The following is a 54,303-nucleotide window of genomic DNA, read 5'->3' on the forward strand; positions in this document are numbered from 1 at the left end:
CGAGGCGTTCCTGCGGAGCATGCAGCGGGCCGAGGTCGGCGTCCGGCTCAGCCCCGCCGGCCTGCGCGCGCTCCGCCGGGCCCCGGAGGCCCCCTTCGGGTACGCCGAGGCGACCCGCGCCGCCGGCGAGCCCGACGGGCAGGGCTGGGTGGTCACCCGGCTGCCCGTCGAGTCCGTCGAGGTGGCGTACGAGTTGCTGATGCGGCTCGGGCCGGAGGTGGAGGTGCTCGACCCGCCCGAGCTGCGGGAGCGGGTGGCCGACGCCGCCGCCCGGCTCGCCGCGCTGTACGGCGGGCCGGGGTCCGGCTCGCCGCTGAAGACAGACCCCTGACAGCAATACCTGACAGCCGAAGTCCGGTTTCGCGGACGGGCGTCCTGCGGCATGCTCGGCGGCATGCACCTGCTGCTCTCCGGCATCGTCGGCTCGGTCGCGTACGGGCTGGCCCGGCCCGGGTCCGACGTCGACCGGATCGGGGTGTACGCCGCGCCGACGGTCGCCTTCCACGGGCTGCGCCCGCCCCGCGAGTCGGTGGTCACCACCGACCCGGACGTCACCCTGCACGAGGCCGGCAAGTACGCCCGGCTCGCGCTCAGCGGCAACCCGACCGCCACCGAGCTGATGTGGCTGCCCGACGACTGCTACGAGACCCGCACGGAGCTCGGCGACCGGCTGGTCGCCATCCGCTCGGCGTTCCTGAGCGCGCCCCGGATCCGAGACGCCTACCTGGGGTACGCCACCCAGCAGTTCCGCAAGCTGGCCTCGCGAGGCGACGGGACGTTCTCGGCCGACACCCGGCGTCGGACGGCCAAGCACGCCCGGCACCTGGCCCGGCTGGTGCACCAGGGCCGGCTGCTGTACGCCACCGGGATCCTGGAGATCCGGCTGGCCGACCCGGAGCGGTTCCGGGCGTTCGGCGACCGGGTGGCCGGCGGCGAGTTGGGCGAGGCGCGGGCCCTGCTCGCGGAGGCGGAACGGGACTTCGACACGATGCGCACTCCGCTGCCGGACCGGCCCGACGAGGCCACGGTCGAGCGCTGGCTGCTCGACGTGCGGGCAACTCACCTGCCGCCGGAGCTGTCCGGCCGCTGACCGCCGCTGACTGCCGCCGGCCGGTCGCCCCGACGCGAACCCGCCGAGGCTCTCACTTCGCAGGCGTCCGGGGCGACTCTGACGAGCTGGAGCTGGAGCGGCGAGGTCTGGTGTTCAGGGGCGGGCTGCGGCGTACAGGATGTCGCGCATGCCGGGCAGCGATTCCTGGCCCTCCCGCCAGACCAGCCGCAGGCTGAGATCCGGGAGCGGAAGGCCGAGTTGGACCAGGGTGCCGGAACGGAAGCTGTCGGCGACTGCGAACCGGGGTAGCAGCGAGATTCCGAGTCCGTGCTCGGCCCATGCGCGCATCACCGGGACGCCTCCGACTTTGATCCGTTTGGGGCCGGGGCCGAGGATCTTGTTCCCGGCCATCCAGAACGAGCACTCGGGCACGTTGACCAGGAGCCGCTCGTGCTTCAGGTCATCGGGAGTCAGAGCGGTTCGGGCGGCGAGCGGGTGGGCGGGTGCGGATACCAGTGCGAGGGGGACCGGGTCGAGGTCGATGAAGGTGAGCGGTTCGGCGGGGGCGGGGAAGCCGAGTCCGCCGACGTCGTCGCCGGAGTCCAGCAACAGGGCGGCTTCGAGTCGTCCCTCGATCACGTCGGCAAGGAGTCCGTCGCGGGCGCGTTCGGAGTGGATCTCGACGTCGATGTCGGGCCGGCGTTCGGCAAATCGGGCGAGCACCTGGGGCACGTAGGAGCCGGCGAGCGTTTCCAGTGCGCCGAGCCGCAGCAGTTGCCGTTCGCCCCTGACGTCGCGGGTGGCCTGCTCGGCCTGGTCGAGCAGGGACCGCGCCCAGCCCCGCAACCGCCGTCCGGCGGGGGTGAGTTCCATTCCCCTGGGGCCACGCGTGAACAGGACCACCCCGAGTGTCCCCTCAAGGGTCCGGATCTGCTGGGAGACGGACGAGGGGGCGAGATCGAGCGCGATGGCGGCGTCGGTGACGGTCCGATGCCGGACGACGGCCTCGAAGGTCTTGAGCTGGCGTAGCTGCACGGCGACCGCAACGACGCCGAGCGTTCGGAAATTCCGAACGGGACGTGCGGCTGTGGCGGTGGAGCCGCTGGCCTGCCGAAACGCACAGTGGGCGCGTCATCTTCCACCCTTGTCCTCGGGAGCTGTCTCCGACATGACCCTTGTGAATTCACCCCCGCCGGTGTCGGCGAACCCCTGGCTGGGGCGGGGGCGTGCCCGCGTGTTGGTGGGCGTCTCGCTGGGCTACTTCATGGTGCTGCTGGACATGACGGTGCTGTCGGTTGCCGAGCCCGATCTGGCGTCGTCCCTGCACACCTCGATGGCTGGACTGCAGTGGGCGACCACTGGCTACACCGTGGCGTTCGCCGCGCTGCTGCTGTCGGCGGGGGCGGCGGCGGACCGCTTCGGCGCCGAGCGGCTCTTCCGGGCCGGGATCGCGGTCTTCACGCTGGCCTCCTTGCTCAGCGCGTTCGCCCCGGCGCTGTGGACCCTGGTCCTCCTGCGCGCGACCCTGGGGGTTGCCGGGGCGGCGTGTGTGCCCGCCTCGATGGCGATGATCGCCCAGCTCTACCCAGAACCGCCGGCGCGGGCGCGCGCGGTCTCGACGTGGGCCGCGATCAGCGGTGCGGCCGTTGCGGCGGGCCCGATTGCGGGCGGCGCCCTGGTCGGGGCGGCCGGATGGCGGTCGATCTTCCTGGTCAACGTGCCCATCGGCCTGGTGGTGCTGACGCTGACGCTGGGCCGGGCGGTGGCCTGCCCGCGTAGTGAGCGCCGGATCGACTGGCCCGCCCAGTTGGCCGCCGCCGCGGTGCTGGCCTTGTTCACCGACGCGCTGATCGCTGCCGGTTCGCAGGCCTGGGCCCACGCCGCGTGGTCGTCGGCGGGGCTCGGGGTATCGGTGCTGGCGCTCTGCGGCCTGGAGCATCGCAGCCAGGCGCCGGTCTTGAACCGGACGCTGTTGCGGTCAGGTCAGGTGCGGGCCGGGCTGCTGGCCGCTGCGGCGGTGAACTTCGCGTTGACCGGGGGGCTGTTCGTGTTGCCGCTGCTGTTGCAGCAGGAGTGGCACCTGGGCCCGCTGCAGACCGGGCTGGCGTTCCTGCCGCTGACCATCCCCTTCGCCGCCAATCCGCCGTTCACGGGCAAGATCGTGGCGCGGGTGGGTCCTCGCCGTCCGATCCTGGCCGGTCTGGTGCTGCTGGCCGCCGGCGGCGCTGTGCTGGCCGGCACGGTCTTCGCCAACGAGAGCTATCCGTGGCTCGCGGTGGGGCTCCTGATGACCGGCTTCGGCGTCTCCTACGCCCTGCCGGCTCTGGTCACGGCCCTTGTCAGCGTCGCCCCGGCGGGTACGGCCGGCGCGGTGGGCGGCCTGCTCAACGCCGTACGCCAGGTCGGTGCCACCCTCGGCGTCGTCGTCATGGGTGCCGCCGTCGCCGCAGGCACTGGCTGGGCCCTGCTGGTGTCGGCCACGGTCTGCGTCATCGCCTGGGTCGTGTTCGCTCTCGCGCCGAATCAGTCCTGGCACCTCAAGTGAGCCGGCCGGCCCGCCGGGGATTCGCCGCCACCGGCAGGTAGGACCGACCGCAGGCCGTGCCGGGTGGCGCCCTGACAGTCGGTCACCCGTTGAGGAACCCCGAGACGCGCTCCCGCAGGTCGGCGCGTTCCGACCAGAGCACGCCCGGGCGGTCGTACACGTGCAGGGTGGCCCGGGGCAGGGCGGCGGCGAGCTGCTCGGCGACCTCGACCGGATGCAGTTCGTCGCCCATGCAGGCGAGCACCAGGGCGGGGGCGTCCACCGCCGCCAGCGCCGCCCGGTCGTCGAGCGGGGCCTGGGCGGGCAGCCCGGCCAGGCCCGCCGCGAGGCCGTCGCGCAGGAGCTGATCCAACCGCTGCCGCAGGTACGCCCACCCGGCCGGGGTGTTGCGCACGGCGGGCGGCAGCTCCACCGCGACGACGTCGGCGACGGCCGAGGCGTCGCCGCTCTCGACCGCGTCGATCAGGTCGGCGATCCGGTCCCGGGCGACCTGGCTCCTCGGCCGGTCGAGCGCGGCCGGGAGGAAGAAGACCAGCCGCTCGAAGCGCTCCGGGCTCTCGGCCAGCAGCCGGCAGAGCGCGCCCGCGCCGAGGCTCGCCCCGAACGCCCGGGTGGCCCCGCCGAGGTCGGCGACGGCCCGCAGGTCACGGGCGAGATCCAGGTAGCTCCACGGGCCGGGCGGCGCGTCGGAGCGGCCGTGCCCCCGGAACTGGAAGAAGACCTTGCGGCCGGTGACCCCGCTGCCGAACGGGCGGGTGGTGGCGATGCCGTTGCCCAGCCCGTGCGCGAACACGGTGGCCGGGACGCCGACGCCGGTGACGAGTTGTTCGAGCCGGACCCCGTGCGGGGTGGTGACCAGCTCGGTCTCCGGCTCGGGCAGGGCGGGCCGGCCGGTACGCGGGGCGCCGGGGCCCGGCCCCCAGGTCCGTGGCCCGCCGTCCGGCGGCGGTGGCCAGCGGAACCCTCTCACCAGGACGACCCCCGGCCGTCGTGCAGGTCGCGCAGCCCGGCCCGGACGTCGAGCAGGTAGATCAGGGCCGCGGCGATGCCGATCAGGCCGAAGATGTTGAGCACGTCCTTGGTCAGCAGGGTGAGCACCAGGCAGACCGCGAGGATGGCGATCCACCCGCCCTTGGGCAGGGTGCCGATCGCGGCGAAGCCCTCGCCGCGCTGGGTGATCGCGTGCACCAGTGCCACCCCCTCGATGACGAGGGCGGATACCAGCAGCAGCATGGTGATCCAGTACTTGACCTCGAAGGCGAAGATCGGTGCGGCGTTGGCCATGCCGGCAAGCTTATGCCGACGGCCCCGGATCCGTCCGTCAGGACGCATCCGGGGTCGTGCCGCACGGGTCGGCGGGTTGGACTACTCGGCGGCCGGGCGGGTGCGCCGGGTGGGCTTCGGCAGCTTGGCCGACGGGGTGTCGGTGGTGGCCTTCGGAGCCGTCTTGCCGGTCGCCTTGGCCGCGGTCGCCTTGGTGGCCCGGGTACGCGGGGTCTTCGCGGCGGCCGGCTTGGCCTCCACGACCTCGGCCACGTCGGCCGGGGTCGGGACGTCGGTCTTCGCCGCCGCCGGGGCCTCGGTGGCCGTCGGGGTGACCGCCGGGGTCGCGGTCAGCTCCGCCTCGGTCGCCTCGATGTCGGCGTTGACCGTGTCGGCTGCCTCCAGCACCCCGGCGCCGACCACCCGCTCGCCGCGGGCGACCAGCTCGCCGTACGCGGCCAGGGCCCGCACCTGGGCGGCCTGTGCGCCGGCGACGACGACGGCGGCGTTGCGGGTGGCCAGCTCGCGGATCCGGTCGACGTCGGCGGCCTCGCGGATCCGGTCGACGTCGGCCGCCTCGCGCAGCCGGTTCAGCTCGGCCTGGACGCCCTTCCCGCGCAGCTCGGTGGCGGTCTGGTTCGCGGCACGCAGCGTCTCGGTGGCCCGCTGGCGCAGCTCGAATCCGGTCACGACGGCCTTGCCGCCGAGGCCGGCGACGACCTTGACGCCCAGGTCGGTGACGACCGTCGGCAGCTTGCGCAGCTGCTCGATCGCCAGGTCACCGGCGCCTGCGGCGGCGTAGAGCGGGGCCGGGATGCGGTTGGTCTTCGGCTGGGTCATGACTTCTCCTCCTCGACCGCAGCGGCGGTCTTGTCCACGTCGACCGCGGCGGCGGTCTTGTCCACGTCGACCGCGGCGGCGGTCTTGTCCTCGTCGACCGCGGCAGCGGTCTTGTCCTCGTCGACCGCGGCAGCGGTCTTGTCGGCCGCCTGCGGGGCGGCCTTCCTCGCTGGGCTGTTGCTGCGCGGGGCCGGCGCCGGGCCGGCCTCGGTGACGGCGACCGACTCCAGGACCGCCTCGGTCGGGGTGCCCTCCGGCGTGGTGGGCCCGGTCGCGGCCGGGGCCACCGTGGCGGGGGCCTGCGGCGCGGCGGCCGGGGCCGGGGCCTGGGCACCGGCGGCGGCGGCCGTCGCCTCGGCGAGCCGGGCGTTCTCCCGGCGGAACGTCTCGTAGATCTGGGTGAGGGACTGCTTCTGCGCCATGGTCAGGTCGGGATCGACCGCGATGGCGGCAAGCACACCCTGCCCCTCCTTGTCGTCGAGCAGGCCGGCGCGCAGGTACATCGCGGGGGTGGAGACCCGCAGCGCGCTGGCGAGCTGCTGGAGCACCTCCGCGCTGGGCCTACGCAGGCCGCGCTCGATCTGGCTGAGGTACGGGTTGCTGACGCCCGCCTGCTCGGCGAGCTGCCGCAACGAGATCTTCGCGTTGCGGCGCAGGTCACGGATGAACCCGCCGACATCGGGTAGGTCCTTGGAGCTGGCCATGACCCCAACGCTAACCGGCACTGCTAGCTCCTGCAAGCAAAATGCTAGCCAGAGTTAGCGACGTCTCAGAACCGGTTTGCGCGCCACCTGTCCGGTCCGTACCTTTTCCCGTCGTGACGAAGATCGAGATCAACGGCGCAAAGCTCGCGTACGACGACACCGGCAGCGGAACCCCCGTCGTGCTGCTGCACGCCGGCATCGCCGACCGGCGGATGTGGCGGGAGCAGGTGCCCGCCCTCGCCGCCCGGCACCGGGTGATCGCCGTGGACCTGCGCGGCTACGGCGACTCCGAACTGCCTCCCGACCCGTTCGCCCACCACGACGACGTCGTCGGGCTGCTGGACGCGCTGGGCCTGCCCCAGGCCGCCCTGGTGGGCTGCTCGTTCGGCGGAGCGGTGGCGGTCGACACCGCCCTGGCGCACCCGGGGCGGGTCCGCGCGCTCGCCCTCCTCGGCACGGCGATCGGCGGCCACGAGTGGTCCGAGGAGGCCAACGACCTCTGGGACGATCTCGTCGGCGAGACCGACCCCGAGGACTTCGCGGCCAACGCGGCCGGTGAGGTGCGGTTCTGGGTGGTCGGCCCGGGCCGCCGCCCGGAGGACGTCAACCCGACGCTGATCCGGTTCGCCGAGGAGATGGACCGGCAGGCGCTCACCGCCGAGCTGGCGTTGAGCGCCGTGGACGTGGCCGAGCTCGACCCACCCGCGATCGAGCGGCTCGGCGAGCTGCGCGTACCGGTGCTGGTGGCCGCCGGGGCGGCCGACGTGCCGGACATCCGCCGCCTCGCCGACCGGATCGCCGCCGAGGTGCCCGGCGCGGTCCGGCTGCCGGACGTCCCGGACGCCGGCCACCTGCTCCCCCTGGAGCGCCCGGACGCCGTCAACCCCGCCCTGCTCGACTTCCTCAGGTGAGGATCCACCTCCTGGCGTGAGGTCGCCGTCCGGCGCGGGCACCCGCCCGGTCACCAGATCGGGCGGACCGCCCCGACCGGGAGACCGCCGCCGAGCAGCGGCAGCTCGGCGTACTCGTCGAGGACCGGCGCCCTGGCGCCCAGCCGGCGCAGCGCGGAGACCAGGACCGGCATCCGGGCCCGCGCCGCCCCGTCGTCGATCTTCACGGCGACCGCGCCGACGCCGGGCAACGCGGCGGCGATCACCCCCTCCGCGCCGATCTTGACGAGCGCGCCGGGCAGGCCGCGCATCAGGCGGCTGTCCTCCGCCCAGGTGCCGCCCACGACCTCCGGGTACGCCCGCATGGCGTCCGCGACCGTCCGCGCCGCCGAGCCCGGCTCGGCGGTGACCAGCCGCAGGAACGCCCGGGCCAGCCCGGTCAGTGAGACGGCGAGCACCGGGGCCCCGCAGCCGTCCACCCCGACGGCCGCCACCCGTTCCCCGGTGAACTCCTCGACGGCCTCCCGCAGCCGCTGCTGCAACGGGTGCTCCGGACGCCAGTAGCCCTCCCGGGGCCAGCCGGCGGCCAGGCAGGTGAGCACCATGCCGGTGTGCTTGCCGGAGCAGTTCATCCGGGCCTGGGTGGCCCCGCCGCCGGCCCGCAGCACGGCCTCCCGGGCCAGCTCGCCCATCGGCAGGTCGGGCGGGCAGCCGAGGGCGGACTCGTCCAGCCCGGCGGCGGCCAGCAGCGCGCCCACCCGGGCCACGTGGAACTCCTCCCCCGCGTGGCTGGCCGACACCAGCGCCACGTCGGCCGGATCGCTCAGCGGCAGCCCGGCGCGGAGCATGCCGATCGCCTGCATCGGCTTGCTCGCCGAGCGGGGGAAGATCGGGGAGGTGACGTCCCCGGCGCCGGCCACCGGCGCGCCGGCCGCGTCGAGCACCGCCACCGAGCCACGGTGCAGCCCTTCCACGAAGCCCGAGCGGACCACCTCGGCGAGCGGCACGCCGCCCTCGTACGTCGTTCTCACAACGTGAGCCGTGGTCAGGAGAGGCCGAGCAGGTCGCGGGCCGCCGCCGTGGTCAGCGGCGGGCGCTGGGCGAGCTGGGCGAAGCCGACCGCCCGCGCGACGAGCTGCATGTTCGACTCGACCGGCTGTCCCTTGGCGTACGTGACGGTGTCCTCCATCCCCACCCGCAGGTGCCCGCCGGTCGACAGCGAGGCCAGCATCACCGGGATGCTGCTGCGGCCGATGCCGGTGGCCGAGAACGTGGCCCCCTCCGGCAGGTCGCGCAGCGCCTGGTGGGCGGCGACCAGCGCCTGCGTGGTGCCGGGCATGCCGCCCGGCACCCCCATCACGAAGTCGACGTGCACGTGCCCGCCGTGCGGCAGGCCGTACTTGCCGAGCAGGCGTTGCAGGGCGGTCAGGTGGCCGAGGTCGAAGATCTCGTACTCCGGGACGATGCCGCGCTCCTGCATCCGGGTGTGCAGGTCGACGATGAACTCCCAGCGGTTGAGGAAGACGTCGTCGCCGAAGTTGAGCGTGCCCATGGTGCAGGAGGCCATGTCCGGCCCGGCGTCCAGCACGGCCAGCCGGTCGGCCTCGGGGTCGGTCACCGCGCCGCCGGAGGAGAGCTGCACGACCAGGTCGGTGCTCTCCCGCAGCGCGGCCACCGTCTCCCGCAGCCGCCCCTGGTCGAGGGTGGCCCGCGCGTCGTCGTCGCGGATGTGGATGTGGATCACGGCGGCACCGAGCGCCTCGCACTCCTTCGCGGTCAGCAGCAGCTCGTCGAGGGTCACCGGCAGCGCCGGGACCTCGGCCTTCGCCGATTCCGCGCCGGTGGGGGCAACCGTGATCAACGTCCCTGTGGTCATGCCGGCGATCCTAGACGGCCCACCCGGGCAGGTCGACCGTCGGCCTGAACGTCAGTTCAGGAAGGGTCGATCGCGGCGGCCGTCTCGCCGACCAGGAGCCGGGCGTCGTCGCCGACGTTGCGCTTGACCACCGCCAGCGCGACCTGGCCCAGCTCGTGGTGGTGCACGGCGGTGCCGACGAAACCGACCGCCCGGCCGTCCAGGGTCACCGGGGTGCCGGCGGCCGGCAGCAGGTCGGTGGTCACCCCGTCCAGGTGCAGCAGTACGAGCCGACGCGGCGGCCGCCCCATGTTGTGCACCCGGGCGACGGTCTCCTGGCCCCGGTAGCAGCCCTTGTCCAGGTGCACGGCCGGGGCGATCAGGTCCACGTCGGCCGGGATCGTCCGGTGGTCGGTGTCCACCCCGACCCGGGCCCGCCGGGCGGCCACCCGGATCGCCTCGTACGCCCACAGCCCGACCACCGGCACCCCGGCCCCGCGCAGCTCGGCGACCACCTGGTCCATGGCCACCCGGGGCACCAACAGGTCCACGCCGAGCGGGCCCCGACGGGCCCACCCGCCGATCGGCAGCGGCGCGACGGCGTACCGGACGGTGGGCCGGGCCGGCATCTCACCGGAGCGGAACTTCGGGCCCGGCACCCCGACGGCGTCGGGCTCGGCCAGCCCGGTCACGCCCAGCGTGCCGAGCGCGCCGGTCGCCTCCGGGCCGACGAGGGAGAGCAGGGCGTGCTCGGCGGTGGCGTCACGCGGCTCGACCTTGGTGAAGAACCGCATCCGCTCCAGGTACGTCAGCAGCCCTCCGGTGGCGCCCGGCTCGGTGTCCAGCCAGGTGGTCTCGCCGTCCTCGGCGACCATGGCGTGCTGCTCGACGTGGCCGTGCGGGGAGAGCACCAGCAGCTCGGTGCCCTCGCCGGCCTTCAGCGTCGCCAGGTGCTGGGTGGTGAGGGTGTGCAGCCAGCCGATCCGTTCCTCGCCGGGCACGGCGATGATCCCCCGGTGTGACCGGTCGACCAGGCCGACGGTGGTGTCGAGGGTGCGCTGCTCCCGCATCGGGTCGCCGTAGTGGGCGGCGACCCCCCGCACCCCGGCCGCCCGGTGCGCCGGCTCCGGCTGGTCCCGCGTCTGTTCGTCGATGGCCTCGGCCGCGACCACGCCCGCGATGTCGATCATTTCCGCTCCCCGTCCTCGCAGCGACCGCAGACGCCGAAGAGCGCCACGTGCCCGATGTCCACCTGGAACCCCCGCTCGCCGGCCAGCCGGTCGGCGAGCGGCCGGAGCAGCTCCCGGTCGATCTCGTCGATCGCGCCGCACTCCCGGCAGACCAGGTGGACGTGCTGGTGTTCGCCGGCCGCATGGTAGGTGGGCGAGCCGTGCGACAGGTGGGTGTGGGTCACCAGGCCGAGGCGTTCCAGCAGCTCCAGCGTCCGGTAGATGGTGGTGATGTTGACGCCGGCGGCCACCTTGCGGACCGCGCCGTGCACCTGCTCCGGGGTGGCGTGCCCGAGGTCCAGCACCGCCTGGAGGATCAACTGCCGCTGCGCCGTCAGCCGCAGCCCACGAGCGCGGAGCACTTCCGCAAGGGAGGATTCGGGCACCACCCGACTATAGTTCGCCGCCCACCCCCCGCTCCCGTCCCCGCCCCGCTCCCGGGGTTTAGCCGGCTGTGCGGAGGAGGCGGGCGGAGAGGTGGGGGGTCAGGGGGTGGCCGACGGCGGCCATGTCCTGGGCGTACAGCAGGGCGCCCTCGACGATGCCGAAGAGCCGGTGCCCGGCCGTGACCTCCTTGGCGGTGGAGGTGCGGACCACGGCGTCGGTGACGAACTCCAACTGGGTGCCCTTGCGCTTGCCGATGTGCAGCTCCATCACGCCCGTCGGCACGGACATCAGGGCCTCCAGCTCGTCGGTGGCCCGGCCGTCGCCGTCGAGCACCGGACGCCACCAGCCCACCTCACGGCCGCCGGGGCGCACCGGCCGGCTGTCCTCGTCGAGGATCCAGGCCCGCGACTCGTAGGACAGGAACGGCCGGCCGTCGTGGCTGATCCGGATCTCCTGGGCGTAGTCGAAGTCCTCGATCGTCGGGTATCCGCCCCGACCCCGACCCCGCCACACCCCGATGTACGGCAGCAGCCCGTCCAGCGTCGGGTGCAGCTTCGGGCCCACCCGCAGGTCGTGGCTCTCCTCGTACGGGTACGGGTCGACCAGGGGCGCGTTCAACCACGGCGGCTGTAGAGGGTTCTCGCTGCTCACCGGCTCATCTCCGTTCGCGACTGCGGGGCTCGCAGACCCGGCTCACTCCTCGCGCTCACCAACGTCCTCTCGACATGCGTACGGCAAGGTAGACCAGGCCACCGGCGAGTGCGCCCAGGCCGGCGACCAGCAGGCTGACGAACCCGATCTCGGTAACCATCCGGGCCATCCTATGCTGGCGCCATGGCCCGCACTCTCGTCGTCAAGGTCACCGCCGGCGCCGACGCGCCGGAGCGGTGCGCACAGGCCTTCACCGTCGCCGCCACCGCCGCCGCCGCAGGTGTGGACGTCTCGCTCTGGCTCACCGGGGAGTCGACCTGGTTCGCCCTGCCCGGCCGGGCGCAGGAGTTCGAGCTGCCGCACTCCGCGCCGCTGGCCGAGCTGCTGCACGTGATCATCAGCACCGGCAAGGTGACGGCCTGTACGCAGTGCGCGGCCCGCCGGGACATCGGCCCCGACGACGTGCTGCCGGGGGTGCGGATCGCCGGGGCGGCGGTCTTCGTCGAGGAGGCGATGGCCGAGGGCGCGCAGGCCCTGGTCTACTGACCCCCGCCCCCTCGCCCCCGCCCTGACCGCCCCCGGTGATCGAGCTCAGCTCACGATCGGGCGGGCGTCCTTCCCGACGTGCACGCCTTCGGCGAACCGCACGATCTCCTTTTCGCCCCAGTTGAGGGTCTGCCACACCTGGATCGCCAGGTACGCGCCGGTGGGCTGCTTGATGAAGACGGTGCCGGGCCGGGCGTTGCCGGCCATCGTGGCCAGCAGAGCCGGCTGGCCGTTGACGGTGACCTTCTTCGTCGTCACGTCCGGCAGCGTTCTCTGCAGCACGATGCCGATCTTGCCAACGAACGATTGGGGGTCCTGGTCGGCGATGCCCTTCGGGGCGAGCATGAAGGCGGACTCGTCGGAACCCTGGACCTCCCAGCCCTCCGGCACCTCGTCGACGGTGAACCCGGTGGGCTGCTCGCCGGTGTAGGCCACCAGCCTGACCGGGGACGGGTTGGTCGCCCCGCCGGTCTTCGTTGCGGTGGCGGCCGGCGGCCCGGCGATGTCCGGTGCGCCGTCGCCGGTCCGCACTCCGGGCACGACGAGCGTGGCGGCCAGGGCGGCTGCCAGGAGCCCGGCACCGCCGACCTGGGCGAGTCGGTGCCGGCGCAGGGCGCGTCGCCCGCGCTCCAGGTCCGCGGTGAGCGTCGCGGCGGACGGCGTGGCGGCCGGGCCGGCCATTTCGACGAAACGGTCGTGCAGGTCGGTGTTCATGACTTCTCCTCGGATGGTTGTGCCGACGCGGAACAGGGCCGTGGGTCAGGGTCGGGCGTTGCCGGGCAGGTAGCTCATCCGGCCGGGGGTCACCTCCAGGGCTTCGCGCAGCCGTTGCAGCCCACGGGCCGTCTGGGTCTTCACCGAGCCCTCACTGCAACCCAACGCGCCGGCGGTCTCGGCCACGTCCAGGCCGTGGAAGTACCGGAACACCAGCGTGGCCCGCATCCTCGGCGGCAGCCGCTTGAGCGCGGTCATCAGCTCGTCGACGCCCTCACGGTCCAGCCCTGGCTCGACGTGCGCGATGTCGGGCAGGGCCGCCGTGGAGCGTTCCCGCCGCCACCACGGGCGACGCCGCTCATCGGTCAGCGCGTTGACCATGATTCGGTACACATAGCCGCTCGGATTACCGGCCCGGCAGTACGCCGGCCACTTGACGTAGAGCTTCGTCATCGTCGTCTGGACCAGGTCCTCGGCCAGATGGTGGTCACCGCCGGTGATCAACCTGGCCGTCCGCACCAACTCGGCACGCCGGTCCAGCACGAACTGCCCGAACTGCTCATCTCGTTCGCTTGTCACGTTGCCTCCTTCGCCCCTACAGCCCTATGACGGGCCTTGGGGACGAAGCGTTGACGACGGGCGGCGAGCACATTGCGACTGAATGAGAAGGCGATCGCCCTCGCGCGGCGGCCACGCGTACCCCCGGATTCTTACCGACACCGAGTCGGTATCCTTTCCGACGTCATGTCGGCAAAAGGGGACGCTCCCCGAGGAGGACGAATGTTCCTGGCCCTGCGCGAGCTTCGCTTCGCGCGCTGGCGGTTCACGCTGATGGGCAGCGTGGTCGCCCTCATCGCGGTGCTGATGGTGCTGCTCTCCGGGCTGTCGTCGGGCCTGGTCAACGACGGCGTATCCGGCCTGCAACGGCTGCCGGTGACCGCCTTCGCCTTCGACGGCGGCACCAAGCTCGACTCGGCCTTCTCGCGTAGCGTCGTGGACAACCAGCAGGTCGCCCGGTGGCGCCAGCAACCCGGCGTGCGGGAGGCCGCGCCCTTCGGCAACATGCTGGTCAACGCACGCAGCGACCGGGGCGTACCGGTCGACCTCGCCCTCTTCGGCGTCGAGCCGAACTCCTTCCTGGCCCCGTCGGCCGGCGAGGGGACCGGGCTGGGCGCACCCGACGGGATCGTCGTCTCGCGGACCGCCCTCGACGCCGGCCTGCGGGTCGGTGACACGGTGACCGTCGACCGGATCGGCACCCCGCTCAAGATCGTCGGTGCCACCGCCGACCAGCACACCTTCGGTCACGTCGACGTGGCCTACCTGCCACTGGCGGCCTGGCAGCGCCTGCACGCCGGGGTCGGCCCCGGCCAGGAGCTTCCCGCCAAGGCCGCCGAGCAGGCCACCGCGGTCGCCATCAGGGCCGACGACACCGCCGACCTCGCCGCCGGGGACGCCGCCGCCGGCACGACGACCCTCGCGAAGCGGGAGTCGTACGGTGCGTCGCCGGGCTACAGCGCCGAGACCTCCACGCTGATGCTCATCCAGGTCTTCCTGTACGCCATCTCGGCGCTGGTCGTCGGCGCGTTCTTCACGGTCTGGACGATCAGCCGCAAACACGAACTGGCTGTGCTGCGCGCGATGGGGGCCGCCAAGCCGTACCTGCTGCGGGATGGCCTGGCGCAGGCGCTGGTCGTCCTCGTGGCCTCGATCGCCGCGGGGGTGGCGGTCGGGGTCGCCCTCGGCGGCCTGATGGGCGGCAGCGGCGTGCCGTTCGCCCTCGAAGCGCCCGCCGTGACCCTCGCGAGCCTGCTCCTGGTCCTGCTCGGTCTCCTCGGCGCCTGCGCGGCGATCGTCCGCGTTGCCTCCATCGACCCGCTCGCCGCCCTGGGAGGACAACGATGAGCAGCACCGAACGCACCGGCCTCGTCCTGTCCGGCGTGACCCTGCGCCTCGGGGACGGCGACGACACGGTCACCGCCCTGGACGGCGTCGACCTGATGGTCCGGCCGGGTGAACTGGTCGCCGTCGTCGGCCCCTCCGGCTCCGGCAAGTCCAGCCTGCTGGCGATCGCCGGGGCGCTGACCACCCCCGACGAGGGGACGGTCACCATCGACGGGCGCGACGTCACCGCGATGAGCGACCGGGCGAGGGCGGCGTACCGCCGCGACCACATCGGTTTCGTGTTCCAGAGCGGCAACCTGCTGCCGGCGCTCACCGCCCTGGACCAACTCCGGCTGGTCACCAACCTCAGCAAGAAGCGGATCGACTCCCGCGACCCGGCGCAACTCCTCGCCGATGTGGGAATGGCGCACCGGGCGGACCGGCGCCCCCACCAGCTCTCCGGCGGCGAGCGCCAGCGGGTGGGCATCGCCCGCGCCCTCGTGGGGCACCCGTCGCTGCTGCTGGTGGACGAGCCGACGGCCGCGCTGGACCGGGCGCGCAGCCACGAGGTGGTGCAACTGCTGGCCCAGGAGACGAAGCAGTCGGCGGTCGCCAGCGTCATGGTCACCCATGACCAGGACGTGCTGGAGCACTGCGACCGGGTGGTTGAGATGATTGACGGGCGGCTGTCCACCGGCTGACGGACGTGCAGGAGGAGGGCCCATGCCACGCATCAACGCGCCGACCGTAGCCCAGCACCGGGCCGAGCGACGCCGGGCCCTCCTCGACGCCGCCCGGTCGCTGCTGGCCGAGGACCCCCGCCACCCGCCCACCCTCGCCGCGGTGGCGGCCCGCGCGAAGCTGGCCCGCTCGTCGGTGTACGAGTACTTCCGCTCCGGCGACGCCCTGCTGCTGGAGCTGGTGAGGGAGGTGCTGCCGAACTGGTCCCGCCAGGTGACCGACGCGATGGCCGCGGCCGGCGGCCCGGGGGAGCAGGTGTTGGCGTACGTCGCCGCGAACCTCCGCCTGGTCGCCGAGGGTGAGCACGCCCTCGCCACCGCCCTGATCGAGTCGGTGCCGGGCGAGGAGACCAACGCCAGCACCCGGCAGATGCATGAGCAGATGAGCGGCCCTCTGGTGGCCGCCCTGAGCGAGCTGGGGCTGCCCGACCCGACCAGCACGGCGGGGCTGATCAGCTCGGTGGTCTACACCGCCAGCCGCATGATCGAGGCGGGGTCGGACACGACCGCCACCGGGGAACGGGTCCGTGAACTGCTCGGCCCGTTCCTGCTGGGCCGGGGAACCCCATAGCCGGCTACCCGTTCCGCCGGACGGGACGGGTTCAGGCGCGGCAGCCGGTGGTGGCGGTCAGGTCGGAGCCGGCCAGGGCCACGGTGACCACGCCCTGACGGTAGGCGTACACCTCGGGGGTTTCCAGGACGGCGGCGTCGGCCGCGACCGGGGCGAGCGCGCGGGCCGGCTCCGCCGGGGCGGGGTCGAGGGTGAGGCGGGCGGTGCGGGCCTGGCGGTCGGTGCCGGGGCAGGGCGCGGCGAGTTGCTGCGTGGGTGGGACGGGCGCCGGGTGGCCGAGCGCGCGCAGGGCGGCGGCCAGGGCGGCCGATTCCGGGCCGGCCTGGGCGGCGGGTGGCCGGTAGCCGTCGCCGATCGGGCGGCACCCGGTGCGGACGGTCAACCGGATCCGGCCGTCGCCGGCCGATCGCCCCGCCACCAGCACGAACTCCCCCGCGTCGGCGCGCAGCCGGGGGCCATCGTCGGTGGCCCGAACCCCGGCCTGCCAACCCGCCGGAAGCCGGTCGGCGACCCGGGTGAGCACCGCGCGCGGGTCGGCGCCGGGGTCGAGAATCTCCACCCCGCGCTCCAGCGTCGCGCCGTCGAGCAGCGGGGTCACCCGGCAGCCACGCTCGATCCGGTCCGGCTCTAGCGCGACGACCCCGTCGCCAGCCGCCGCGACCAGCTCACCGACCGCCCGGTCGACCACCGGCCCGGCCTGGGCCAGGCTGCGCTGCTCGCGGACGGTCGGCCCGTCGTCGCGGACCGAAACCCAGGTCAGTACGCCGAGCAGCACCGCCCAGGCCACGGTCGCGGCCAGCAGCCAGTGGGACCGACGGCGGGCGGGCGTCGGCTCTCGGGGACCGGTCGGCGGGGCGTATCCCGCCTGTGCAGCACCACTCACCGGGCCATCGTGTCACGCGATGTCGCCACCCCCGCCGGCACGCCGGTTCCGCCAGCCGGTGCAGGACGACCGCCGAAGCGCTCGTTTAAGAAAATTAAGATCAACTTATTGAAAGTTGAAGTAGCACCGGTTATAACTTTAGATATGACAGAGCAGGCGATGGACTGGCAGGAACTCACGAACCTGACCCGGGGCCAGCCGTTCGTCGTCGAGCGGGTGCGCCTGGCAGGCAACGGCGTCGCGATCGAGGGTGAGTTCGAGCTACCGCAACTGGCTCAGCTCAACGTCGAGGATCAGGTCTTCGTCACGGCGTTCGTGCGGTGCCACGGTTCCATCAAGGAGATGGAGCGGATCTTCGGGGTGAGCTACCCGACGATCAAGTCACGACTGAACCGGATCATGCAGATGCTCGACTTCGTCGAGACCGATCCGGCGCCGTCGCGGGCCGACGTCATCGATCGGTTGCGCCGCGGCGAGATCACCACACAGCAGGCGTTGTCCGAACTGGAGGGCCGCACGTGATGCCGCAGTTGCTGACCGTACGGGTCAAACGCCCGGACGGTCGTCCCATCCGGATCTGGGTCCCGGTGCTCCCCGTAGTGCTCGTGTTCTCACCGGTCGTGGCCCTGGTCGTGCTGGTGGCGGCCGTGGCCTGCCTCGTGTACCGCATCAGTGTGGTGCGCGCACTCGGCACCGGTTGGCGCGTCATCTCCGCGTTGCCCGGCACCCGGGTCGACATCGAGCAGGGCCGTTCGGCTGTGCTCGTAACCATCCGATAGGAGAGGTTCCGATGAACGAACAGCGCAAGGACATCCTCGACATGCTGGCCGAGGGCAAGATCACCGCAGCGGAGGCGGAGCAGCTCATCGCCGCGCTCGAACGGGCCCAGCCGGAGGCGGCGCCGAGCCTCGACGCCCGGCCGAAGGGCAGGGCGAAGTACCTGCGGGTGTTGGTGGACACCGTCGAGAACGGCGAGCCGGGACGGGTCAACGTGCGGGTGCCGCTGCAACTGCTGCGGGCCGGCGTACGGCTGGCGGCCCTGATCCCGCCGCAGGCGCTGGGGCAGGCCAACGCCGAACTGAACAAGTCGGGCGTGCCGTTCGACCTGACGCAGCTCAAGCCCGAACAGCTCGAGGCGCTCGTGGAGCACCTCGACGAGATGACCGTGGAGGTGGACCAGCCCGATGCCAAAGTGCGTGTCTTCTGCGAGTAGGCGCCGTCGGAGTTTGACGGACCCCCGAGAGGGTGCTGGAACACCCTCCCGAGGCCGCGCCCGCCACAGCAGTGCACGGTTGAACTGCCAACCTGAAGAATAGCCGCGCAGCCGGCCGGGTCGACTTCACACCGGGAGCGGCGAGGTCCACGCGGGGCCGGCTCTCTTCACCCTCGTACGGCGAGGGCCGGACCCCGGCGAGGTGGGCGCACGTCCTGGCCGGGTACCCGTGAAGGCGGGCGGGCGCGGCAACGGTCACGGCTCGGGCCGGTCACCCCTGAGGACGACCGGCCCGAGCCAATGCGCAGCGGTTGGCGTCAGGACCGGATTCCTCCTGAGGGAGTCGCCCGGACTGGCCCGCATAGCCGCCGAGATCACTTCTTTTTTGGTCCCGATCGGAATCTATGGTGTGGCGGTGTGCCGGCGAATTCCCTTGTCTGCATTGATCTGAGTAGCCAAGGCCTTCATCTGTGGATGCCTGTATAGCAAATCTAGTGCGTGGTCAAGTAGCTTGGCGCCATCAAGCACGTCGGTCGCACTCAGCGTCTCCTCATGGACACCTTGGTTCCCTATCCACTTTACCGCCAGGAGTGTGTCGGCTACATCAGGCTCCGTCTTCTTGAGATCGGAAAGCCGGCGATCTAGGGGTCGCTTCGATGCGTCACCCAATTCAGTCAAGAGCTGTTCAATTGCGAGGCGCAACCTGCCAGCGGCCGCGCCCGGGCTGGCCCACAGCAGGGTCGCCGCCTGGTCAACATGATGCCGAACTGACTCCGGGCAGTCTTCGGCGAACTCAATCAGTGGCAATGAGGGCTGAGCGAATCGCAGTAGATATGAGGAGTCGTAGGTTTGCTCATGGAAACCATCGGTAGTTTCGATGATTCGCATCTCGCCCGTCACTAAGACATCTTCACCGCATCGCTTTGCATTGCAACGCAACACTCCGCGGAATTTGCCAGTGATCCAATCGGGTTCCCACGCCGGGTGCGTCTGCTGAAGCGCCGTCGATTGAGCTGTTGGTAGGTCTTCTATTGCTTGAACGGAAAGAGTGGTGCTCCGACAAAAGGGGCAGGTCGTGTCAGGCCAGTCGTTTTCAACGATCCAATCAGCCAGTTTAGCGAGATGCTGGTTCATCACTGGATGATAGCTTATCGCCCGGCCAAGCCATGTCCCATATATGGCCCTGGAATTCCCACAAGTACCGTCGAAGCTCTTGGTGTACGCCGGTCAACCTTGACCAGCAGGGCCGCGCGGACAACGATGGAGGATTTGCGAGGCCTGTATCGGATCGCCTGCCTAACCACATTCCTTACCTGCCGGAACAAGGCCGCCCGGGAGCGGTTTGGCCCGCGGGTTCATCCTCAAGGACACGTACTACCCTGCAAACCTGCACGATCTTGGGGCACAAGCCCGCGCGATCGCCGGCAGGTGCTCATCGATACAAGTACCTGCTCGCCAAAGGAAGAAGACGGAACGAACTGGCGCAGCTTCGCTTTAACAGCCCACCCGCCGCCTGACCGACTCATCGAGCTTCTCAAGCTGCTTCAGAGCACGCCGCGTGAACTCTACGGACCACTTCACAGCCCGAGGTCCCGGACTGCCTGCGCCCAGGGTATCCCGGGCCCCTCGGACGATCGACGCGCCACGGCAGCACTGGCAATCGCCGCGTCCGCTGCGTCCTCGATCTCTTCGAGGATGCGCTCGATCGACTCGCGCATCGCCTGTCGAGTGCCCTCGTCCTCGTTTGCGACAGCCTTCCACATCCGCCGGCACGCCTCGCGGACCTGGTTCTCCTGCGCCTCCCAGAACGCCTCAAGGTCATCAAGGTCATTCTGCTCCGCCACCGAAGTGGGTACCACCGCAGCAATCCGGCGACCTTTACGCGTGAGATAGACGACCTTGCCTCCCTCGGCCTGCTCGACGGCCTCGACGGGGGCGGGCGCATGCTCAGGAATCTCGTACTCGTACGCGTGAGCTGCGGTCATAGGCGGGATCGTAGCCCAGAACGGTGCTCTACGAGCCGGATTGATCTATCGGCGGCTCGCAGGTTCCTGAGATCCCGGGCGGACACAGATGAGCCCTGGCCGGCTCCTTACTCGACCGGTCACCGACTCGACAGTACGGCCGCCTGGGCAGGCCCATGCGGACCCGAAGAAGTGTCAGCTACCGGTCAGGGCTTACGCAGCCACGTCTCCGGATCGGTGACGAAGATGCCCTTGCCCTGGTGACGGCTGATGACCCCGAGCGCTTCCAGCCGCACGTTGACAAGGTTGATCGTCGACGCACTGACCTTGAACCGGCCGCACTGCTCACTGATCGAGGGCAGCTTGTCCCCCGGCTTGTACTTACCCGACCTGACGTCGGCAACTATCTCGTCAGAGATCCGGATGTAGTCCGGGGTCGCAGGCATGGCACTCCTCGCGTGGCACCTCCGATTCGATCACGCACTCATCACCACGTGCAACCACGCACTGCAACCAGGCGTTGACTCTTTCCAGTTATTCAAATAAGTTGGCGGTGAGCGCTCCTCGCGTGGCAACGAGTAGGGCTCTCCCCCGGTCGGGGCGGGTGTCGGAGATGGAAGGGATACGCCCGTCCCGGCCGCCTCCAGCGGCAGCGCCATCCCACGGCTGCCCTTGCGGAAAGGCGGTCCTCATCGTGCGCAGGTTCCTCCGGCTGTTCCGCCGGAACCGGTCGACGGCAACCGGCCGATCCGTGGCAGCCGAGCGGCCACCCGACCGGCCGCCACCGGCCCGGCACCGCGCCACCAACCGGCCCGCGACCAACCGCGCCGACAACCGACCCGCCACCCGGCCCGCCGGACAGTCCGGGCCATCGGGGCGACACAACGCTGGCCACCACTACCGGTCGACGGCGCACCGGCCGCTCTGCGCCAGTCAGGTGCGGCAGCAGTGGTTCAGCTGGTCCCGGCACGGGCTGGACCCGGCCGAGGTGGACGGCTTCCTGCACCGGATCGCCGACGAGTTGACCGCCCTGCACGCCGAGCTGAACCGTACCCGGGAGGAGAACGTGCGGATCAAGGGCGTGCTCCGCGACTGGCAGTCCCGGTTCGGCCCCCGGGTGGTACGCCGGTGACCGCCGCGACCGAGCGCGAGCGGTACGTCGTACACCTGACCGTTGCCGCCGACGACCTGCCGGCGGCGCGGCTGCTGGCCCGCTCGATCGGCCGGTCGCTGGCGTTCCTACCGGAGCTGGTGCTCGGCGAGACGACGGTGTCCGAGGAGGGCACGCCGGACACGCAGCATCAGGTCTTCTGCGACCGGCGGCTCGGCGGGCGACGTCGCTGCATCCGGCGGGTCGGCCATCCGGGCGGCTGCACCTCGTGAGCGCCCCCCGATGCCCGCCGTCGGCCGATTGCCTCGGTTATCGCGGAACGGCTCGGGCCGGTCACCCCGTTCAGGGGCGACCGGCCCGAGCCGATCCACGCTTACACCTCAGGCGACCGTTACAGCGACCTCGTTGATGCCGCGCGCGGCCGTGACGGCGGCGTCGCCGTTGCCGTGCCGGGAGAGCGCCCGCAGCGTCCAGGCGCCGGGCGCGGCGAAGAAGCGGAACTGCCCGGCCGGGGAGGTGACCACCTCGGCGGTGAACTCACCGGTGGAGTCGAGCAGCCGGACGTACGCGCCCGCGACGACCTCGCCGGCCTCGGACCGGACGTCGCCGGTGATGACGGTTTCCTTCTCCAGGTCCAGGCTGGCCGGCAGCGGGGCGGCCTGGTCGGGCGCGGCGCACCCGGCAGCGGTGGGAGCGGTCATGGCTCAGGCCTCCCCGGGCTCGTCGCCGAGCGCGACCGGCACGCCGACCAGCGAGCCGTACTCGGTCCAGGAACCGTCGTAGTTCTTCACGTTGGGGTGGCCGAGCAGCTCCTGGAGCACGAACCAGCTGTGCGAGGAGCGCTCGCCGATCCGGCAGTAGGCGATGGTCTCCTTGCCGTCGTCGAGCCCGGCCGCGGCGTAGATCTTGCGCAGCTCGTCGTCGGACTTGAAGGTGCCGTCCTCCTTCGCGGCCTTGGACCACGGCACACTGATCGCGGTGGGGATGTGCCCGGCGCGCTGGGCCTGCTCCTGCGGCAGGTGGGCGGGGGCGAGCAGCCGGCCGGCGAACTCGTCGGGGCTGCGCACGTCGACCAGGTTCTTGGTGCCGATCGCGTCGATGACCTCGTCACGGAAGGCGCGGATGGTGTTGTCCGGCTCCTGCGCGACGTACTCGGTCCGCGGCCGGGTCACCGCGTCGGTGACCAGCGGGCGGGCGTCCAGCTCCCACTTCTTGCGACCGCCGTCGAGCAGCTTGACGTCGCGGTGGCCGTAGAGCTTGAAGTACCAGTACGCGTACGCGGCGAACCAGTTGTTGTTGCCGCCGTACAGGACGACGACGTCGTCGTTGCCGACGCCGCGCTCGGAGAGCAGCGCCTCGAACTGGCTCTTGTTGACGAAGTCCCGGCGGACCTGGTCCTGGAGGTCGGTCCGCCAGTCCAGCTTGATCGCGCCGGCGATGTGGCCGGTGTCGTAGGCCGAGGTGTCCTCGTCGACCTCGACGAAGACGACGCCCGGGGCGTCGATGTTCTTCTCGGCCCATTCGGCCGAGACGAGTGCGGTGTCGCGACTCATCAGATCACTCCCTGGTGAGGATGGATGGTGAGCCTGCGCGGGATCGAAATAGGTGACTGTCGCACCACGCGCGGGACCCAGTGGGAAGGACGGGATCACGGGTTCGTGCGACGGCGCCGCTGCCGGGCGAAGAGGGGGAAACACCGGAGGGTACGCAGACCCTGTGGCCGGTGGCCGCCGTCAGGCGGCCGAGGACAGCCCCGCCGTCAGATGACGGGGCGACACAGGCAGGTGGCCACGCGACACAGGTCGATCGCGCGCCGTTTGGTGAGGTGCGTCCCCATGAACAGGGAGGCTACCAGCCGTCCCGGGGAGCGCCACCGGCCCGACCAGCATCCGGGACGGCCTTCCCGGCCGGGGCGACACCGTCCCGGCCGGGGCGACACCGTCCCGGCCGGGACACGGGCGGCTCAGCCGGCCGAGTTGATCGGGACGTCCTTCGCGGCGGCGGTCACCGCGAGCCCCCCGGGCAGCGGCTTGACCTCGCGCACGACGAGCTGGAACGGCAGCTCGGGCAGGGGCACGTCGATCGAGATGCCCTTGGCGTAGTTGTTGAGCAGGGTGCGGGCCAGCGGGATGTTCGGCAACCCTTCGGCGTCGAGGTCGTTGAAGCTCAGCGACACCTTTCCCTCCTTGCTGACGGTCACCTTGGCGGTGCCGGTGACGGTCAGCTTCTGCCCGAGAATGTCGACCGGGGCGGTGACGGCGAGCTTGCCGTCCCGCTCGCCGAGGGTCAGGCCGGGCCGGTCGAGGAGCTTCGCCAGGCTGTCGTACGTGATGGTGCCGGTGCCGTCGACGGTCTCGGCGACCACGTCGCCCTGCTGGGTGCGCAGGGTGTCCAGGGAGGCCCGCACGTTGCGGGCGTCGACGTCCAGCGTCGGCAGGCTGACCGCGTCACCCCGCACCGAGCCCTGCACGTCGCGCAGCTTGATGGTGATCCGCTCGTACTTGCCGTCGAGCACCTGGGTGAGGAAGGGGAAGCCGCCCACCTCGACCTCGGGCGCCGAGGACTGCGCGTCCTGCTTGGCGATCTCCTTGGTGACCTGGTCGGCGATGGCCCGTTCGGCGACCCCGGCGGCGATCCGGTCGGCCGCCACCAGCAGCCCGGCCAGGATCACCAGCAGGACCAGGAGCGTGATGAGCACCTTGCGCCCACGTCGCCGGGGGCGCTCCTCGTGCGCCGGGTAGGCCTCCGCCACGCCCGCCTCCTTCTGTCCTGGCCGGCGCCCGATGGGACGCCGACGGTCGGGTGCTGCCGCCCTACGGCTGCTGCCGCCCTGCGGCGCACCGCACAGTACCCGGGCGGGGAAACCCTCAACCGTTGGCCGAGCCCGGCCGGCGGGCGGGCGCCGCCGGCCGGTCGCTCACAGGAACAGCACGCACATCGCGTACGCCGCCGGGGCGGACAGGGCGAAGCCGCCGAGCGGGCCCTGCATGTGCCGGGCGACCCACATCGTCGGCAGCTCGCCGGCCATCAACCGGCCCGCCTCGGCGTACCCGACGGCGAGGTCGGCCAGCACGGCGGTGGCGGCGGTGACCAGCCCGATCACCGCACCGCTGGTCGGGGTGAAGCTGACCAGGTAACTGCCCAGGACGGCGCTGGCCAGGGTGCCGGCCATCGCGCCGGCCACCACGCCCGCCGCGCCCCGGGGCACCTGCGGCGCGAGCCGGGGCCAGGGCAGCACCGCGTCGGTGATCCGGGCGACGGTCAGCGCGACACCGGTGGCGGTGAGGCAGACGGTGATCGCCTGGGTGCCGGCCGGGATCCGGCTGAGCACGATGAGCGTGGCGAAGGCGACCACGCCGACCACGATCAGCAGGGTGGTGCCGAGCGAGTCGGTGACCCGAACCCGGTCGACCCGGCGGACGAGCTGCCCGAGCACGCCGAGCAGGAAGCCGCCGGCCGCCAGGTATCCGAGCGGGGCGAGACCGGCGATGTCGGACTGCACGGCGGCGGTGTCGGCGGCGGCGGCCACCACCGCGCTGACCAGGGCGACCAGCAGCAGCGCGGGTGGGCGCATGGCCATCGTCCAGGCCAGGACGAAGATCAACTGCACGCCGAAGATGATGAACGCGAACGGCAACCGGTGCCCGGGCCCGGCGGTCTGCGCGCCGAGCACCAGGCCGACGCCGAGCAGTGCGGCGAACCCGGCGACGGTGAGCGAGAGCGGCCGGCGCACCTCGACCGGCTCGAACTCCTCCTCCTCGTCGACGTCGTCGACGGCCTCGTCGTCGGGCCGCCGGCCCGGGTCGCCGCTGCGGCGCAGCCTGCGGGGGCGACCCCGCCTGGCCGGGGGACCGTCGTCGACGTCCGGGCCGATGCGCGGGACCGGTGGGTGCGCACGACCGGCCGGCCCTGGTGGGACGTCGTCGTCGGCCCACGGGTCCCGGCCGGCCTCGGAGGAGGTCGGGGGATACACGTCCCGATCGTGCCAGACCCAGGTGTCACCGTGGTGGCCACGGTTTCAGCAACGTTAAAACCTGCGGCACGATCGCGGGCAAGGCGGACAAAGAGGAAACCGCGCGAATGTGCAGGCAGGGCGATCGGTTACCCTCAAGCCGATACCCGCCCGTCAGCGACGCCGGGACCCACGCAAGTTCTCAGCGCCACCCCCCACCCGGGAGTGTCGCTGGTCGCGCGCGGCCACAGGGCCGCCGGGACGGAGGTGATCGTGTGGAGATCCTGCTGCTGGTGACCGCACGCGCAGGCGAACCATCGATGGTGCTGCCGGCGCTCGACCTGCTGCCACACTCGGTGCGCACCGCGCCGCGCGACGTCCGCACCCTGGTCGCCGGGCCCAGTCCGGACGCCGTGCTGGTGGACGCCCGGTCGGAGCTGAGCGAGGCCCGGGCCACCTGCCGGATGCTGCACGCCACCGGGCTCGGCGTGCCGCTGGTCGCGGTGGTCACCGAGGCCGGGCTGATCGCGCTGAACGCCGACTGGGGCGTCGACGACGTCATCCTGGCCGGCGCCGGGCCGGCCGAGGTCGAGGCCCGGCTGCGGTTGGCGGTCGGCCGACTGAGCAACGCCACCGCCGGGGCCTGCGGCTCGATCCGGGCCGGCGAGCTGACCATCGACCCGGACACCTACGCCGCGAAGCTCAAGGGCCGGCCGCTCGACCTGACGTACAAGGAGTTCGAGCTGCTGAAGTTCCTGGCCCAGCACCCGGGCCGGGTGTTCACCCGGGACCAGCTCCTGCGCGAGGTCTGGGGCTACGACTACTTCGGCGGCACCCGGACGGTGGACGTGCACGTGCGGCGGCTGCGGGCCAAGCTCGGCTCGGAGTACGAGTCGATGATCGGCACGGTCCGCCAGGTCGGCTACAAGTTCGTCGTGCCGCCGTCGCGGTCGCTGCCCGAGTCCGAGCACGCCCCGGTCCCGGCCTGAGTCACGATCCCGGCCTGGGCCCCGTACCGCATTGGGGTAAGTGCGATAGCTGCGGGCTTGATCGATGGATCGCGGCGAAAACCCTGACCATGTTAATAGACCCTCGCCGATGCGGATGGGCAGGTGAGGTGGGACAGCGTGCCCGCCGTCCGAGCGGCTCGGGTGCCGGGCGGGTAGTGCCACCTCGCCCCTTTGCTCTGCTGCCGCCACCGCAACACCAGCACCAGCCTGCAACACCAGCACCAGCCTCGCGCAGCAGCTTCGCGTCGGGTGCCGGCACGAGAGGTCGGCAGAACCGTCACGCTCCATGAGCGTTGCACCGGGGGCGGCAGTGCAAAGGGGGCGCTGCGGGGTTGCCCGCCGGTCAGCGACGGCAACAGCGGCGGCGTCCCCGCCTCCCGGAGTGGGGCGGACTTCACGATCGTTGTCTCACAAATCAGCAGACGATCACGCCAGGCCCGGCCGGGACTGTCCCGTCGGCCACCTGTTCCCGATTTGCCCTATTTGCACGACTCGTCGGTCTTATTCTGACTGTCGGGTCGATGGCGGAAGGGGCGACGGTGCGTGCGATGACCACGGGGGCGAAGAGGGGCCGGTCCCGGCGCCCGAGCGGCGGTGTCGGCTGATGGCCCCCACAGCGGGCGGGCGATTCGTCGGGTTCGCCGCAGTCGTGGTGGCCGTGCTGCTCGGCTCCGCGTTCGCGCTCGGGCAGAAGATGGCCCCCGAGCCGAGGCCGCACCCTACGGGAGTCGCGAGGAACGCTGACGAACCGCCGTACGCCGACCAGCCGCCGGGGGCCGCCCCCACCTCCCCCACTGCCGGGCCCACCGCCGGGCCCACCGTCGGCGGCCAGAACGGCGCCACCGGGCAGCCGACGGAGACAGCGGGTGACGGCCTGTTCGGCGCTCGGGTCGACACGGGATCGGCGGAGGTGGCGCTCACCTTCGACGACGGGCCCAACCCGCAGTACACCCCGCAGGTCCTGGCGCTGCTACGGGAGTACGGCGTCAAGGCCACCTTCTGCGTGGTCGGCGAGAACGCCTGGAACCACCCAGACCTGATCCAGGCGATCGTGGCCGACGGGCACACCCTCTGCAACCACTCCTGGCAGCACGACGTGCTGCTCGGCAAGCGGTCGCCGGACGTGATCCGCGCCGACCTGCTGCGCACCAACGCGGCGATCCGGGACGCCGTGCCCGACGCGCCGATCGGCTACTTCCGGCAGCCCGGCGGCGCGTGGACGTACCCGGTGGTGTCGGCGGCCGAGGAGATCGGCATGATCCCGCTGCACTGGACCGTCGACCCGTCGGACTGGAAGGCGCCGGGGGCAGCGAAGATCTCCGCCGTGGTCTCGGCCGACGTGCATCCTGGCGCGGTCGTGCTGCTGCACGACGCGGGTGGCGACCGGCAGGGCACCGTGGACGCGCTGCACAGCATCCTGCCGAAACTGACCGGCCGGTTCCGGCTGGAGGCCCTGCCCATCCCCGCCGGCACCGCCTGAGCCCCCGGCGGCAGGCAGCGCCCCCACGTCAGCACGCCGGGACCCGGGCCGCACCCGTTACGGTTACGGGATGAGCAGCGCCAAGCCGACGACCGACCGGGTGACCCGCAGTGAGACGCTGACGGCGGCCGAGGCGGCCGACGTGCTGGCCCTGGCCCGGGCGGCCGGGGACGCCGACGGGGCCGACCCGTTCGACGAGCACGCGCTGCTGCGGATGCGCGACCCGCAGGCCCCGGCCATACACCTCACCGCCCGCGCGCCGGACGGGACGCTGGCCGGCTACGCCCACCTGGACACCACCGACCCGGCGGCCGGCATCGGCGTGGAACTGGCCGTCCACCCCACCCACCGTCGGCGGGGCACCGGCCGGGCGCTGGCCCGGGCGGTGCTCGACGCGGCCGCCGGGCCGGTACGGGCCTGGGCCCACGGCGACCACCCGTCCGCCGCCGCCCTGGCCGTCGACCTCGGCCTCACCCGGGCCCGGGTGCTCTGGCAGCTTCGTCGCCCGCTGGCCGACCCGCCGGCCGAGCCGCGCCTGCCCGACGGGGTGGTCCTGCGCGCGTTCGCCCCCGGGACGGACGACGACGCCTGGCTCGCGCTCAACGCCCGGGCCTTCGCCAGCCACCCCGAGCAGGGGCGTTGGACGGCAGCCGACCTACGGGTACGCCTCACCGAGCCGTGGTTCGATCCGGCCGGCTTCCTGCTCGCCGTCGAGTCCGCCACGGGGCGGCTGCTCGGCTTCCACTGGACCAAGGTGCACGAGCGGCCCGGGTCGGCCCGGATCGGCGAGGTCTACGTGCTCGGTGTCGACCCGGAGGCGCACGGCGGCGGCCTGGGCCGGGCGCTGACCACGGCGGGGCTGGCGTACCTGCGGGACCAGCGCGGGCTGGACCGGGTGATGCTCTTCGTCGACGAGTCGAACACCGCAGCGGTCGCGTTGTACGAGCGGGCCGGCTTCGCCCGCTGGTGCGCCCATGTCAACTACCACCTCGGCTGAGGCCGCCGCCGACCCAGCGGCACGTGCGTCACGGCGACGCCACGTGGAGGCTCTCTGTTCACCCCTCGTTCACGTCTGACGGGCGATCCGGCTACCTGGCGCTCCTAGCTTTCAGGTCAGCCGGTCACGCCGGCCTCCCCCCGGGCCCCCATCCGGAGCGGCCCGTCCAGACGTGAAGGGAAACCCCTCAGGTGAAGCTCCAGCGGCACGGCACTATCGCCTGCCTCGCTCTCACTGCGGTGCTCGGTCTCAGTGCATGCGGCTCGGACAACAACGAGCCCGCCGGCGGCGCCTCGGCCTCCGGGTCGGCCGCCGCGGCCGACTGTGCCACCGGCACCCTGAACGCGCAGGGCTCCTCGGCCCAGAAGAACGCCATGGCCGAGTGGATCAAGGCTTACCAGCAGAAGTGCGTTGGCAGCACGATCAACTACGAGCCGTCCGGCTCGGGCGCGGGCATCCAGGCGTTGATCGCCGGCACCGCCGACTTCGCCGGCTCCGACTCGGCCCTGAAGCCGGAGGAGCAGCCGCAGGCCGACGCCAAGTGCTCCGGCGGCAAGGCCGTCCACCTGCCGATGGTGATCGGCCCGGTGGCCGTCGCCTACAACGTCAGCGGCGTGGACAACCTCCAGCTCAAGCCGGCGACCCTGGCGAAGGTCTTCGCCGGCAAGGTGACCAGGTGGGACGACCCGGCCATCAAGGCCGACAACCCGGACGCCAAGCTGCCGCCGACCACCATCCAGACGGTGCACCGCTCGGACGAGTCCGGCACCACCGACAACTTCACCAAGTTCCTGGCCAAGACCGCGAGCGCGGACTGGACCTTCGAGAACGCCAAGGCGTGGAAGGCCCCGGGCGGCACCGGCGCGAAGGGCTCGGACGGCGTGGCCAGCTCGGTCAAGGGCGCCGACGGCTCGATCGGCTACCTGGAGTGGTCCTTCGCCGAGAACGCCGGCCTGAAGATGGCGAAGATCGGTAACGGCGCGGGCGAGTTCGCCGAGCTGACCGCCGAGAACGCGGGCAAGACCATCGCCGGGGCCAAGATCGAGGGGCAGGGCGACGACCTCAAGATGTCGGTCGACTACAACACCAAGGAGGCCGGGGCGTACCCGATCGTCCTGGTGACGTACGAGATCGTCTGCGGCAAGGGCCTAGCCGCCGACAAGCTGCCGCTGGTCAAGGGCCTGCTGGGGCACGCGGCCAGCGCCGAGGGCCAGGCCGAGCTGACCGACCTGGGCTACGCCCCGCTGCCGGACTCGGTCCGGACCAAGGTCGAGGCCGCGGTCAAGAACCTCTCCTGACTCCACGCCTACACCACCTCCCTCAACTCGAAGCGAGCGAGCCGATGGGTGAAACCCCTTCCCGCTCGGCCGACGCCGGCACCGGCGGGATCCGCGTGGCCTCAGGCCAGGAGCGGCCCGCCGGCGCCCCGGCGCGTGTGGCCGAGTCACCAGTCAGCACCCGTACCCCGGGCGGGGACGGCCTCGGCGGCGGCGGTGGCCTGCCCCGGGCGCGGGCCTTCGGGGCGGAGCGCGCGTTCCGCGGTCTGACCCTGGCCGCCGGCACCACCGTCCTGGTGATCATCGCCGCCATCGCGGGCTTCCTGATCGCCAAGGCGGTGCCGGCCCTGCGCGCCGACACCGCGAACTTCTGGACGTACGAGGGCTGGTCGCCGAACGACACCACCCCGAGGTTCGGCATCGGCACGCTCGCCTTCGGCACGGTGCTCAGCTCCGCGCTGGCCCTGCTCATCGCGGTGCCGGTGGCGCTGGGCATCGCGCTCTTCCTCTCCCACTACGCCCCGCGCCGGCTCGGCACCGCCCTCGGCTTCCTGATCGACCTGCTCGCCGCCGTGCCGAGCGTGGTCTTCGGGCTCTGGGGGCGGGACGTCTTCGTCGCCCCGGTCCGGGACTTATCCGCCTGGCTGAACCAGTACTTCGGCTGGATCCCGATCTTCGGCGGCGACGGCCCGTTCGGTAAGTCGATCATGCTCGGCTCGCTGGTGCTGGCGATCATGGTGCTGCCGATCGTCACCTCGCTCTCCCGCGAGGTGTTCCTCCAGACCCCGACCGCGAACGAGGAGGCGGCGCTCGCGCTCGGCGCGACCCGCTGGGAGATGATCCGCACCGCCGTCCTGCCGTACGGCCGCCCCGGCATCATCGCCGCGGTGATGCTCGGCCTGGGCCGGGCGCTCGGCGAGACCATCGCCCTGGCGATGACCCTCGGCATCACCTTCGGCGTCTCGTTCAACCTCATCGAGAACGGCGGCAACACCATCGCCGCGAACATCGCCAACGCGTTCGGCGAGGCGAACGACACCGGACGGGGTGCGCTGATCGCCTCCGGCCTGGTGCTGTTCACCATCACGTTGATCGTCAACATCACCGCGCGGGCGATCGTCCACCGCCGCCGGGAGTTCACGGAGTCGGCCGCATGACCACCACCATCGCCAACCAACACCCCCGGCCCCCGGCCCAGCCGCCCAGCCTCCGGGCGAAGCGGCTGCCCCGGTACGCCGCCCCCGCGATCGCCCTGGCGGCCGTCGTGGTCGCCGCCGCGATCGTGTACGGCGCCGGCATCGGCGGCCCGGTCCTCGTCGTGGTCCTCGCCGCGCTGCTCCACCTGGCCGGCCTCTTCGCGGCCAGCAACGCCGTCGAGGGGCGGCGGTCGGCCCGCAACCGCACCTGGAGCGCGCTGATCCACTCCGCGTTCGTGCTGGCCGCCCTGCCCCTGGCCTCGGTGGTCTGGACGCTGGTCAGCAAGGGCGTCGAGCGCCTGGACGGCGACTTCTTCGGCACCTCGATGAACAACATCGGGGCCCGGGACCCGAACGGCGGCGCGTACCACGCGATCGTCGGGACGCTGGAGCAGGTCGGCATCGCCGCCCTGATCACCGTCCCGCTCGGCATCCTCTGCGCCATCTACGTCGTCGAGTACGGCCGGGGCCGGTTCGCCTTCGCGATCCGGTTCTTCGTCGACGTGATGACCGGCATCCCGTCCATCGTCGCCGGCCTGTTCGTGCTGGCGTTCTGGGTGCTGGTCGTCTCGCCCGTGTTCAACGACGGGCGGCCGGGCTTCTCCGGCTTCGCCGCCGCGCTCGCGCTGAGCGTGCTGATGCTGCCCACCGTGGTCCGCTCCACGGAGGAGATGCTGCGGCTCGTCCCCGCGCCGCTGCGCGAGGGGGCGTACGCCCTCGGCGTGCCGAAGTGGAAGACCATCCTGCGGGTCGTGCTGCCCACGGCGCTGCCCGGCATCGTCACCGGCGTCATGCTCGCCGTCGCGCGGGCGGCCGGCGAGACCGCGCCGGTGCTGCTCGTCGCCGGCGGCGGCGCGGCGATCAACTTCAACCCGTTCGAGGACAACCAGTCGTCGCTGGCCCTCTTCGTCTACCAGCAGGCCGGCGACGCGTCCCGGTACGCGCCGGCGCGGGCGTGGACCGCCGCGCTGACCCTGGTCGCCCTCGTGCTGGTCCTGACGGTCGCGGCGAAGCTGCTGGCCCGCCGGAACCGGCTCGGCCGATGAACCCCGGAGGTACCACCATGGCCAAGCGCATCGACGCCACGAACGTGACCGCCTACTACGGCTCCTTCAAGGCGATCGAGAACATCAACCTGACCGTCGAGCCGAAGACGGTGACCGCCCTGATCGGGCCGTCCGGCTGCGGCAAGTCGACGTTCCTGCGGTCGATCAACCGGATGCACGAGGTGCTGCCGGGGGCCCGGGTCGAGGGCGACCTGACCATCGACGGGCAGAACATCTACGACCGCGACGTGGACGTCACCGCCGTGCGCCGGACGATCGGCATGGTCTTCCAGCGGCCGAACCCGTTCCCCACGATGAGCATCTTCGAGAACGTGGTGGCCGGGCTGCGGCTCAACGGGCTACGCAAGAAGTCCGTCCTGAACGAGGCGGCCGAGCGGGCGCTGCGCGCGGCGAACCTGTGGGACGAGGTGAAGGACCGCCTCGGCAAGCCGGGCGCGGGCCTGTCCGGCGGTCAGCAGCAGCGGCTCTGCATTGCCCGGACGATCGCGGTCGAGCCGCAGGTGGTGCTGATGGACGAGCCCTGCTCGGCGCTGGACCCGATCTCCACGCTGGCGATCGAGGACCTGATGTTCCAGCTCAAGGACAAGTTCACCATCATCATCGTCACGCACAACATGCAGCAGGCCGCCCGCGTCTCCGACCGCACGGCCTTCTTCTCGATCGAGAAGACCGGCGACCCGGGCCGCCTCATCGAGTACGACAACACCCAAAAAATCTTCAGCAACCCGACCCAAAAAAAGACCGAGGACTACATCACCGGCCGCTTCGGCTGACCCCACCCCACCCCCACCCCGTCGATCTTGCAGTTGCGGCCCTCATTTCGAGCTGTATGCCGGATTTGACCGGGCCGGAAATGCAAGATCGGCGAGGGGGTGGGCATTCAGTCGAGGACGAAGCGGGGTTCGCCGTCGGCGGGCAGGTCCAGGCGGGGGGCGATCGGGGTGGCGGCGTCGCGGGTGGCGGACGCGCGGGCCACCCCGGCCAGGTCGCCGGCGGCGGCCACCTGGGCCAGGGTGACCAGGGTCGGCGGGAGCATGGTCAGCTCACCGGCCTCCGCCCGGGCCAGGGCGTCCGCCGGGCGCACCCACATCGTGTGGTCGGCCTCCCCGGAGACGTCCCGGGTCCGTTGCCCCTGCGGCAGCAGAGCCACGAAGAAGTACGTGTCGAAGCGGCGCGGCTCGAACTCCGGGGTGATCCACCGGCTCCACGGCAGCAGCAGGTCCGACCGGAGGGTGAGCTTCCGCTCGCCGAGCAGGTCGGCGAAGCCCCTTCGACGGGCCTCCAGGTCCTGCCGCGCGGTCTCCCAGTCGTCGCCGCTGACGTCGCCCACCACGGTCGACGGGTCCGGGCCGGCCAGCAGCACCCCGGACTCCTCGAAGACCTCCCGGGCGGCGGCGCAGACAACCGCCTGCGCGGCGTCCGGCGCGACGCCCAGCCGCCCCGCCCAGCCGGCCGGCTCGGGGCCCGCCCAGTCGAGGTGGGCCTGGGAGTCCGACGGGTCCACCCCGCCGCCGGGGAAGGCGTAGACGCCGCCGAAGACCATCGCGGCGACGCGGCGGATGACGTACACCTCGAAGTCGGCGCCGGCCGGGCGGAGCAGCAGCACGGTGGCCGCGACCCGGGGCCGCGCCGGTGTGCCGCCCTCGGCGCGGAACCGGCGGGCGTGCTCGACCAGGGCCGGCGGGGCGGCGAAGCCGTCGCTGTCGATCGTCATGCGTCGAGCCTAGTCCCGCAGGGTGGGCCGCCCGATTCGGCGGACGTCGGGGCCCGGACCGGCCCCGGCTAGCGTGGCCGCATGACACGTTGGGGGATTCTGGCCACCGGCCACATCGCCGGCCGCTTCGCCGAGGACCTCCGGCTGGTGCCCGGAGCCGAGCTGGTGGCGGTCGGCTCGCGGACGCCGGAGGGCGCGCGGCGGTTCGCCGACAGGCACGGCGCGGAGCGGGCGTACGGCTCCTGGGCGGAACTGGCCGCCGACGACGAGGTGGACGCGATCTACGTGGCCACGCCGCACGTCGCGCACCACGAGGCGACCATGACCTGCCTGGCCGCCGGCCGGGCGGTGCTGGTGGAGAAGCCGTTCACCCTCGACCTGGCGGACAGCACCGAACTGGTCGAGGCGGCCCGCTCCCGGGGGGTCTTCCTCATGGAGGCCATGTGGATGCGGACGAACCCGCTGATCCTGCGGGTGGTCGAGCTGATCGCCGAGGGCGCGATCGGGCAGGTCACCGGCGTGCAGGCGGACTTCGGGGCGGCCGGGCCGTTCGCGCCGGAGCACCGGATGCGGGCCCGCGCCCTCGGCGGCGGGGCCCTGCTCGACCTGGGCGTCTACCCGGTCAGCCTGGCCCACCTGCTGCTCGGCGTCCCGCAGCACGTCCGGGCCTGGGCGAAGCTCGGCCCCGAGGGGGTCGACGAGAACACCGGCATGGTGTTCGGGTACGACTCGGGGGCGGTGGCGACGCTGAGCTGCGGCATGATCGGGGCCACCCCGATGGTCGCCTCGATCACCGGCACCGCCGGCCGGATCGACCTGCCCGCGCCGTTCTTCCGGCCGCCGTCGGCGACCCTGCACCGGGCCGGGGCCGACCCGGAGACGATCCCCGCCGACCTGACCGGCGGCGGCTACCAGTACGAGGCCGCCGAGGTGCAGCGCTGCCTCGCCGCGGGGCTGACCGAGAGCCCGCTGGTCCCGCACTCGACCACCCTTGAGGTGATGGCCCTGCTGGACGCCGTCCGGGAACAGATCGGCGTGCGCTACCGGTGAGGCGGAGGGGCTCCCCCCGTCGACGGGGAGCCCCTCCGAACCCGGCTGTCAGCCGAAGAGCGGGCGGACCAGCAGGTAGGTGATGCAGGAGATCAGCGCCGCGGCCGGGAACGTGATGACCCAGGCGATCACGATGTTGCCGGCGACGTTCCAGCGCACGGCGGAGAGCCGCTTGGTGGCGCCCACACCCATGATCGCCGAGGTGATCGTGTGGGTGGTGGAGATCGGGGCCTTGAGCACCAGGGCGTTGAAGTAGAGCACCGCGCTGGCCACCGTCTCGGCGGCGAAGCCCTCCGGCGGGCCCAGGTCGATGATCTTGCGGCCCAGGGTCCGGATGATCCGCGCGCCGCCGGTGTAGGTGCCGGCCGCGAGCATGGTCGCCGAGGTCCAGAACACCCAGCCCGGGATGTGGCTCGTGTCGCTCTGGAAGCCGCCGGTGTAGAGGGCGAGGACCACGATGCCCATGGTCTTCGCGGCGTCCTGCATGCCGTGGCCGACGGACATGGCCGCCGCCGAGGCGGTCTGCGCCCAGCGGAAGCCCCGGTTGAGCTTGCCCGGGTGACCCTTGCGGAAGGCCCAGAGGATCGCCAGCATCAGCAGGTAGCCCAGGGTCAGGCCGATGATCGGCGAGATCACCATCGGCAGGATGACCTTCTCGCCGATGGTGGTCCACTGCACCACGCCGCCGGTGGCCAGCAGGGTCGCCCCGACGAGGCCGCCGAAGAGCGCGTGCGAGGACGACGACGGCAGGCCGAAGTACCAGGTGATCAGGTTCCAGGCGATCGCGCCGAGCACCCCGGCGAAGACGACCCCCAGGCTCGCCAGCCCGGTGGGCAGGGTGACCAGGCCCTCGCCCACGGTCTTGGCGACGCCCGCGCCGAAGTGCGCACCGACGAAGTTGCCGACCGCGGCGAGGGCCAGCGCGATCCTGGGGGTGAGGGCGCGGGTGGAGATGCTGGTCGCGATCGCGTTCGCGGCGTCGTGGAAGCCGTTGGTGTAGTCGAACAGCAGGGCCACCGCGATCACCGCCAGCACGGCGATGAGTTCGGGACTCACAGGATCAGGACTCCTTGACCGCGATGGTCTCGACGGTGTTCGCCACGTGCTCGAAGGCGTCGCAGGCCGCCTCCAGCTCGTCGGCGACCTCCTTCATCTTGAGCACCGTCAGGGCGTCGTACTCGCCGGAGAAGAGGCGGACCAGCAGCATCCGGTACACCTGGTCGCCGTCGTTCTCCAGCCGGTTGCACTCGATCCAGTAGTCCTCAAGATCTTTCATCGACTTCAGCCGGGGCATCGCCTCGGCGGTCAGCTTGGCCTGCTGGTCCAGCACGTTGACCAGATCGTGCAGCTCGCGCGGGAGCGACGGCAGCTTGGTCAGGCCGTACAGGTAGAGCAGGTTGCCCACAGCCTCCAGGTGGTCCATCACGTCGTCGAGCAGCGAGCCCAGGCGGTAGATGTCCTCGCGGTCGAACGGGGTGATGAAGGTGGAGTTGATCTTCTTGTACAGATCGTGGGTGATCTGGTCGCTGTCGTGCTCGACCTCGGTGAGCCGCTCGCTGACCGACTGCACGTCCACGCCGGGCAGGGCCAGCTCGTTCAGCAGCGCCGTGCCCCGTACCAAGTTCTGCGCGGCCCTGGTGAAGAGCTCGTAGAAGGCGCCCTCGGTGGGGCGGAAGGAAAACTTCACAGCCTGGACCTCGTCGTGTCGGTGGAAGGGCGGCGGACGCCCCGGAGGGTGCCTGCAGTGGGAATGCTAGGAAACGGCAGAACCACGAAATCCTCGGCCCACCCTCGGCCAGCCGCCATTTACTGGTCGTTCACCTGTCGTTCACCTTGACCCGGTCAATCGTCGTATAACCGCCTACGCTCCGCCGCCACGTCGAAGTCCGCCGGCGGATACCCCAGATCCAGGTCGCCGAACGTCTCCCGCAGCAGGTGGGCCACCGCCCAGTCGCGGTACCACTTCCGATCGGCGGGCACCACGTACCAGGGCGCGGCGTCCGTGACGCACCGCTGGAGGGCCTCGGCGTACGCGGCCTGGTAGTCGTCCCAACGGGCCCGGGAGTCCAGGTCGCTCGGGTTGTACTTCCAGTGCTTGGCCGAGTCGCTCAGCCGCTCCGACAGCCGCTCCCCCTGCTCGGCGTACGAGATGTGCAGCATCACCTTGACCAGGGCCACCCCGGCACCGAACGCGTCCATCCCCGGATCATCGCCCACCCCGCCCCCGCCCGCCCGGCGAGCGCCCGAGGGGTGCGGGTCACGCCCCGGCCGCCGGGCGGGCTCAGACCACCAGGGCCAGCCACTTCCGGTACGACGCCGCGAACGGCTCGCTGCCGTCGCCGAGCGCGACCAGCAGCCGGCGGGACGCGGCCTCGGCCTCGGCGACCAGGTCTGTCGGGTAGCCGAAGCGCTCCCGGTGCTCGGCGAACTCGTCCTCGTCGCGCAGCTCGACCAGCCCGGTGCCCCGGCGGCGCACCACGTCCAGGTCGAGGTCGACCAGGTGGACGGTGTCGTCGCCCTCCCACCGGGCCGGGGTGGTGATGTCGCAGTAGACCTCGCTGGTCCGCGGCGGCGGGTTGAACATCCCCGTCCACCAGGCGTGCCGCGGCACCAGCAGCACGAAGGGGATCTGCTCCACCGAGGGCCGGCCGTGGTAGACCGACTCGGTGCCGGCCCGCACGCCGAGCCAGACGCCGAGGTCGTCCTCGGCGAGCCGGCGGGCCGGGTAGTCGCGGTGGGCGCTGCCGTCGTACTTGCGGTAGATCACGCGGACCACGTCGCTCGGCATGAGTCGCACCCTAGTCGATACCGCCCATCGGTCGCGCGGGAGAAGTAACGGGATGCGGTTCGTGGGATTCCGTAGGGTGACCCCGCCACGCGGGGCGGGGCGCGCCCGGCGTTGGCCCCGGCGGGTACCGTCGCACGGTGACTCCGCCGCGCATCGCTCCCGGTTCCGCCCTCCCCCGCAGCGCATCCCGGCGGCGCGGGAAGCGGGCGAGCGCCGGGGAGCTGCTCGCGGCGGCGGTCGGCGCGGTCCCCGGCGGGGCGGCCCGCCCCGGCCAGCAGGAGATGGCCACCGCGATCGAGGAGTGCGTGACCTCCCGCGAACACCTGCTCGTGCAGGCCGGCACCGGCACCGGCAAGTCGCTGGCGTACCTGGCCCCGGCGCTGACCGTGGACGGCCCGGTGGTGGTGTCCACCGCGACCCTGGCGTTGCAGTCCCAGCTCGTCGAGCACGACATGCCCCGGCTCGCCGACGCGGTGGAGCCGCTGCTCGGCCGCCGGCCCACCTTCGCGGTGCTCAAGGGGCGGCACCACTACCTCTGCCTGGCCCGGCTCGACAACTCGACCGAGGACGAGCCGACGGACACCCTCTTCGACGCCGTGGAGCCCCGGGCCGGCGGCGGGGGCGGGAAGTGGCTCGGCGAGGCCGGCAGGATGGGCAAGCAGGTCCAGCGGCTGCGGGACTGGGCGCTGGAGACCGACACCGGCGACCGCGACGAGCTGGACCCGGGCGTCGACGACCAGGCGTGGCGGCTGGTCTCGATGCCGGCCCGGGAGTGCGTCGGGGCGTCCCGCTGCCCGTTCGGCGCGGAGTGCTTCGCCGAGGCGTCCCGGGCCCGGGCCCGCGAGGCCGACGTGGTGGTCACCAACCACAGCCTGCTCGCCGTCGACATGCTCGCCGGGCGGCACATCGTCCCGCCGCACAAGCTGCTCATCGTGGACGAGGCGCACGAGCTGGCCGACCGGGTCTCCTCCGCCGCCCAGGCCGAGCTGGTGCCGGAGCTGATCGAACGGTCCGTCCGGCGGGCCCGCCCGCTGCTGCGCCCGGAGGTCGCCGAGCGGCTCACCGAGGCCGGCGGCACGCTCGCCGCCGGGCTGGCCGAGGTGCCGGCGGGCCGGCTCACCGCCGGGCTGCCGGGGCCGCTGCGCGAGGCGTGCACGCTGCTCGACGCGGCCACCCGGGCCGCCCTGGACACGATCGGCGAGGTCAAGTCCGACGACCCGGACCCGGTGCGCAAGCAACAGGCCAAGGCGGTGCTGGACGAGCTGTCCACCACCACCCAGCGGCTGCTGGAGGAGGCCGAGCACGACGTGGCCTGGGTGGAGAAGTCGGACAACGGCAGCCGCCGGGCGCTGGTGGTGGCCCCGCTCTCGGTCGCCGGCACCCTCGCCACCCACCTCTACGACGAGCGCACCGTCGTCGCCACCTCGGCGACCCTGGCGCTGGGCGGCCGGTTCGACACGGTGGCCCGGGCGCTGGGGCTGGACGCGCCGCCGCCCACCCCACCGTCCCCGGCCGCCGCCGCGCTGGCCGTCGCCACGGCCCGCGGTGACGCCCCGCCCGGTGCCGCCCCGGTCGCCGCCGCGCCGGGCAGCCGGCCCACCACCGGCACCGTCCCGGCCACCGAGGGGCCGGGCTGGCGGTCGCTCGACGTCGGCTCGCCCTTCGACTACGCCCGGCAGGGCATCCTGTACGTCGCCGCGCACCTGCCCCGCCCCAGCGTCTCCGGGCTTCCCGAGGCGGCCGGCGAGGAGCTGCTGGCGCTGGTCGGCGCGCTCGGTGGCCGTACCCTCGGGCTCTTCTCCTCGCGGCGGGCCGCGCAGCAGGCGGCGGAGCTGCTGCGGGCGCGGACCGACCTGCCGGTGCTGCTCCAGGGCGAGGAATCGCTGCCGCTGCTGGTCCGGAGGTTCCGCGAGGAGCGGTCGAGCTGCCTGTTCGGGGTGATGTCGCTGTGGCAGGGCGTGGACGTGCCGGGCGACGCCTGCCAGCTCGTGGTGATCGACCGGCTGCCCTTCCCCCGCCCGGACGAGCCGCTCGCGGCGGCCCGCGCCGCCGCCGTCGACGCGGGCGGCAGCTCCGGCTTCGCCGCGGTGAGCGTGCCGATCGCCGCCGTCCGGCTGGCCCAGGGGGTGGGCCGGCTGATCCGGGCCACCGGGGACCGGGGCGTGGTCGCGGTGCTCGACTCGCGGCTGGAGACGGCTCGGGGCTACGGCCCGTTCCTGCGCCGCTCGCTGCCCCCGTTCTGGTACACCACCCGCCCGGAAATCGCCCGGGGCGCCCTGGAACGCCTCGGCCGATCCTGACGCACGCGCCCGACTGGTCCTGACGCACGCGCCCCACGAGAGACGGGCCCGTCCCCGCGCGGCGGCGGGGACGGGCCCGGTGGCTCGGCGGGGCTGTCAGGGCGCCTTCGCGGCGACCACCACGGCGTCCGGCGGGGTGTCCGGCACGGTACGCGCGGCGAGCCGGCGGACCGCCGTGTTGAGCACCGCGATCAGCGGCACCGAGACCAGCGCCCCGGTGATTCCGGCGAGCACCACGCCCGCCGCGATGCCGATGATCACCCCGAGCGGGTGGATGGCCACCGCCCGGCCCATGATCAACGGCTGGAGGATGTGTCCCTCGACCTGCTGCACGCCGATCACCACGCCCAGGATGATCAGCGCGGTGACCGGGCCGCTGTCGACCAGCGCGACCAGCACCGCGACGACGCCGGACAGCGCCGCCCCGACGATCGGGATGAACGCCCCGAGGAAGACCAGCGCGGCCAGCGGGAACGCGAACGGGATGTCGAAGGCGACCAGGAAGGCGCCGATGCCGACCGCGTCGATGAACGCGACCAGCACGGTGGCCCGGACGTAGGCGCCCAGGGTCTCCCAGGACGCCCGGCCGGCGTCGTCGACCTTCCACCGGGCGGCCACCGGCAGCAGCCGGACCAGGAAGCGCCAGATCCGGCTGCCGTCGCGCAGGAAGAAGAAGGTGGCGAAGAGCACCAGCACTGTGCCGGTCAGCACCTCGGCCAGGGTCGCCGCGGTGGAGACGGCCCCGCTGGTGAACTTCTCGGTGTTGTTGTTGATCCAGGCCTGCGCCTCGTCGATGTACCGGGTGAGCTGGCTGTCGGACACGTGCAGCGGGCCGGTCTTGAGCCAGTCCTGGATCTGCCGGACGCCCTCGGACGACTTCTTGCTCAGCTCCGGCACGCCCTTGATGAACTCGTTCACCACCAGCGTCAGCGTGCCGATGACGGCCGCCAGGCCGCCGACCAGCACCACCGCCGTGGCCAGCGAGCGGGGCAGCCGCGCCCGCAGCAGCCAGCCGACGGCCGGCGCGAGCAGCGCCGAGAGCAACATCGCGATGGCCAGCGGAATGATCACGATGCTGATGGTGGCGACGATCTTCAGCAGCGCCCAGAACACCACACCGATGACGATCAGCCGCCACGACCAGGCGGCGGCGATCCGCAGGCCGTGCGGCACGTCGGCGTCGTCGCGGCTGGCGGTGGAGTTGTGCATCGTGGCGGGCGGCTCGGCCCCGACCACCGTCGCCGACGGCGGGGCCGCCGGGCCCGGCGAGGTGGGGGAAGCCACCCCGGCCTCCCCGGAAGAGTCCACGCCGGCCGTCGCCGCGGTGCCCGCCGGCCCGCCGGCCCGGCCGGTCGGGTCGGCGCGGGCCCGCCGCACCGCCTCCCGGCTCGACTCGTACGCGCGGCGGAGCCGTCCGCGTACCCGCTCGAAGCGGCTCAAGCGCACCTCCCGCATCAGGAACAGCCTGCCCGGGGGACAGGGGGGACAGGATACGTCCGTCGCCCCAGCCTAGGGCGGTTCCGCCACACATTGCCCCGGGCCGCATCCCGGTAACCACCAGCGGGGCGGCCCGGCCGGACGCGGTACCGTTCCGGCGTGACCGCCGACCAGAACCTCGACTCCGGCCTGCCGATCCGTCTGCTGCACGACCGCGTGCTGGTGAAGGTGGACGGCAGCGAGGGTGAGCGCCGCTCCACCGCCGGCATCGTGATCCCGGCGACCGCCGCCGTGGGCAAGCGGCTGGCCTGGGCGACCGCCGTGGGCGTGGGCCCGCACGTCCGCTCGATCGTCTCCGGCGACCGGGTGCTCTTCGACCCCGACGACCGCTCCGAGGTCGAGCTGCACGGCCGGGGGTACGTCCTGCTGCGCGAGCGGGACGTGCACGCCGTCGCCGCCGAGCGGATCGAGTCCGAGGCGAACGGCTCCACCGGCCTGTACCTGTAACGCCTCCGGTAGGCCCTTCCGCACTCCTCCCCCGGGTCCGTCCCGGCTTCCGCCGCCGCCCGCCCCCGGTCGGCGGCGCGTCGTTTGCGGCTGCCGACGACGGGAAGCCAGGCACGTCCAGCGCCCTGGGGAGGGATCGTGCCGGTATTCGTGAAGAAGGTGCTCCTCTGGGGAAGCGTCGCGTTCCTGATCTACTTCGTGGCGTTCCGGCCGGACAGCGCGGCGCAGATGTGCAAGGGGATCGGGGCGGGCCTGATGGCGATGGCCGTGGGCATCGGCGACTTCCTCACCGGCCTGATGACCTGACCGGCCGACCCGCCCGAACCCGCCCCCGTCAGGCGGTGCCCGGCGGCCAGGGGGCGGCCGGGCGGGGGCCGTACCAGCCGGGCGGGCCGTAGGGCCCCGGGTGGGCCGGGGGCGGCGGCGGGGCGAGCACCACCGGGATCGGCACCACTGGCTCGTCCGGGGCGTCGACCGGCCGCTGCGACCCGTCGGGGAACCGCAGGTGGTAGCGGTGACCGTCCCAGCTCCCGACCGGCACCTGCGGGTCCCGGCCGACGAAGAACGACCGGTACGCGGTGATCGCGCCCAGCAGCTCCCGTTCCTCCCACGCGGTCCGTTCCCGGTCGGCCGGCTTGCGGTCCAGCCCCCGGTGCATCCCGTCGCGCAGCAGCGCCAGCCGGGTGGCGGAGAACTGGTACCCGCGCATCGCCTTGAGCCCCGCGTCGCCGGCCACCCGCCGGGCCCAGGTCCGGGCGGCGTGCCGCCGGCCCAGGCTGCCCAACGCCGCCACCTCAGGCGGGGTCAGCCACCCGGCCCGCACGTAGTCGGGCAGGGTGCGCTCGGTCAGCCGCCCCTCCCAGCCGCGCAGCCAGACCGCCAACCCGACCATGCCGAAGAAGATCGGCACCATCACCCCGAGGTAGCCGTACAGGGCGACCATCGCCTGCCCGGTGGCCTGGGCCAGCGACGGCAGCAGGTTCCACGTGCCGTGCAGCATCATCGCCAGCAGCAGGCCCGCGACCGGGGCGAGGAAGCGCACCCGACGGTCGGCGGTCCGGGCGGCGATGCCGAGGCCCACGCCGGTCATCGAGGTGAACAGCGGGTGGGCGAAGCCGAACAGCAGGATCCGGACGATGAAGATCGCGATGACCTGCTGCGCCCCGGTCGCCGGGCCGTACTCCTCGACGCCCGAGGCGTAGCCGTAACCGCCCAGGTAGAGGATGTTCTCCACCATGGCGAAGCCGACCGCCGACAGCCCGCAGTAGACCAGGCCGTCGGTGATGCCGGACCACTCCCGGCGGCGGAAGATCAGCAGCAGGATCGGGCCGAGCGCCTTGGTCAGCTCCTCGATGAACGGGGCAACCAGCACCGCGGTCAACGCGTCGGGCAGCCCCCAGTCGGCGAACCGGAGGGAGAAGAACTGGTTGACGGTCAGCGAGGCGGCCGTGGAGACGAACGCGCCCCAGGCGAAGCAGAAGATCAGATACTGCAACGGCTCCGGCTCGTACCGGTCCAGCCACAGAAAGCAGGAAACCAGCACCGGCACCGGCAGGATCGCGGCGATCACGCCGATCAGCAGCGCCTGCGGCCCCAGGCTGGAGCCGAGCGTGTAGAGCATGTAGACCGCGCACGCCGCGATCAGCAGCACCGCCACGGCCACCACCAGGACCACCACCAGGATCCGCAGCCAGCTCGGCCAGCGCTGCGGCATCCGGGGGGCGGCCCCGCCGGGCTGCGGAGGGAGATCGTGCGGGGTCCACGGCGACGCGGCGCCGCCGGGCGGGGTGTCGGCCATTACATCAGCGTAGTCATCCCCCACCGACCGTTCCGGCCGCATCGGTCGACCGTTATCCTGTCGTCAGGTCACGAGCGCCAGCGTCAAGCCCCGGCTTGCTGGCCGGCAACCCTCGTCGAGTTCGCGGTGGGGTGCCCCGGGTGATGACCGGGCCCAGCCCTGTCCGGCGCTGGGCAAGCGCGGACCCCGTCCCGGTGGTGTCACCTGGGGTCCCCGGACCCGGAGGTCGGGCCATGACCGTCACCCTCGTACCCTCGCTCACGCCGTCGCCCGCACGGACCGTGCCGGCGTCGCCGCAGCCGCTCGACGTGCTCGGCGTGCCGGGCCAGATCAACCTGGACTACGCCGCCAGCGCGCCGTGCGCGCGGGCCGCGGCCGACGCCGTGGCCGAGCTGCTCCCCTGGTACTCCAGCGTGCATCGCGGCGCCGGCGCGCTGTCGCGGCGCTGCACGCTGGAGTACGAGCGGGCCCGGCAGACGGTCGGCGACTTCTTCGGCGCCCGCGCCGGCGACCACGTGGTGTTCACCCGCAACGCCACCGACTCGCTGAATCTGCTGGCCCGGGCCCTGCCCGCCGGGACCACGGTGGTGACGTTCGCCGGGGAGCACCACGCCAACCTGCTGCCCTGGCCGCGCGGCTCGGTTCGGCTGCCGATGCCGGCCGGCCCCGCCGAGGCGATCCGGTCGCTGGACGCGGCGCTGACCGAGCTGCGCCGCGGCGCCACCGCCAACCCGCCCGTACTGGTGGCGGTGACCGGGGCGAGCAACGTGACCGGGGAGCGCTGGCCGGTGGCCGAGCTGGCCCGGGTGGCCCGCCGGCACGCCGCCCGGATCGCGGTGGACGCCGCCCAGCTCGCCCCGCACGCCCAGGTCGACGTGGCCGCGCTGGACGTGGACTACCTGGCCGTCTCCGGGCACAAGCTGTACGCGCCGTTCGGCGCGGGAGTCCTGATCGGCCGAGGCGATTGGCTGGACGCGGCCCCGCCGTACCTGGCCGGCGGGGGCGCCACCAGTCACGTCGGGGCCGCCACCCACGACGTGCGTTGGGCCAGCGGCCCGGCCCGGCACGAGGCCGGCACCCCCAACCTGCTCGGCGCGGTCGCCCTCGCCTCGGTGTGCGCTGCGCTGGCCGGGGCGGACCGGGAAGCGCTGCACGCCCGCGAGCAGACGCTGCTGGCCCGGCTGCGGGACGGGCTGACCGCCCTGCCGCACGTGGTGGAGCTGCGCGCCTTCGGCCCGGACGCGCCCCGGGTGGGCATCGTCTCGTTCGTGCTGGCCGGCCGGGACTCGGCCGAGGTCGCGGCGGAGCTGGCCACCCGGTACGACATCGGGGTCCGCGACGGGCTGTTCTGCGCCCACCCGCTGGCCCGCCGGCTGCTCACCGAGGCCGCCGCGCGCAGTGGGCACCGGGACCTGCCGCCGACCGCCCTGCGGGCCAGCATCGGCCTGGGCAGCACGCCGGAGCACGTCGAGAGCCTGCTCACCGCCCTCGCCGAGCTGGGCTGAGCGCGCCTCAGCCCAGCGGCGGGGCCGTGGGCGGCTTCGGGGCGGGCGTGCTCTCGGCCGGGCCGACGCTCGGCTTCTCCTGCTCGCCGAAGGACATCCGGACCAGCCGGTTGGCCTCCTCCTGGTCGATGCCGGAGGTGACCAGCAGGTCGCTGGCGGTGGTGCGCACCTGCGCGATCACCACGCTGCCGGAGAACCCGACCCCCTGCGCGTACGCCCGGCCGGCCTCGCTGACCGCGCGCAGGGAGCGCTCCCGGGCCCGCTCCGGTTCCGCCCCGACGGCGAACTCGTGGCGGAGCAGGCGGACCGACTCGGCGAGGTGGGCCACCGCGTCCGGCATCGGCTCCGGCACCGGCTCACCGTCCTCGATCATCGTCACGGAACGCCGGATCAGGGTCCCGGTGTTGCGCATCGCGCGGTCGATCGGGTCGGCCGCCTCGGCGTAGTGGGTCAGCTCGCTGCGCCGGTGCCAACGCGCCGGGGAGAGGAGGCTGGTCTCCTTCGCGCCCTCTATCGCCTCGATGAGGGTGCTCAGCTCCTCCTTGTTCTCGCGGAGCCGTTCCAGGGCCCGCTGGGCGCTGTCCCGGTCCCGTTTGCGCAGCGCCTCGGCGACGGCGTCGAGCTGGTCGGCGAGCAGGTCCAGCGCGGGCCGGGCGGCCCGGTTGATCACCCGCAGCGGGTTCAGCGGCAACAGGATCGCCGTCACCACCAGCGCGACCCCGCCGCCGACGAAGGCGTCGATGAAGCGCGGTATCTCCAGATCCTTGGTGGACGGGCTGAGCGTGACGATCAGCACGGCGGTGGCGGCGGCCTGGATGACGACCGACACGCTCCCGCCGAAGAAGAGGGTCAGCACGATGGACGCCGTCACCACCAGCCCGAGCTGCCAGCCCCCGGTGCCGACGAGGTAGATCAGCACATCGCCGAGGAACACCCCGACCGCCACCCCGACGATCAGCTCGACGGTCCGGCGCAGCCGCTGACCGACCGACGCGGCCAGGGCGCCGACCGCCGAGATCGGCGCGAAGACCGGCTGCGAATTGCCCAGCAGGTGGTGGGAGATGGCCCAGGCCAGCGCGGCGGCCAGCCCGGCCTGCACGGCCAGGCCCATCGCCATCCGAACCCGGTGCACCCGATCGTGGAGGGTGGCCTTGCTGCGCCGGCGAAGCTCCTCCATCGCCGCCGAGACCCGCGCCGAGTCGATGTCGGCCACACCGTCGTGCAGGCCGGCGCGCCGCAGCAACGACGATCGGCGATCCCGGGCCACGGCCATGGCGGGGACTACCCACCGTGAGGGCGATGAATCCTCGCCCGCTCCGGCAGACTCGGACGGGTGACGGACTCGGACGGCCGCCGGGGAGCGGCAAAGCTGATCGGCCGGTGGCTGGCGGCGGCCCGGGGCGCCGGGGCCGGGGACTCACCGGCGCTGACCGACGCCGGAGCGACCCTGCTGACCCGGTGGCGGGAACCGCACCGGCACTACCACACCGTCCGGCACCTGACCGCCGTCCTCGATGTCGTCGACGCGCACGCCGAACTGGCCGACGACCCCGACCTGGTCCGGCTCGCCGCCTGGTGCCACGACGCGGTCTACGACCCGCGCGCCGACGGGGACGGCAACGAGCGGGCCAGCGCCGACCTCGCCGACGCACTGCTGACCGGGGTCGGGGTGCCGGCCGGGGCGGTGGCGGAGGTCTGCCGGCTGGTGCTGCTCACCGCCGGGCACGCGGTCCCGGCCGGGGACCGCGACGGCGCGCTGCTCTGCGACGCCGACCTGGCCGTGCTGGCCGGTCGGCCCGACGAGTACGACCGGTACGCCGCCGCCGTCCGCCGGGAGTACGCGCACGTGCCGAATCCGGCGTTCCGGGCCGGGCGGGCCCGGGTGCTCGACGGCCTGCTGGCCCTGCCCACCCTCTACCGGCTGCCCAGCCTGGCCGCCCGCTGGGAAAACCCGGCCCGCGCCAACCTCCGCCGCGAACTCACCACCCTCCACTAACCCCCGCCCCACCCCACCCTCCCCCGTCCCCGTCCCCGTCCCCGTCCGCGGCCCGCCGCCCGCCGCCCGCGATCTTGCAGTTGCGGCCAGTGCAAGATCGCGAGGCAGGGCAGGGCAGGGCAGGCCGGGGCGGGGCGGGGCGGGCGGGGCGGGGCACAGGGCAGGGGCGGGGCGGGGCGGGCGGGGGCGGGCGGGGCGGGGCGGCAGGGCGAGTGGGCAGCGGGTGGGGTTAGGGGATGGGGTTAGGGGGTGGGGTGGGTCAGGTGTTTGGGGCGGCGGAGGCCGGACGCGCGCAGGAGGCGGACCAGTTCGCGGCTGGGGACCACTCGCGCTCCGAGGTGCACCGCCATGGCGTACCGCTCGGCGGGGATGTCGTAGTGGTCGCGGTCGAACGCGCGGCGGGGCGCGCCGAGTGCCTCGGCGAAGGCGTGCAGCTCGGCAGGCGAGACGTCGCTGATCAGATGCGACCAGAGCCGCCCGCGCGCCGGCCAGGCGGGCCGGTCGAGATAGAGCATGGCCGCCAAACTAGCCGGAGGTTAGCCTCTGCTGCATGGCTGCCTCACCCCTCCTCGCCGACCTGCGCGCCGTGCTCGGCGACGACGCCGTCCTGACCGACCCGGACCTGCTCCGGATGCACGAGCGGGACGAGGCCGACCTGTGCGCCTCCGGTACGCCACTGGTGGTGGTCCGCCCGCGCAGCACCGACGAGGTGGCCGGCGTGGTCCGGGCGGCGGCCCGGTACGGCGTACCGGTGGTGCCGCAGGGGGCGCGGACCGGGCTGGCCGGCGCGGCGAACGCGGTGGACGGCGCGATCGTGCTGAGCACCGTGGCGATGGACCGGATCCTGGAGATCGACCCGGTGAGCCGGATCGCGGTGGTCCAGCCCGGCGTGGTGAACGCGACGCTGGCCGGGGCGGTGCGGCGGGAAGGGCTGTACTACCCGCCGGACCCAGGCTCGTGGGAGTCGTCGACCATCGGCGGCAACGTCTCCACCAACGCGGGCGGCATGTGCTGCGTCAAGTACGGCGTGACCACCGAGTACGTGCTCGGCCTTGAGGTGGTGCTCGCCTCCGGCGAGGTGCTGCGCACCGGCCGGCGCACCGCCAAGGGCGTCGCCGGGTACGACCTGACCCGCCTCTTCGTCGGCTCGGAGGGCACCCTCGGGGTGGTCACCGAGGTGACCGTCGCGCTGCGGCCCGCCCCGGAGGCGTCGCTCACCCTCGTCGCCGTCTTCGACTCGACGGCGGAGGCGGGCACGGCGGTGGCGGAGATCGCCGCGAAGGGGCTCACCCCGAGCCTGCTGGAACTCCTCGACCGGACCCACCTGGCGGCGATCGAGGCGTACCAGCCGATGGGGCTGCGCACCGACGCGCAGGCGCTGCTGCTCGCCGCCGTGGACACCGGGTCGCGGGCCGCCGAGGACCTGGCCCGGATCGCCGAGGTGTGCGAGGCAGCCGGGGCCGACGAGGTGTACGCGGCAACCGACGCGGCGGAGGCGGCGGCGCTGCTACAGGCCCGCCGGCTGGCCCACCCGGCGATGGAGAAGTTCGCGGCCGACGCGTACCCGGGCGGGAACGGCGGGCTGATCATCGACGACGTGGCCGTCCCCCGGGGCTCGCTCGCCGCGCTGCTCGACGGGGTGGCCCGGATCGCCGAGAAGTGCGACGTGCCGATCGGCGTGGTGGGACACGCCGGCGACGGCAACCTGCACCCGAACATCGTGGTCGACCGCGCCGACCCGGCCAGCCTGGACCGGGGCCGGCGGGCCTTCGACGAGATCATGCGGCTCGGCCTGGAACTGGGCGGCACCTGCACCGGCGAGCACGGGGTGGGGCTGCTCAAGCGGGACTGGCTGGCCCGGGAGATCGGCCCGGTGGGCGTCCGGGTGCACCAGGCGATCAAGGCGGCGCTGGACCCGGAGGGGCTGTTCAACCCCGGAAAGGTGCTCTGAGCCCGGCCCGCGGCAGGGGGTCGGTCACCGGGGCGCCGACGGGAGCTCGACGGGGTCGCCCTCGGCGCCCCGGTCCGCCGCGAAGCCCCGCACGTCCGGCGCGCCGAGCCGGGCCGCGTCGGCGGTCGCGTCGTCCGGCATCAGCTGGGACTGCCGCTCCGCCTCCACCCGCGCCCGGTAGTGCTCGACCTCGCGCGCCCGGGTCGCGGCGTCCCAGCCCAGCACCGCGCCCATCAGCTCCGCGGCGTGCCCGGCGGACTCCAGGCCACGGTGGGTGGTCTCGAAGGAGATCCGGGTACGCCGGGTCAGCACGTCCTCCAGGTGCAGCGCCCCCTCGGCGCGGGCCGCGTACGTCACCTCGGCCGCGAGGTATTCCGGGGCCCCGGCCAGCGGGGACGCCAGCAGCGGATCGGCGTCGACCAGGGCGAGCAGGTCGAGGGTCAGGGTGCCGTACCGCTCCAGCAGGTGCTCGACCACCCCGACCGGCACCCCGTGCCGGCGGGCCAGGTCAGCCCGGTCGCGCCACATCGCGGCGTACCCGTCGGCACCGAGCAGCGGCAGGTCGGCGGTGCGCGACGGGCGAACCCCGCCGAGCCGGCGGGCCGCGCGGTCCACCACGTCGGAGGCCATCACCCGGTACGTCGTGTACTTGCCCCCGGCGACCAGCAGCAGCCCGAGCATCGGCTCGATCACCGCGTGCTCCCGGGACAGCTTGGAGGTGGAGTCGGCCTCGCCGGACAGCAACGGGCGCAGCCCGGCGTAGACGCCCTCGATGTCGGCGGTGGTGAGCGGCCGTTCCAGCACCGTGTTGACCTGGTCCAGCAGGTACGCGATGTCGCGGGCCGACGCGGCCGGGTGGGACCGGTCCAGCCGCCAGTCGGTGTCGGTGGTGCCGATGATCCAGTGCCCGCCCCAGGGGATCACGAACAGGACGCTGGTGGCGGTGCGCAGGATCAGCCCCGTCTCGCCGGTGATCGCCGAGCGGGGCACCACGAGGTGCACCCCCTTGGACGCCCGGACCCGGAAGCCGGGGCGCAGCCCGACGTCGTTGAGCATCCGGGACATGTCGTCGCTCCACACGCCGGTGGCGGCGATCACCGTGCGGGCGCGCACCTCGAACTCGGCGTCGGGCGAGTCGGGTGGGGCCTCCAGGTCCCGGACCCGGACGCCGGTCACCTCGCGGGCCTGCCGGATCAGGCCGACCGCGCGGGTGCTGTTGACCACGGTCGCGCCGAGGCTGGCCGCGGTGCGGGCCAGGGTGACCACCAGCCGGGCGTCGTCGACCTGCCCGTCGTAGTAGCGGATCGCCCCGGCCAGGGCGTCGGCGCGCAGGCTCGGGAAGATCCGCCGCGCCCCCTCCCTGGTGAGGTGCCGGTGCAGCGGCATTCCCCGGCCGCCCCCGAAGATCCCGGCGAACGCGTCGTACGCGGCCACGCCGAGGCCGTAGTAGGACCGGCGGAAGGTGCGGGCCGGCACGTCCCGTGCGCCCCGGCCGGCGGGCAGCGGGATCAGGATCGGCACCGGCCGGACCAGGTGCGGGGCGAGCCGGGTGGCGAGCAGCCCCCGCTCGGTGAGCGCCTCGTGGACCAGGTGGAACTCCAGCTGCTCCAGGTAGCGCAGGCCGCCGTGGATCAGCTTGCTGGACCGGCTGGAGGTGCCGGCCGCGTAGTCGCGCGCCTCCACCAGGGCCACCTTCAGCCCCCGGGAGGCCGCGTCCAGCGCCGCCCCGGCACCGGTGACGCCGCCGCCGATGACCAGGACGTCGAACCGCTCGGCGCGCAGCCGGCGCAGGTCGGTGGCGCGGCGCACCGGGGAGAGCTGGCCGGCGACGGTTCGGGAGAGGTTGGGGTCACGCACCCGTCCACGGTAGCCGTCCCTCCGGCGAGGCGGCATGTCGTGGTCACGCCGTACTGTCTGGGGATGGAGGTCGACCCCCCACCGTTCGCCGGTCAGCCCTTCCCTCCGGCCGTGCCGGGTCCGCCGCCGTCCCGCCCCGGCCCGTGGCCTGTGGTGGCCGCGGTGCTGGTCGGCTTCTGGGTTGTCGCGGTCGCCGTCTTCGGCGAGCTGGCCGGCTGGCTGACCGACCAAATCCTGCTGGCCAGCGGGCTGGACCGGGCGGTGTGGCTCTGGGCGGTGGTGGCCGGCGTCACAGTCCTGCTGGCCGGCGTGCCGGTGCTGCTGCTCACGCTGCTGCCCCGGCCCGGGGCGGTCCGGGCCACCGGCCGGGCCTGGCTCGCCGGGCTGCTGGCCGGCGGAGCGCTCACCCTGCTGCGCGCCCTGCCGCCGGTGCACCACGAGGCGTATCTCGCCGCGCTGGCCGTGGCGGCCGGCCTACTCGCCGCCGTGCTCGGCCTGCTCGCCCGGGGCCGCGCCCAGGCGTCCCCGGGCACCGGAACGGTCGGCGAACCGAGCACATCCGACGGCGGGGGACGTCTGGGCGCCGGAACGGTCGGCGGCCCGAGCACATCCGGGTGGCCCGCCTCGCCGCCGGCCGCCGGCGGGGACGGGACGGTGCCGCTGCTGGCGGTGGCCGCCGGGGTGGCGACCGTGCTGCCCTGGGCGTGGCTCGGGGCGCTCGGGGGGCTGCTGGAGACCGTCCTCGCGGCGGTCGCCGCCGCGGCGGTCGGCGTCCTCGCCGGGGCGCTGCTCGACGCCCGGTTCTGGGCGCACTTCGCGGTCTGCCGTCCGCCCCGGTCGGCCCGACTGGTGCTGGTCGGCGGCATGGTCGCCGGGGTGGCGCTGCTGCTCGTCGCCGCCGGGGCCGGGCAGTCCGGGGCGCAGCTGCCCGCCCTGCTGACCCTGCCGCCGCTGGGCTTCGTGCTGGCCGCTCTCCAGGCCCCCGCCGCCCGCGCGGGCCGGTCCGCCGGCCCCGGCCCGGCGCGCTGGCTCGTCGGGCTCGGCGTGTTCGGGCCGCTGGCCTTCGTCGACCCGGAGGAGAACACCCTCGTCCTGGCGGCCACCCGTGACGTGCCGTACTGGGTGGCGGCCACCGCCGCCGCCGGGCTCGCGGTGGCCGTGGCGCTGTCCGTCGCGTACGGCGTGCTGCTGGCCCGCCCGCGCGGCCGGACGCCCAGCCGGCCGGTGGCGGCGGCGACCGCCGTGGTCCTGCTCGCCGGGGCGGCGGCGGTGTACCTCGGGGCCGGCCGGCCCGGCCTGCACGGCGAGCGGCTGCTCGTGGTGCTGCGCGAGCAGGCCGACCTGAGCGGAATCCCGGCCGGCGCACCGGGGCGGGCCGGCCGGGACGCCCGGGCCGGGGAGGTCTACCGGCGGCTCGTCGCCACGGCCGAGCGCACCCAGCCCGACCTGCGCCGCGAACTGGCCCGGCTGCGGCTCGGCCCGACGCCGTACTACCTGGTCAACGCGATCGAGGTGGACGGCGGCCCGGCCGTGCGGGCCTGGCTGTCCGGCCGGCCGGAGGTGGCGCGGGTGCTGGTCAGCCAGCGGTTGCGCCCGCTGCCGGCCGCCGCGCCGACCAGCCGGGGCGACGCGCCGGCGCCGACCGGGCCGCCCTGGAACGTGGCCCTGATCGGCGCGGACCGGGTCTGGTCCGGGCTGGGGGTGACCGGTGCCGGCGTGGTGGTGGGCAGCTCCGACTCCGGGGTCGACGGCCGGCACCCGGCGCTGGCCGCCGGCTTCCGGGGCGGCGACGACTCCTGGTACGACCCGTGGGACCACACGACGGCGCCGACCGACCAGGGCGGGCACGGCACGCACACGACGGGCAGCGCGGTGGGACGCGGTGGCATCGGGGTGGCCCCGGGGGCGAGCTGGGTCGGCTGCGTGAACCTGGACCGCAACCTCGGCAGCCCGGCCCGCTACCTCGACTGCCTCCAGTTCATGCTGGCCCCGTTCCCGACCGGCGGCGACCCGTTCACCGACGGGCGGCCCGAGCGGGCCCCGCAGGTGCTGACGAACTCGTGGGGCTGCCCGCCGATCGAGGGCTGCGACCCGGCGGCGCTGCGGCCGGCGACGGCGGCCCTGGACGCGGCCGGCATCTTCGTCGTCGCGGCGGCCGGCAACACGGGGCCGCGCTGCGGGTCGATCGAGGACCCCCCGGCGCCGTACCCGGACGTGTTCACGGTCGGGGCGGTGGCCCGGGACCGGAAGGTCGCCTCCTTCTCCAGCCGGGGGCCGGTGCCCGGCGGGAGCAAGCCGGACCTGGTCGCCCCGGGCGTCGGGGTGCTCTCCGCGATGCCGGGCGGCACGTACGCCAGGCTGGACGGCACCTCGATGGCGGCCCCGCAGGTGGCCGGGGTGGTGGCGCTGATGTGGTCGGCGAACCCGGCCCTGGTGGGCGACCTGGACCGGACCCGGCGGATCCTGCGGGACACCGCCACCCCGGCCGACGCGACGTACCGCTCCCGCAACCCGGCGGACGCCTGCGGCGGCGACGCCAACATCACCGGTGCCGGCCTCGTCGACGCGTACGCGGCCGTCCGCGCCGCCCGCAGCGGATGACCCTCGTCGACGCGTACGGCGCGGGAGGTGCCCTCGCCCGCCGGCAGGTGCGGCGGGGCGGTCGGTGATCTAGGGTCGGCGATCATGGACGTGGAGACCACCCTGGCCGAGTTGACCCCGGACGCGCTGCCCGCCCTGGTGGACCTGTGCCGGCGCGCGCTGGACCTGCCGGAGGACGCGGCCGAGGCGGCTGCCGTGGTGGACACCCTGCACACCCGCGCCAGGGCGGACCGGACGGTGCTGGGGCTGGGCGCGTACCACGGGACGGAGCTGGTCGGCGCGCTGATCGCCTCGCTCTCCGGCGGGGAGCCCCCGGTCGGGCACGTCGACCTGGTGGTGGTGGCCCCCGAGCGGCGTCGCCGGGGCGTCGGGCGGGCCCTGCTGACCCGGGCCGAGCGCTTCCTCGCCGGGCGGGGCGCGACCGAGGTGCTGCTGGCCGGCAACCCGCCGTACTACGCCTGGCCGGGGATCGACGTGCGCTACACCCCGGCGGTCTGCGCCGCGCTGGCGCTCGGCTACGCCCAGGACCGCACGGCGTGGAACATGACGGCCGACCTGTCGTACGACGAATCGCCCGCGCTGCGGACGACGGAGCCGGCGGAGCGGCGGCTGGCCGAGCGGGGCGTCACGGTGCGGCGCGCGGAGCCGGCGGACCTGCCGGCGCTGGCCGCGTTCGCCCGGTCCACCTTCGGCGGCGCGTGGGACGGCGAGCTGGCCGGTTCGCTGGGGCGTCCCGGCGCCGGGGCGCACCTGGCGGAACGGGCCGGCACGGTTCTCGG

General features: G+C 73.3%; 57 protein-coding genes, 4 pseudogenes and 1 riboswitch (2 of these 62 running past the window's edge). Of the genes and pseudogenes, 29 read left to right on the plus strand and 32 right to left on the minus strand.

All coding sequences use genetic code 11. From position 1 onward, the window contains the following. Together GVV04_RS08335 and GVV04_RS08340 are read left to right on the plus strand one after the other, a co-directional pair. Positions 1–331, plus strand: the end of a protein-coding gene (locus tag GVV04_RS08335; protein WP_161686189.1) for a helix-turn-helix transcriptional regulator. It extends 674 nt beyond the left edge of the window; only the last 331 of its 1,005 coding nucleotides appear in the window; its start codon lies beyond the left edge, outside the window; the stop codon is at positions 329–331. 63 nt (positions 332–394) lie between these two features. Beyond that, the gene (locus tag GVV04_RS08340) at positions 395–1,090 is read left to right on the plus strand and encodes a nucleotidyltransferase domain-containing protein (RefSeq protein WP_161686191.1); all 696 of its coding nucleotides are present in this window, start codon (positions 395–397) and stop codon (positions 1,088–1,090) included. A 114-nt stretch (positions 1,091–1,204) separates the two neighbouring features. Here the strand turns inward: GVV04_RS08340 and GVV04_RS08345 are convergent, their stop codons facing one another. After that, positions 1,205–2,086 (minus strand): LysR family transcriptional regulator, encoded by an 882-nt coding sequence (locus GVV04_RS08345; RefSeq protein WP_161686192.1) that lies wholly within the window; start codon positions 2,084–2,086, stop codon positions 1,205–1,207. A 133-nt stretch (positions 2,087–2,219) separates the two neighbouring features. Here GVV04_RS08345 and GVV04_RS08350 point away from each other — a divergent pair, with 133 nt between their 5' ends. Beyond that, positions 2,220–3,596 (plus strand): MFS transporter, encoded by a 1,377-nt coding sequence (locus GVV04_RS08350; protein WP_161686194.1) that lies wholly within the window; start codon positions 2,220–2,222, stop codon positions 3,594–3,596. Between the two features lie 82 nt (positions 3,597–3,678). Here the strand turns inward: GVV04_RS08350 and GVV04_RS08355 are convergent, their stop codons facing one another. From GVV04_RS08355 to GVV04_RS32935, 4 genes and pseudogenes are all read right to left on the minus strand, one after another. After that, positions 3,679–4,566, minus strand: a complete 888-nt coding sequence (locus tag GVV04_RS08355) for an alpha/beta fold hydrolase (protein ID WP_161686196.1) — start codon at positions 4,564–4,566, stop codon at positions 3,679–3,681. Next, entirely contained in the window at positions 4,563–4,880 is a 318-nt protein-coding gene (locus GVV04_RS08360; protein ID WP_161686198.1) for a DUF2516 family protein, read from the minus strand. Before GVV04_RS08360 ends, GVV04_RS08355 begins: the two co-directional genes overlap by 4 nt. A gap of 81 nt (positions 4,881–4,961) precedes the next feature. Next, the gene (locus GVV04_RS08365) at positions 4,962–5,699 is read right to left on the minus strand and encodes a hypothetical protein (protein WP_161686200.1); all 738 of its coding nucleotides are present in this window, start codon (positions 5,697–5,699) and stop codon (positions 4,962–4,964) included. 167 nt (positions 5,700–5,866) lie between these two features. After that, a pseudogene (locus GVV04_RS32935) lies at positions 5,867–6,403 on the minus strand (helix-turn-helix domain-containing protein); the annotation flags it as partial. 113 nt (positions 6,404–6,516) lie between these two features. Here GVV04_RS32935 and GVV04_RS08375 point away from each other — a divergent pair. Then, positions 6,517–7,314 (plus strand): alpha/beta fold hydrolase, encoded by a 798-nt coding sequence (locus GVV04_RS08375; protein WP_328822272.1) that lies wholly within the window; start codon positions 6,517–6,519, stop codon positions 7,312–7,314. Positions 7,315–7,364: 50 nt separating this feature from the next. Here GVV04_RS08375 and GVV04_RS08380 read toward each other — a convergent pair whose 3' ends face one another. Genes GVV04_RS08380 through mtfM form a run of 6 tightly spaced genes read right to left on the minus strand, consistent with a single transcriptional unit; the run spans position 7,365 to position 11,575 of the window. Then, positions 7,365–8,324 (minus strand): asparaginase, encoded by a 960-nt coding sequence (locus GVV04_RS08380; protein ID WP_161686204.1) that lies wholly within the window; start codon positions 8,322–8,324, stop codon positions 7,365–7,367. A 14-nt stretch (positions 8,325–8,338) separates the two neighbouring features. Further along, positions 8,339–9,169 carry a BKACE family enzyme gene (locus GVV04_RS08385; protein WP_161686206.1) on the minus strand — a complete coding sequence of 277 codons (831 nt, stop codon included), beginning with the start codon at positions 9,167–9,169 and terminating at the stop codon, positions 8,339–8,341. Positions 9,170–9,225: 56 nt separating this feature from the next. Next, entirely contained in the window at positions 9,226–10,338 is a 1,113-nt protein-coding gene (gene ygfZ / locus GVV04_RS08390) for a CAF17-like 4Fe-4S cluster assembly/insertion protein YgfZ (protein ID WP_161686208.1), read from the minus strand. After that, positions 10,335–10,766: a Fur family transcriptional regulator gene (locus GVV04_RS08395; protein ID WP_161686210.1), complete on the minus strand. Its 432-nt coding sequence runs from the start codon at positions 10,764–10,766 to the stop codon at positions 10,335–10,337. Before GVV04_RS08395 ends, ygfZ begins: the two co-directional genes overlap by 4 nt. Before the next feature lie 55 nt (positions 10,767–10,821). Further along, positions 10,822–11,415 (minus strand): FABP family protein, encoded by a 594-nt coding sequence (locus GVV04_RS08400; RefSeq protein WP_161686212.1) that lies wholly within the window; start codon positions 11,413–11,415, stop codon positions 10,822–10,824. 55 nt (positions 11,416–11,470) lie between these two features. Beyond that, on the minus strand, positions 11,471–11,575 hold the full coding sequence (gene mtfM, locus GVV04_RS33910; protein ID WP_036376929.1) for a small membrane protein MtfM: 105 nt from the start codon (positions 11,573–11,575) through the stop codon (positions 11,471–11,473). Positions 11,576–11,598: 23 nt separating this feature from the next. Here mtfM and GVV04_RS08405 point away from each other — a divergent pair, with 23 nt between their 5' ends. Next, positions 11,599–11,961 (plus strand): DsrE family protein, encoded by a 363-nt coding sequence (locus GVV04_RS08405; RefSeq protein WP_161686214.1) that lies wholly within the window; start codon positions 11,599–11,601, stop codon positions 11,959–11,961. Between the two features lie 45 nt (positions 11,962–12,006). On the opposite strand, the gene GVV04_RS08410 is transcribed toward GVV04_RS08405, so the two are convergent. Then, positions 12,007–12,675 carry a hypothetical protein gene (locus tag GVV04_RS08410; protein ID WP_161686216.1) on the minus strand — a complete coding sequence of 223 codons (669 nt, stop codon included), beginning with the start codon at positions 12,673–12,675 and terminating at the stop codon, positions 12,007–12,009. 45 nt (positions 12,676–12,720) lie between these two features. Beyond that, complete coding sequence (locus tag GVV04_RS08415; protein ID WP_161686218.1) at positions 12,721–13,254, minus strand: SigE family RNA polymerase sigma factor; 534 nt, start codon at positions 13,252–13,254, stop codon at positions 12,721–12,723. 201 nt (positions 13,255–13,455) lie between these two features. On the opposite strand from GVV04_RS08415, the gene GVV04_RS08420 reads away from it, so the two are divergent. From GVV04_RS08420 to GVV04_RS08430, 3 genes are read left to right on the plus strand one after another with little or no spacing between them, the layout of a single operon-like run. After that, positions 13,456–14,580: an ABC transporter permease gene (locus tag GVV04_RS08420; RefSeq protein WP_161686220.1), complete on the plus strand. Its 1,125-nt coding sequence runs from the start codon at positions 13,456–13,458 to the stop codon at positions 14,578–14,580. After that, positions 14,577–15,260 (plus strand): ABC transporter ATP-binding protein, encoded by a 684-nt coding sequence (locus GVV04_RS08425; protein WP_161686222.1) that lies wholly within the window; start codon positions 14,577–14,579, stop codon positions 15,258–15,260. The genes GVV04_RS08420 and GVV04_RS08425 overlap by 4 nt, the downstream gene beginning before the upstream one ends. Before the next feature lie 22 nt (positions 15,261–15,282). After that, complete coding sequence (locus GVV04_RS08430) at positions 15,283–15,870, plus strand: TetR/AcrR family transcriptional regulator (protein WP_161686224.1); 588 nt, start codon at positions 15,283–15,285, stop codon at positions 15,868–15,870. Between the two features lie 31 nt (positions 15,871–15,901). Here GVV04_RS08430 and GVV04_RS08435 read toward each other — a convergent pair whose 3' ends face one another. Continuing rightward, complete coding sequence (locus GVV04_RS08435) at positions 15,902–16,753, minus strand: hypothetical protein (RefSeq protein WP_161686226.1); 852 nt, start codon at positions 16,751–16,753, stop codon at positions 15,902–15,904. 144 nt (positions 16,754–16,897) lie between these two features. Between GVV04_RS08435 and GVV04_RS08440 the strand changes: the two genes are divergently transcribed. The 3 genes from GVV04_RS08440 (at position 16,898) to GVV04_RS08450 (ending at position 17,966) form a co-directional block, all read left to right on the plus strand. Then, positions 16,898–17,275, plus strand: coding sequence for a DUF2089 domain-containing protein (locus GVV04_RS08440; protein ID WP_201753007.1), 378 nt, complete (start codon positions 16,898–16,900; stop codon positions 17,273–17,275). An 83-nt stretch (positions 17,276–17,358) separates the two neighbouring features. After that, positions 17,359–17,532 (plus strand): hypothetical protein, encoded by a 174-nt coding sequence (locus GVV04_RS08445; protein ID WP_235965733.1) that lies wholly within the window; start codon positions 17,359–17,361, stop codon positions 17,530–17,532. 11 nt (positions 17,533–17,543) lie between these two features. Beyond that, complete coding sequence (locus tag GVV04_RS08450) at positions 17,544–17,966, plus strand: SHOCT-like domain-containing protein (protein WP_161686230.1); 423 nt, start codon at positions 17,544–17,546, stop codon at positions 17,964–17,966. 402 nt (positions 17,967–18,368) lie between these two features. Here GVV04_RS08450 and GVV04_RS08455 read toward each other — a convergent pair whose 3' ends face one another. The 3 genes from GVV04_RS08455 to GVV04_RS08465 all read right to left on the minus strand — a co-directional run bounded on the left by GVV04_RS08455 (position 18,369) and on the right by GVV04_RS08465 (position 20,376). Beyond that, positions 18,369–19,100 (minus strand): DUF4145 domain-containing protein, encoded by a 732-nt coding sequence (locus GVV04_RS08455; protein ID WP_161686232.1) that lies wholly within the window; start codon positions 19,098–19,100, stop codon positions 18,369–18,371. A 443-nt stretch (positions 19,101–19,543) separates the two neighbouring features. Beyond that, positions 19,544–19,951 carry a hypothetical protein gene (locus GVV04_RS08460; protein WP_161686233.1) on the minus strand — a complete coding sequence of 136 codons (408 nt, stop codon included), beginning with the start codon at positions 19,949–19,951 and terminating at the stop codon, positions 19,544–19,546. A gap of 185 nt (positions 19,952–20,136) precedes the next feature. Then, positions 20,137–20,376, minus strand: coding sequence for a winged helix-turn-helix domain-containing protein (locus GVV04_RS08465; protein WP_161686235.1), 240 nt, complete (start codon positions 20,374–20,376; stop codon positions 20,137–20,139). Between the two features lie 248 nt (positions 20,377–20,624). Between GVV04_RS08465 and GVV04_RS08470 the strand changes: the two genes are divergently transcribed. Both GVV04_RS08470 and GVV04_RS08475 read left to right on the plus strand, forming a co-directional pair. Then, positions 20,625–21,062 (plus strand): DivIVA domain-containing protein, encoded by a 438-nt coding sequence (locus GVV04_RS08470; protein ID WP_328822273.1) that lies wholly within the window; start codon positions 20,625–20,627, stop codon positions 21,060–21,062. After that, positions 21,059–21,307, plus strand: a pseudogene (locus GVV04_RS08475) (hypothetical protein); the annotation flags it as partial. The gene GVV04_RS08470 and the pseudogene GVV04_RS08475, both read left to right, overlap by 4 nt. Before the next feature lie 114 nt (positions 21,308–21,421). Here GVV04_RS08475 and GVV04_RS08480 read toward each other — a convergent pair. From GVV04_RS08480 to GVV04_RS08495, 5 genes are all read right to left on the minus strand, one after another. Next, positions 21,422–21,742 (minus strand): DUF1416 domain-containing protein, encoded by a 321-nt coding sequence (locus GVV04_RS08480; RefSeq protein WP_161686241.1) that lies wholly within the window; start codon positions 21,740–21,742, stop codon positions 21,422–21,424. 3 nt (positions 21,743–21,745) lie between these two features. Then, positions 21,746–22,594, minus strand: a complete 849-nt coding sequence (locus GVV04_RS08485; RefSeq protein WP_161686243.1) for a sulfurtransferase — start codon at positions 22,592–22,594, stop codon at positions 21,746–21,748. A gap of 206 nt (positions 22,595–22,800) precedes the next feature. After that, a complete protein-coding gene (locus GVV04_RS34745; RefSeq protein ID WP_407938779.1) occupies positions 22,801–22,878 on the minus strand; it encodes an Ms5788A family Cys-rich leader peptide in 78 nt (25 codons plus the stop codon). Positions 22,879–23,004: 126 nt separating this feature from the next. Then, positions 23,005–23,793 (minus strand): LmeA family phospholipid-binding protein, encoded by a 789-nt coding sequence (locus tag GVV04_RS08490; RefSeq protein WP_161686245.1) that lies wholly within the window; start codon positions 23,791–23,793, stop codon positions 23,005–23,007. A 165-nt stretch (positions 23,794–23,958) separates the two neighbouring features. Continuing rightward, on the minus strand, positions 23,959–25,014 hold the full coding sequence (locus GVV04_RS08495) for a hypothetical protein (protein WP_161686247.1): 1,056 nt from the start codon (positions 25,012–25,014) through the stop codon (positions 23,959–23,961). Positions 25,015–25,313: 299 nt separating this feature from the next. On the opposite strand from GVV04_RS08495, the gene GVV04_RS08500 reads away from it, so the two are divergent. From GVV04_RS08500 to pstB, 7 genes are all read left to right on the plus strand, one after another. Continuing rightward, the gene (locus GVV04_RS08500; protein WP_201753212.1) at positions 25,314–25,982 is read left to right on the plus strand and encodes a winged helix-turn-helix transcriptional regulator; all 669 of its coding nucleotides are present in this window, start codon (positions 25,314–25,316) and stop codon (positions 25,980–25,982) included. Positions 25,983–26,607: 625 nt separating this feature from the next. Beyond that, on the plus strand, positions 26,608–27,483 hold the full coding sequence (locus GVV04_RS08505) for a polysaccharide deacetylase family protein (RefSeq protein ID WP_161686250.1): 876 nt from the start codon (positions 26,608–26,610) through the stop codon (positions 27,481–27,483). A gap of 70 nt (positions 27,484–27,553) precedes the next feature. Next, positions 27,554–28,480, plus strand: a complete 927-nt coding sequence (gene mshD, locus GVV04_RS08510) for a mycothiol synthase (RefSeq protein WP_161686252.1) — start codon at positions 27,554–27,556, stop codon at positions 28,478–28,480. 191 nt (positions 28,481–28,671) lie between these two features. After that, a complete protein-coding gene (gene pstS, locus GVV04_RS08515; RefSeq protein WP_161686254.1) occupies positions 28,672–29,778 on the plus strand; it encodes a phosphate ABC transporter substrate-binding protein PstS in 1,107 nt (368 codons plus the stop codon). Between the two features lie 44 nt (positions 29,779–29,822). After that, positions 29,823–30,914, plus strand: coding sequence for a phosphate ABC transporter permease subunit PstC (gene pstC / locus GVV04_RS08520; RefSeq protein ID WP_161686256.1), 1,092 nt, complete (start codon positions 29,823–29,825; stop codon positions 30,912–30,914). Further along, positions 30,911–31,999, plus strand: coding sequence for a phosphate ABC transporter permease PstA (gene pstA / locus GVV04_RS08525; RefSeq protein ID WP_161686258.1), 1,089 nt, complete (start codon positions 30,911–30,913; stop codon positions 31,997–31,999). The genes pstC and pstA overlap by 4 nt, the downstream gene beginning before the upstream one ends. 17 nt (positions 32,000–32,016) lie before the next feature. After that, complete coding sequence (gene pstB / locus GVV04_RS08530) at positions 32,017–32,793, plus strand: phosphate ABC transporter ATP-binding protein PstB (protein ID WP_161686260.1); 777 nt, start codon at positions 32,017–32,019, stop codon at positions 32,791–32,793. Positions 32,794–32,900: 107 nt separating this feature from the next. Here pstB and GVV04_RS08535 read toward each other — a convergent pair whose 3' ends face one another. After that, a complete protein-coding gene (locus tag GVV04_RS08535; RefSeq protein WP_161686262.1) occupies positions 32,901–33,734 on the minus strand; it encodes an NUDIX hydrolase in 834 nt (277 codons plus the stop codon). An 81-nt stretch (positions 33,735–33,815) separates the two neighbouring features. Here GVV04_RS08535 and GVV04_RS08540 point away from each other — a divergent pair, with 81 nt between their 5' ends. Continuing rightward, complete coding sequence (locus tag GVV04_RS08540) at positions 33,816–34,784, plus strand: Gfo/Idh/MocA family protein (protein ID WP_161686264.1); 969 nt, start codon at positions 33,816–33,818, stop codon at positions 34,782–34,784. A 48-nt stretch (positions 34,785–34,832) separates the two neighbouring features. On the opposite strand, the gene GVV04_RS08545 is transcribed toward GVV04_RS08540, so the two are convergent. From GVV04_RS08545 to GVV04_RS08560, 4 genes and pseudogenes are all read right to left on the minus strand, one after another. After that, a complete protein-coding gene (locus GVV04_RS08545; protein WP_161686266.1) occupies positions 34,833–35,840 on the minus strand; it encodes an inorganic phosphate transporter in 1,008 nt (335 codons plus the stop codon). Between the two features lie 4 nt (positions 35,841–35,844). After that, complete coding sequence (locus GVV04_RS08550) at positions 35,845–36,471, minus strand: DUF47 domain-containing protein (RefSeq protein WP_161686268.1); 627 nt, start codon at positions 36,469–36,471, stop codon at positions 35,845–35,847. Positions 36,472–36,626: 155 nt separating this feature from the next. After that, positions 36,627–36,962 (minus strand): annotated as a pseudogene (locus tag GVV04_RS08555) (PPK2 family polyphosphate kinase); the annotation flags it as partial. Positions 36,963–37,065: 103 nt separating this feature from the next. Then, a complete protein-coding gene (locus GVV04_RS08560) occupies positions 37,066–37,572 on the minus strand; it encodes a DUF402 domain-containing protein (RefSeq protein WP_161686270.1) in 507 nt (168 codons plus the stop codon). 104 nt (positions 37,573–37,676) lie between these two features. Here GVV04_RS08560 and GVV04_RS08565 point away from each other — a divergent pair. Beyond that, positions 37,677–39,872, plus strand: a pseudogene (locus tag GVV04_RS08565) (ATP-dependent DNA helicase); the annotation flags it as partial. A gap of 96 nt (positions 39,873–39,968) precedes the next feature. Here the strand turns inward: GVV04_RS08565 and GVV04_RS08570 are convergent. Then, complete coding sequence (locus GVV04_RS08570) at positions 39,969–41,327, minus strand: AI-2E family transporter (protein WP_161686274.1); 1,359 nt, start codon at positions 41,325–41,327, stop codon at positions 39,969–39,971. Between the two features lie 141 nt (positions 41,328–41,468). On the opposite strand from GVV04_RS08570, the gene GVV04_RS08575 reads away from it, so the two are divergent. Beyond that, on the plus strand, positions 41,469–41,816 hold the full coding sequence (locus GVV04_RS08575) for a GroES family chaperonin (RefSeq protein ID WP_161686276.1): 348 nt from the start codon (positions 41,469–41,471) through the stop codon (positions 41,814–41,816). Positions 41,817–41,954: 138 nt separating this feature from the next. Further along, a complete protein-coding gene (locus tag GVV04_RS32145; protein WP_235965935.1) occupies positions 41,955–42,122 on the plus strand; it encodes a hypothetical protein in 168 nt (55 codons plus the stop codon). A gap of 28 nt (positions 42,123–42,150) precedes the next feature. On the opposite strand, the gene GVV04_RS08580 is transcribed toward GVV04_RS32145, so the two are convergent. Further along, positions 42,151–43,656 (minus strand): PrsW family intramembrane metalloprotease, encoded by a 1,506-nt coding sequence (locus GVV04_RS08580; protein ID WP_161686278.1) that lies wholly within the window; start codon positions 43,654–43,656, stop codon positions 42,151–42,153. 24 nt (positions 43,657–43,680) lie between these two features. Further along, positions 43,681–43,800, plus strand: a riboswitch (SAM riboswitch). A 47-nt stretch (positions 43,801–43,847) separates the two neighbouring features. Between GVV04_RS08580 and GVV04_RS08585 the strand changes: the two genes are divergently transcribed. Next, complete coding sequence (locus GVV04_RS08585; RefSeq protein ID WP_161686279.1) at positions 43,848–45,119, plus strand: aminotransferase class V-fold PLP-dependent enzyme; 1,272 nt, start codon at positions 43,848–43,850, stop codon at positions 45,117–45,119. Between the two features lie 7 nt (positions 45,120–45,126). Here GVV04_RS08585 and GVV04_RS08590 read toward each other — a convergent pair whose 3' ends face one another. Next, positions 45,127–46,386, minus strand: a complete 1,260-nt coding sequence (locus GVV04_RS08590) for an FUSC family protein (protein WP_328822292.1) — start codon at positions 46,384–46,386, stop codon at positions 45,127–45,129. Between the two features lie 66 nt (positions 46,387–46,452). Between GVV04_RS08590 and GVV04_RS08595 the strand changes: the two genes are divergently transcribed. Then, positions 46,453–47,115 carry an HD domain-containing protein gene (locus tag GVV04_RS08595; protein ID WP_328822277.1) on the plus strand — a complete coding sequence of 221 codons (663 nt, stop codon included), beginning with the start codon at positions 46,453–46,455 and terminating at the stop codon, positions 47,113–47,115. Between the two features lie 242 nt (positions 47,116–47,357). Here the strand turns inward: GVV04_RS08595 and GVV04_RS08600 are convergent, their stop codons facing one another. Then, positions 47,358–47,630, minus strand: a complete 273-nt coding sequence (locus GVV04_RS08600) for a DUF4031 domain-containing protein (protein ID WP_161686283.1) — start codon at positions 47,628–47,630, stop codon at positions 47,358–47,360. Between the two features lie 35 nt (positions 47,631–47,665). Here GVV04_RS08600 and GVV04_RS08605 point away from each other — a divergent pair, with 35 nt between their 5' ends. Beyond that, positions 47,666–49,066 carry an FAD-binding oxidoreductase gene (locus GVV04_RS08605; protein ID WP_161686285.1) on the plus strand — a complete coding sequence of 467 codons (1,401 nt, stop codon included), beginning with the start codon at positions 47,666–47,668 and terminating at the stop codon, positions 49,064–49,066. Between the two features lie 24 nt (positions 49,067–49,090). On the opposite strand, the gene GVV04_RS08610 is transcribed toward GVV04_RS08605, so the two are convergent. Beyond that, positions 49,091–50,959 (minus strand): glycerol-3-phosphate dehydrogenase/oxidase, encoded by a 1,869-nt coding sequence (locus GVV04_RS08610; protein ID WP_161686287.1) that lies wholly within the window; start codon positions 50,957–50,959, stop codon positions 49,091–49,093. A gap of 27 nt (positions 50,960–50,986) precedes the next feature. Between GVV04_RS08610 and GVV04_RS08615 the strand changes: the two genes are divergently transcribed. Together GVV04_RS08615 and GVV04_RS08620 are read left to right on the plus strand one after the other, a co-directional pair. Beyond that, positions 50,987–53,524, plus strand: coding sequence for a S8 family serine peptidase (locus GVV04_RS08615; RefSeq protein WP_161686289.1), 2,538 nt, complete (start codon positions 50,987–50,989; stop codon positions 53,522–53,524). An 84-nt stretch (positions 53,525–53,608) separates the two neighbouring features. After that, positions 53,609–54,303, plus strand: partial view of a GNAT family N-acetyltransferase gene (locus GVV04_RS08620; RefSeq protein WP_161686291.1) — the 5' portion only. 244 nt of this gene lie beyond the right edge of the window; only the first 695 of its 939 coding nucleotides appear in the window; its start codon is at positions 53,609–53,611; its stop codon lies off the right edge, out of view.

The sequence above is a fragment of the Micromonospora rubida genome, from assembly GCF_009908295.1.
GTDB lineage: Bacteria > Actinomycetota > Actinomycetes > Mycobacteriales > Micromonosporaceae > Micromonospora > Micromonospora rubida.

What these genes read in the sequence shown, in the direction of transcription:
- GVV04_RS08340 (WP_161686191.1), top strand. Translation starts at nt 395, where the DNA reads ATGCACCTGCTGCTCTCCGGCATCGTCGGCTCGGTCGCGTACGGGCTG.
- GVV04_RS08350 (WP_161686194.1), top strand. Translation starts at nt 2,220, where the DNA reads ATGACCCTTGTGAATTCACCCCCGCCGGTGTCGGCGAACCCCTGGCTG.
- GVV04_RS08360 (WP_161686198.1), bottom strand. Translation starts at nt 4,880, where the DNA reads ATGGCCAACGCCGCACCGATCTTCGCCTTCGAGGTCAAGTACTGGATC.
- GVV04_RS08365 (WP_161686200.1), bottom strand. Translation starts at nt 5,699, where the DNA reads ATGACCCAGCCGAAGACCAACCGCATCCCGGCCCCGCTCTACGCCGCC.
- GVV04_RS08385 (WP_161686206.1), bottom strand. Translation starts at nt 9,169, where the DNA reads ATGACCACAGGGACGTTGATCACGGTTGCCCCCACCGGCGCGGAATCG.
- ygfZ (WP_161686208.1), bottom strand. Translation starts at nt 10,338, where the DNA reads ATGATCGACATCGCGGGCGTGGTCGCGGCCGAGGCCATCGACGAACAG.
- mtfM (WP_036376929.1), bottom strand. Translation starts at nt 11,575, where the DNA reads ATGGTTACCGAGATCGGGTTCGTCAGCCTGCTGGTCGCCGGCCTGGGC.
- GVV04_RS08405 (WP_161686214.1), top strand. Translation starts at nt 11,599, where the DNA reads ATGGCCCGCACTCTCGTCGTCAAGGTCACCGCCGGCGCCGACGCGCCG.
- GVV04_RS08410 (WP_161686216.1), bottom strand. Translation starts at nt 12,675, where the DNA reads ATGAACACCGACCTGCACGACCGTTTCGTCGAAATGGCCGGCCCGGCC.
- GVV04_RS08420 (WP_161686220.1), top strand. Translation starts at nt 13,456, where the DNA reads ATGTTCCTGGCCCTGCGCGAGCTTCGCTTCGCGCGCTGGCGGTTCACG.
- GVV04_RS08425 (WP_161686222.1), top strand. Translation starts at nt 14,577, where the DNA reads ATGAGCAGCACCGAACGCACCGGCCTCGTCCTGTCCGGCGTGACCCTG.
- GVV04_RS08430 (WP_161686224.1), top strand. Translation starts at nt 15,283, where the DNA reads ATGCCACGCATCAACGCGCCGACCGTAGCCCAGCACCGGGCCGAGCGA.
- GVV04_RS08440 (WP_201753007.1), top strand. Translation starts at nt 16,898, where the DNA reads ATGACAGAGCAGGCGATGGACTGGCAGGAACTCACGAACCTGACCCGG.
- GVV04_RS08450 (WP_161686230.1), top strand. Translation starts at nt 17,544, where the DNA reads ATGAACGAACAGCGCAAGGACATCCTCGACATGCTGGCCGAGGGCAAG.
- GVV04_RS08455 (WP_161686232.1), bottom strand. Translation starts at nt 19,100, where the DNA reads ATGAACCAGCATCTCGCTAAACTGGCTGATTGGATCGTTGAAAACGAC.
- GVV04_RS08460 (WP_161686233.1), bottom strand. Translation starts at nt 19,951, where the DNA reads ATGACCGCAGCTCACGCGTACGAGTACGAGATTCCTGAGCATGCGCCC.
- GVV04_RS08465 (WP_161686235.1), bottom strand. Translation starts at nt 20,376, where the DNA reads ATGCCTGCGACCCCGGACTACATCCGGATCTCTGACGAGATAGTTGCC.
- GVV04_RS08480 (WP_161686241.1), bottom strand. Translation starts at nt 21,742, where the DNA reads ATGACCGCTCCCACCGCTGCCGGGTGCGCCGCGCCCGACCAGGCCGCC.
- GVV04_RS08485 (WP_161686243.1), bottom strand. Translation starts at nt 22,594, where the DNA reads ATGAGTCGCGACACCGCACTCGTCTCGGCCGAATGGGCCGAGAAGAAC.
- GVV04_RS34745 (WP_407938779.1), bottom strand. Translation starts at nt 22,878, where the DNA reads ATGGGGACGCACCTCACCAAACGGCGCGCGATCGACCTGTGTCGCGTG.
- GVV04_RS08500 (WP_201753212.1), top strand. Translation starts at nt 25,314, where the DNA reads ATGGTGCTGCCGGCGCTCGACCTGCTGCCACACTCGGTGCGCACCGCG.
- GVV04_RS08505 (WP_161686250.1), top strand. Translation starts at nt 26,608, where the DNA reads ATGGCCCCCACAGCGGGCGGGCGATTCGTCGGGTTCGCCGCAGTCGTG.
- mshD (WP_161686252.1), top strand. Translation starts at nt 27,554, where the DNA reads ATGAGCAGCGCCAAGCCGACGACCGACCGGGTGACCCGCAGTGAGACG.
- pstC (WP_161686256.1), top strand. Translation starts at nt 29,823, where the DNA reads ATGGGTGAAACCCCTTCCCGCTCGGCCGACGCCGGCACCGGCGGGATC.
- pstA (WP_161686258.1), top strand. Translation starts at nt 30,911, where the DNA reads ATGACCACCACCATCGCCAACCAACACCCCCGGCCCCCGGCCCAGCCG.
- pstB (WP_161686260.1), top strand. Translation starts at nt 32,017, where the DNA reads ATGGCCAAGCGCATCGACGCCACGAACGTGACCGCCTACTACGGCTCC.
- GVV04_RS08535 (WP_161686262.1), bottom strand. Translation starts at nt 33,734, where the DNA reads ATGACGATCGACAGCGACGGCTTCGCCGCCCCGCCGGCCCTGGTCGAG.
- GVV04_RS08540 (WP_161686264.1), top strand. Translation starts at nt 33,816, where the DNA reads ATGACACGTTGGGGGATTCTGGCCACCGGCCACATCGCCGGCCGCTTC.
- GVV04_RS08560 (WP_161686270.1), bottom strand. Translation starts at nt 37,572, where the DNA reads ATGCCGAGCGACGTGGTCCGCGTGATCTACCGCAAGTACGACGGCAGC.
- GVV04_RS08570 (WP_161686274.1), bottom strand. Translation starts at nt 41,327, where the DNA reads ATGCGGGAGGTGCGCTTGAGCCGCTTCGAGCGGGTACGCGGACGGCTC.
- GVV04_RS08580 (WP_161686278.1), bottom strand. Translation starts at nt 43,656, where the DNA reads ATGCGGCCGGAACGGTCGGTGGGGGATGACTACGCTGATGTAATGGCC.
- GVV04_RS08585 (WP_161686279.1), top strand. Translation starts at nt 43,848, where the DNA reads ATGACCGTCACCCTCGTACCCTCGCTCACGCCGTCGCCCGCACGGACC.
- GVV04_RS08600 (WP_161686283.1), bottom strand. Translation starts at nt 47,630, where the DNA reads ATGCTCTATCTCGACCGGCCCGCCTGGCCGGCGCGCGGGCGGCTCTGG.
- GVV04_RS08605 (WP_161686285.1), top strand. Translation starts at nt 47,666, where the DNA reads ATGGCTGCCTCACCCCTCCTCGCCGACCTGCGCGCCGTGCTCGGCGAC.
- GVV04_RS08610 (WP_161686287.1), bottom strand. Translation starts at nt 50,959, where the DNA reads ATGCCGCCTCGCCGGAGGGACGGCTACCGTGGACGGGTGCGTGACCCC.
- GVV04_RS08615 (WP_161686289.1), top strand. Translation starts at nt 50,987, where the DNA reads ATGGAGGTCGACCCCCCACCGTTCGCCGGTCAGCCCTTCCCTCCGGCC.